The 55,219-nt window shown below is 60.7% G+C and carries 62 protein-coding genes and 3 pseudogenes (1 of these 65 cut by a window edge); 15 read left to right on the forward strand and 50 right to left on the reverse strand.

What is annotated here, in order from left to right; all coding sequences use genetic code 11:
* Positions 1–1,716 (forward strand): tetratricopeptide repeat protein (locus tag NKK50_RS27720; RefSeq protein WP_352544218.1); only part of this gene is annotated, 1,716 nt, incomplete at its 5' end.
* A gap of 15 nt (positions 1,717–1,731) precedes the next feature.
* Here NKK50_RS27720 and NKK50_RS27725 read toward each other — a convergent pair.
* The 5 genes from NKK50_RS27725 to NKK50_RS27745 all read right to left on the reverse strand — a co-directional run bounded on the left by NKK50_RS27725 (position 1,732) and on the right by NKK50_RS27745 (position 6,801).
* The gene (locus NKK50_RS27725) at positions 1,732–2,235 is read right to left on the reverse strand and encodes a YHS domain-containing (seleno)protein (RefSeq protein WP_023716196.1); all 504 of its coding nucleotides are present in this window, start codon (positions 2,233–2,235) and stop codon (positions 1,732–1,734) included.
* Positions 2,236–2,247: 12 nt separating this feature from the next.
* A complete protein-coding gene (locus NKK50_RS27730; RefSeq protein WP_023695862.1) occupies positions 2,248–2,838 on the reverse strand; it encodes an ankyrin repeat domain-containing protein in 591 nt (196 codons plus the stop codon).
* 361 nt (positions 2,839–3,199) lie between these two features.
* A complete protein-coding gene (locus NKK50_RS27735) occupies positions 3,200–4,612 on the reverse strand; it encodes a hypothetical protein (protein WP_155923635.1) in 1,413 nt (470 codons plus the stop codon).
* On the reverse strand, positions 4,602–5,807 hold the full coding sequence (locus NKK50_RS27740; protein ID WP_023673783.1) for an MFS transporter: 1,206 nt from the start codon (positions 5,805–5,807) through the stop codon (positions 4,602–4,604). Before NKK50_RS27740 ends, NKK50_RS27735 begins: the two co-directional genes overlap by 11 nt.
* Positions 5,808–5,913: 106 nt before the next feature.
* Positions 5,914–6,801 (reverse strand): helix-turn-helix transcriptional regulator, encoded by an 888-nt coding sequence (locus NKK50_RS27745; protein WP_352544219.1) that lies wholly within the window; start codon positions 6,799–6,801, stop codon positions 5,914–5,916.
* A gap of 278 nt (positions 6,802–7,079) precedes the next feature.
* Between NKK50_RS27745 and NKK50_RS27750 the strand changes: the two genes are divergently transcribed.
* Together NKK50_RS27750 and NKK50_RS27755 are read left to right on the forward strand one after the other, a co-directional pair.
* Positions 7,080–8,075, forward strand: coding sequence for a class I SAM-dependent methyltransferase (locus tag NKK50_RS27750; protein WP_023694972.1), 996 nt, complete (start codon positions 7,080–7,082; stop codon positions 8,073–8,075).
* An 11-nt stretch (positions 8,076–8,086) separates the two neighbouring features.
* Positions 8,087–9,022: a LysR family transcriptional regulator gene (locus NKK50_RS27755; protein ID WP_023716199.1), complete on the forward strand. Its 936-nt coding sequence runs from the start codon at positions 8,087–8,089 to the stop codon at positions 9,020–9,022.
* Between the two features lie 56 nt (positions 9,023–9,078).
* Here NKK50_RS27755 and NKK50_RS27760 read toward each other — a convergent pair whose 3' ends face one another.
* From NKK50_RS27760 to NKK50_RS31415, 28 genes are all read right to left on the reverse strand, one after another.
* Positions 9,079–9,306 carry a DUF2274 domain-containing protein gene (locus NKK50_RS27760; RefSeq protein ID WP_023716200.1) on the reverse strand — a complete coding sequence of 76 codons (228 nt, stop codon included), beginning with the start codon at positions 9,304–9,306 and terminating at the stop codon, positions 9,079–9,081.
* A 1-nt stretch (position 9,307) separates the two neighbouring features.
* The gene (locus NKK50_RS27765) at positions 9,308–10,552 is read right to left on the reverse strand and encodes a TraB/TrbI/VirB10 family type IV secretion system protein (protein WP_023716201.1); all 1,245 of its coding nucleotides are present in this window, start codon (positions 10,550–10,552) and stop codon (positions 9,308–9,310) included.
* Positions 10,549–11,688, reverse strand: coding sequence for a P-type conjugative transfer protein TrbG (trbG, locus tag NKK50_RS27770; protein ID WP_023829991.1), 1,140 nt, complete (start codon positions 11,686–11,688; stop codon positions 10,549–10,551). The genes NKK50_RS27765 and trbG overlap by 4 nt, the downstream gene beginning before the upstream one ends.
* The gene (gene trbF, locus NKK50_RS27775; RefSeq protein ID WP_352544220.1) at positions 11,685–12,368 is read right to left on the reverse strand and encodes a conjugal transfer protein TrbF; all 684 of its coding nucleotides are present in this window, start codon (positions 12,366–12,368) and stop codon (positions 11,685–11,687) included. The genes trbG and trbF overlap by 4 nt, the downstream gene beginning before the upstream one ends.
* Positions 12,369–12,370: 2 nt before the next feature.
* A complete protein-coding gene (gene trbL, locus NKK50_RS27780; protein WP_352544221.1) occupies positions 12,371–13,732 on the reverse strand; it encodes a P-type conjugative transfer protein TrbL in 1,362 nt (453 codons plus the stop codon).
* 1 nt (position 13,733) lies between these two features.
* A complete protein-coding gene (gene trbK-alt, locus NKK50_RS27785; RefSeq protein WP_023731538.1) occupies positions 13,734–14,129 on the reverse strand; it encodes a putative entry exclusion protein TrbK-alt in 396 nt (131 codons plus the stop codon).
* Positions 14,130–14,139: 10 nt separating this feature from the next.
* Positions 14,140–14,898 (reverse strand): P-type conjugative transfer protein TrbJ, encoded by a 759-nt coding sequence (gene trbJ / locus NKK50_RS27790; protein WP_023731539.1) that lies wholly within the window; start codon positions 14,896–14,898, stop codon positions 14,140–14,142.
* Positions 14,895–17,348, reverse strand: a complete 2,454-nt coding sequence (gene trbE, locus NKK50_RS27795; RefSeq protein WP_286456769.1) for a conjugal transfer protein TrbE — start codon at positions 17,346–17,348, stop codon at positions 14,895–14,897. Before trbE ends, trbJ begins: the two co-directional genes overlap by 4 nt.
* 14 nt (positions 17,349–17,362) lie before the next feature.
* Complete coding sequence (locus NKK50_RS27800) at positions 17,363–17,659, reverse strand: VirB3 family type IV secretion system protein (protein WP_023673515.1); 297 nt, start codon at positions 17,657–17,659, stop codon at positions 17,363–17,365.
* Complete coding sequence (locus tag NKK50_RS27805) at positions 17,659–17,991, reverse strand: TrbC/VirB2 family type IV secretion system protein (protein ID WP_023673516.1); 333 nt, start codon at positions 17,989–17,991, stop codon at positions 17,659–17,661. Before NKK50_RS27805 ends, NKK50_RS27800 begins: the two co-directional genes overlap by 1 nt.
* Entirely contained in the window at positions 17,988–19,004 is a 1,017-nt protein-coding gene (trbB, locus tag NKK50_RS27810) for a P-type conjugative transfer ATPase TrbB (protein WP_023697514.1), read from the reverse strand. The genes NKK50_RS27805 and trbB overlap by 4 nt, the downstream gene beginning before the upstream one ends.
* Positions 19,005–19,221: 217 nt before the next feature.
* Positions 19,222–19,539: a helix-turn-helix domain-containing protein gene (locus NKK50_RS27815; protein ID WP_006338687.1), complete on the reverse strand. Its 318-nt coding sequence runs from the start codon at positions 19,537–19,539 to the stop codon at positions 19,222–19,224.
* On the reverse strand, positions 19,536–19,883 hold the full coding sequence (locus NKK50_RS27820; protein WP_031203332.1) for a type II toxin-antitoxin system RelE/ParE family toxin: 348 nt from the start codon (positions 19,881–19,883) through the stop codon (positions 19,536–19,538). Before NKK50_RS27820 ends, NKK50_RS27815 begins: the two co-directional genes overlap by 4 nt.
* Positions 19,884–20,239: 356 nt before the next feature.
* Complete coding sequence (locus NKK50_RS27825; RefSeq protein ID WP_023673519.1) at positions 20,240–20,695, reverse strand: ribbon-helix-helix domain-containing protein; 456 nt, start codon at positions 20,693–20,695, stop codon at positions 20,240–20,242.
* A 7-nt stretch (positions 20,696–20,702) separates the two neighbouring features.
* Complete coding sequence (locus NKK50_RS27830; RefSeq protein WP_352544222.1) at positions 20,703–22,688, reverse strand: conjugal transfer protein TraG; 1,986 nt, start codon at positions 22,686–22,688, stop codon at positions 20,703–20,705.
* Positions 22,689–22,714: 26 nt separating this feature from the next.
* Complete coding sequence (locus NKK50_RS27835; RefSeq protein ID WP_023697513.1) at positions 22,715–24,454, reverse strand: relaxase/mobilization nuclease domain-containing protein; 1,740 nt, start codon at positions 24,452–24,454, stop codon at positions 22,715–22,717.
* 243 nt (positions 24,455–24,697) lie between these two features.
* Entirely contained in the window at positions 24,698–25,468 is a 771-nt protein-coding gene (locus tag NKK50_RS27840) for a lytic transglycosylase domain-containing protein (protein ID WP_050588961.1), read from the reverse strand.
* A 3-nt stretch (positions 25,469–25,471) separates the two neighbouring features.
* A complete protein-coding gene (locus NKK50_RS27845) occupies positions 25,472–25,807 on the reverse strand; it encodes a DUF736 domain-containing protein (RefSeq protein WP_023690469.1) in 336 nt (111 codons plus the stop codon).
* 70 nt (positions 25,808–25,877) lie between these two features.
* A complete protein-coding gene (locus NKK50_RS27850; RefSeq protein WP_023697510.1) occupies positions 25,878–26,423 on the reverse strand; it encodes a S26 family signal peptidase in 546 nt (181 codons plus the stop codon).
* Complete coding sequence (locus NKK50_RS27855; protein ID WP_023673524.1) at positions 26,420–26,941, reverse strand: DUF2840 domain-containing protein; 522 nt, start codon at positions 26,939–26,941, stop codon at positions 26,420–26,422. The genes NKK50_RS27850 and NKK50_RS27855 overlap by 4 nt, the downstream gene beginning before the upstream one ends.
* Positions 26,938–27,180 (reverse strand): hypothetical protein, encoded by a 243-nt coding sequence (locus NKK50_RS27860; RefSeq protein ID WP_156936056.1) that lies wholly within the window; start codon positions 27,178–27,180, stop codon positions 26,938–26,940. The genes NKK50_RS27855 and NKK50_RS27860 overlap by 4 nt, the downstream gene beginning before the upstream one ends.
* Positions 27,177–28,337, reverse strand: coding sequence for a replication initiator protein A (locus tag NKK50_RS27865; RefSeq protein WP_023690467.1), 1,161 nt, complete (start codon positions 28,335–28,337; stop codon positions 27,177–27,179). The genes NKK50_RS27860 and NKK50_RS27865 overlap by 4 nt, the downstream gene beginning before the upstream one ends.
* A gap of 17 nt (positions 28,338–28,354) precedes the next feature.
* A complete protein-coding gene (locus tag NKK50_RS27870; protein WP_023690466.1) occupies positions 28,355–28,636 on the reverse strand; it encodes a helix-turn-helix transcriptional regulator in 282 nt (93 codons plus the stop codon).
* 140 nt (positions 28,637–28,776) lie between these two features.
* The gene (locus NKK50_RS27875) at positions 28,777–29,322 is read right to left on the reverse strand and encodes a DUF2285 domain-containing protein (protein ID WP_023673528.1); all 546 of its coding nucleotides are present in this window, start codon (positions 29,320–29,322) and stop codon (positions 28,777–28,779) included.
* On the reverse strand, positions 29,294–29,542 hold the full coding sequence (locus tag NKK50_RS27880) for a transcriptional regulator domain-containing protein (protein WP_084013101.1): 249 nt from the start codon (positions 29,540–29,542) through the stop codon (positions 29,294–29,296). Before NKK50_RS27880 ends, NKK50_RS27875 begins: the two co-directional genes overlap by 29 nt.
* Positions 29,543–29,676: 134 nt before the next feature.
* Entirely contained in the window at positions 29,677–29,937 is a 261-nt protein-coding gene (locus tag NKK50_RS27885) for a DNA -binding domain-containing protein (RefSeq protein ID WP_023673529.1), read from the reverse strand.
* Between the two features lie 175 nt (positions 29,938–30,112).
* A complete protein-coding gene (locus tag NKK50_RS27890; RefSeq protein ID WP_023673530.1) occupies positions 30,113–30,439 on the reverse strand; it encodes a DUF736 domain-containing protein in 327 nt (108 codons plus the stop codon).
* Positions 30,440–31,052: 613 nt separating this feature from the next.
* Positions 31,053–31,790, reverse strand: a complete 738-nt coding sequence (locus tag NKK50_RS31415; protein WP_023673531.1) for a hypothetical protein — start codon at positions 31,788–31,790, stop codon at positions 31,053–31,055.
* A gap of 351 nt (positions 31,791–32,141) precedes the next feature.
* Between NKK50_RS31415 and NKK50_RS27900 the strand changes: the two genes are divergently transcribed.
* Positions 32,142–32,420 carry a hypothetical protein gene (locus tag NKK50_RS27900; RefSeq protein ID WP_023694917.1) on the forward strand — a complete coding sequence of 93 codons (279 nt, stop codon included), beginning with the start codon at positions 32,142–32,144 and terminating at the stop codon, positions 32,418–32,420.
* Between the two features lie 53 nt (positions 32,421–32,473).
* On the opposite strand, the pseudogene NKK50_RS27905 reads toward NKK50_RS27900, so the two are convergent.
* A pseudogene (locus NKK50_RS27905) lies at positions 32,474–32,693 on the reverse strand (DUF768 domain-containing protein).
* A 1,445-nt stretch (positions 32,694–34,138) separates the two neighbouring features.
* On the opposite strand from NKK50_RS27905, the gene NKK50_RS27910 reads away from it, so the two are divergent.
* The 5 genes from NKK50_RS27910 to NKK50_RS27930 all read left to right on the forward strand — a co-directional run bounded on the left by NKK50_RS27910 (position 34,139) and on the right by NKK50_RS27930 (position 36,582).
* Positions 34,139–34,345: a CsbD family protein gene (locus NKK50_RS27910; protein WP_023690464.1), complete on the forward strand. Its 207-nt coding sequence runs from the start codon at positions 34,139–34,141 to the stop codon at positions 34,343–34,345.
* Positions 34,346–34,415: 70 nt separating this feature from the next.
* Complete coding sequence (locus tag NKK50_RS27915) at positions 34,416–34,595, forward strand: hypothetical protein (protein WP_023697507.1); 180 nt, start codon at positions 34,416–34,418, stop codon at positions 34,593–34,595.
* Between the two features lie 54 nt (positions 34,596–34,649).
* Positions 34,650–34,940, forward strand: coding sequence for a helix-turn-helix domain-containing protein (locus NKK50_RS27920; RefSeq protein WP_031203328.1), 291 nt, complete (start codon positions 34,650–34,652; stop codon positions 34,938–34,940).
* Positions 34,941–35,024: 84 nt separating this feature from the next.
* Complete coding sequence (locus NKK50_RS31420) at positions 35,025–35,366, forward strand: Y4oE-related protein (protein ID WP_488505287.1); 342 nt, start codon at positions 35,025–35,027, stop codon at positions 35,364–35,366.
* A 166-nt stretch (positions 35,367–35,532) separates the two neighbouring features.
* Positions 35,533–36,582 (forward strand): ATP-binding protein, encoded by a 1,050-nt coding sequence (locus tag NKK50_RS27930; RefSeq protein WP_352544223.1) that lies wholly within the window; start codon positions 35,533–35,535, stop codon positions 36,580–36,582.
* 804 nt (positions 36,583–37,386) lie between these two features.
* On the opposite strand, the pseudogene NKK50_RS27935 reads toward NKK50_RS27930, so the two are convergent.
* The 3 genes and pseudogenes from NKK50_RS27935 to NKK50_RS27945 all read right to left on the reverse strand — a co-directional run bounded on the left by NKK50_RS27935 (position 37,387) and on the right by NKK50_RS27945 (position 40,442).
* A pseudogene (locus NKK50_RS27935) lies at positions 37,387–38,582 on the reverse strand (IS256 family transposase).
* 808 nt (positions 38,583–39,390) lie between these two features.
* The gene (locus NKK50_RS27940) at positions 39,391–39,561 is read right to left on the reverse strand and encodes a hypothetical protein (RefSeq protein ID WP_245262835.1); all 171 of its coding nucleotides are present in this window, start codon (positions 39,559–39,561) and stop codon (positions 39,391–39,393) included.
* Between the two features lie 140 nt (positions 39,562–39,701).
* Complete coding sequence (locus NKK50_RS27945; RefSeq protein WP_023673881.1) at positions 39,702–40,442, reverse strand: SDR family NAD(P)-dependent oxidoreductase; 741 nt, start codon at positions 40,440–40,442, stop codon at positions 39,702–39,704.
* Between the two features lie 359 nt (positions 40,443–40,801).
* Here NKK50_RS27945 and NKK50_RS27950 point away from each other — a divergent pair, with 359 nt between their 5' ends.
* Positions 40,802–41,014, forward strand: a complete 213-nt coding sequence (locus NKK50_RS27950) for a hypothetical protein (RefSeq protein WP_023695016.1) — start codon at positions 40,802–40,804, stop codon at positions 41,012–41,014.
* A gap of 89 nt (positions 41,015–41,103) precedes the next feature.
* Here NKK50_RS27950 and NKK50_RS27955 read toward each other — a convergent pair whose 3' ends face one another.
* Complete coding sequence (locus NKK50_RS27955) at positions 41,104–41,343, reverse strand: hypothetical protein (RefSeq protein ID WP_023695015.1); 240 nt, start codon at positions 41,341–41,343, stop codon at positions 41,104–41,106.
* Positions 41,344–41,562: 219 nt separating this feature from the next.
* On the opposite strand from NKK50_RS27955, the gene NKK50_RS27960 reads away from it, so the two are divergent.
* Positions 41,563–42,561: a hypothetical protein gene (locus NKK50_RS27960; protein ID WP_023690590.1), complete on the forward strand. Its 999-nt coding sequence runs from the start codon at positions 41,563–41,565 to the stop codon at positions 42,559–42,561.
* Between the two features lie 146 nt (positions 42,562–42,707).
* On the opposite strand, the gene NKK50_RS27965 is transcribed toward NKK50_RS27960, so the two are convergent.
* The 3 genes and pseudogenes from NKK50_RS27965 to NKK50_RS27975 form a co-directional block, all read right to left on the reverse strand.
* Entirely contained in the window at positions 42,708–43,013 is a 306-nt protein-coding gene (locus tag NKK50_RS27965; protein ID WP_023673877.1) for a hypothetical protein, read from the reverse strand.
* Positions 43,010–43,168 (reverse strand): hypothetical protein, encoded by a 159-nt coding sequence (locus NKK50_RS27970; RefSeq protein ID WP_155929886.1) that lies wholly within the window; start codon positions 43,166–43,168, stop codon positions 43,010–43,012. Before NKK50_RS27970 ends, NKK50_RS27965 begins: the two co-directional genes overlap by 4 nt.
* A gap of 275 nt (positions 43,169–43,443) precedes the next feature.
* Positions 43,444–44,309: pseudogene (locus NKK50_RS27975) on the reverse strand (ATP-dependent DNA ligase).
* 126 nt (positions 44,310–44,435) lie between these two features.
* On the opposite strand from NKK50_RS27975, the gene NKK50_RS27980 reads away from it, so the two are divergent.
* The 3 genes from NKK50_RS27980 (at position 44,436) to NKK50_RS27990 (ending at position 45,278) form a co-directional block, all read left to right on the forward strand.
* Positions 44,436–44,621, forward strand: coding sequence for a DUF3606 domain-containing protein (locus NKK50_RS27980; RefSeq protein WP_023815822.1), 186 nt, complete (start codon positions 44,436–44,438; stop codon positions 44,619–44,621).
* A 193-nt stretch (positions 44,622–44,814) separates the two neighbouring features.
* Entirely contained in the window at positions 44,815–45,009 is a 195-nt protein-coding gene (locus NKK50_RS27985; protein ID WP_023699326.1) for a hypothetical protein, read from the forward strand.
* Positions 45,010–45,050: 41 nt separating this feature from the next.
* Positions 45,051–45,278: a KTSC domain-containing protein gene (locus NKK50_RS27990; RefSeq protein WP_023673160.1), complete on the forward strand. Its 228-nt coding sequence runs from the start codon at positions 45,051–45,053 to the stop codon at positions 45,276–45,278.
* Positions 45,279–45,412: 134 nt separating this feature from the next.
* Here the strand turns inward: NKK50_RS27990 and NKK50_RS27995 are convergent, their stop codons facing one another.
* The 6 genes from NKK50_RS27995 to NKK50_RS28020 form a co-directional block, all read right to left on the reverse strand.
* On the reverse strand, positions 45,413–45,697 hold the full coding sequence (locus NKK50_RS27995; protein ID WP_023673895.1) for a hypothetical protein: 285 nt from the start codon (positions 45,695–45,697) through the stop codon (positions 45,413–45,415).
* Positions 45,698–46,522: 825 nt separating this feature from the next.
* Positions 46,523–47,401, reverse strand: coding sequence for a YihY/virulence factor BrkB family protein (locus NKK50_RS28000; protein WP_286456758.1), 879 nt, complete (start codon positions 47,399–47,401; stop codon positions 46,523–46,525).
* A 1,140-nt stretch (positions 47,402–48,541) separates the two neighbouring features.
* On the reverse strand, positions 48,542–48,784 hold the full coding sequence (locus tag NKK50_RS28005; RefSeq protein WP_023669677.1) for a DUF982 domain-containing protein: 243 nt from the start codon (positions 48,782–48,784) through the stop codon (positions 48,542–48,544).
* Complete coding sequence (locus NKK50_RS28010) at positions 48,784–49,014, reverse strand: hypothetical protein (RefSeq protein WP_023690600.1); 231 nt, start codon at positions 49,012–49,014, stop codon at positions 48,784–48,786. The genes NKK50_RS28005 and NKK50_RS28010 overlap by 1 nt, the downstream gene beginning before the upstream one ends.
* A gap of 574 nt (positions 49,015–49,588) precedes the next feature.
* Positions 49,589–50,344, reverse strand: coding sequence for a Crp/Fnr family transcriptional regulator (locus NKK50_RS28015; protein ID WP_023706251.1), 756 nt, complete (start codon positions 50,342–50,344; stop codon positions 49,589–49,591).
* 464 nt (positions 50,345–50,808) lie between these two features.
* Entirely contained in the window at positions 50,809–50,979 is a 171-nt protein-coding gene (locus NKK50_RS28020; protein ID WP_023673960.1) for a DUF1515 family protein, read from the reverse strand.
* A 320-nt stretch (positions 50,980–51,299) separates the two neighbouring features.
* Here NKK50_RS28020 and NKK50_RS28025 point away from each other — a divergent pair, with 320 nt between their 5' ends.
* Positions 51,300–51,572, forward strand: a complete 273-nt coding sequence (locus NKK50_RS28025; RefSeq protein ID WP_023690703.1) for a hypothetical protein — start codon at positions 51,300–51,302, stop codon at positions 51,570–51,572.
* Positions 51,573–52,218: 646 nt separating this feature from the next.
* Here NKK50_RS28025 and NKK50_RS28030 read toward each other — a convergent pair.
* The 3 genes from NKK50_RS28030 to NKK50_RS28040 all read right to left on the reverse strand — a co-directional run.
* Positions 52,219–52,587 (reverse strand): VanZ family protein, encoded by a 369-nt coding sequence (locus NKK50_RS28030; protein WP_245261975.1) that lies wholly within the window; start codon positions 52,585–52,587, stop codon positions 52,219–52,221.
* 703 nt (positions 52,588–53,290) lie between these two features.
* Complete coding sequence (locus NKK50_RS28035) at positions 53,291–53,536, reverse strand: hypothetical protein (protein ID WP_023673947.1); 246 nt, start codon at positions 53,534–53,536, stop codon at positions 53,291–53,293.
* A 1,425-nt stretch (positions 53,537–54,961) separates the two neighbouring features.
* Positions 54,962–55,219, reverse strand: partial view of a TadE/TadG family type IV pilus assembly protein gene (locus NKK50_RS28040; protein ID WP_023716265.1) — the 3' portion only. Its footprint extends 153 nt past the window's final position; the window shows 258 of its 411 coding nt (coding positions 154–411); its start codon lies beyond the right edge, outside the window; its stop codon occupies positions 54,962–54,964.

Here is a 55,219-nt window from a genome sequence, read left to right on the forward strand (position 1 = left end):
CTCAAGAACATCGCCGATCCGGTTCGCGCCTATCGATTGCTGCTGGATCCCGCAGCATCGGGAAAGGTCACGGCCGCGCCACACCGGCCGAGCTCGCGCGTCATCATCCTGGCAGGCGCCGCCGCCTTGGCGATCGCCGCGATTGCCGGCATTTTCGCATGGCAGAAGTTCTCAGTGCCATCGCGGCCATCGGTTGCCGTGCTGCCGTTTGCAAACCTCGGCGGCGATCCAGGCCAGGACTATTTCGCTGACGGCATCACCGAGGATCTGATCACCGACCTCACCAAGCTGTCCGGTCTGGACGTCATCGCGCGCAACTCGGTGTTCGCCTACAAGAACAAGCCTGCAGCGCTGGCGGACGTCGCGCGCGACCTTGGCGTCCGCTTCGTTGTCGAGGGGAGCGTCCGCCGCACCGGCGAGCAGATCCGCCTCAATGCCCAGCTCATCGATACGGCAACGGGCGACAATCTGTGGGCCAACCGGTTCGACCGTGGCATGGCCGGCGTGTTTGCCGTCCAGCACGAGATGAGCGGCGAGATCGCCAAGGCGCTTGGCATGCAACCTTCGGCAGCGGAAAGCGAGCGCATGGCGCGGCCGCCGACGAGCAATCTCGAGGCCTATGATTACTATCTACAAGCCGAGACGGCGTCACGCAGCGTCCTGCAGGCCGGCCTGCGGGAGGCGCTCACGCTCTACGACAAGGCGGAGGAGCTTGACCCCGCCTTTGCCGAAGCCTTCGCGGCCGACGCGCGCACCACAATCTATATCTGGCGGGAGGCCTTCAACGACGTCATCCAGAGCGCGCCAGCACGAAAGAGAGCATATGAGAAGGCGAGCCGAGCTTTGGAACTCGACCCTGACCTTTCGTCGCCCTATGCAATTCTTGGGATCATGCAGGTCGTGAATCGCCGCTACGAAGATGCGATTGCCTCTGCCAAGAAGGCTGTTTCAATCGGTCCGGGCGATGCAGAGGCGCAAGCAGCCCTTGGATATGTTCAGTTATACGCCGGCAATCATGCCGAGGCAGCCACTGCGGTCGAGACGGCGCTCAGGCTCGACCCCGACCTCTCAGCGATCAACCGGGAAACTGCTGGGCTGGTTTTTCTGCTCCAGGGCAATGTCGAGAAAGCGATCGAGACTCTCGAGCACACACGCGACGATGCGTCCACGGTTGGCAACTTTCGGTTTACGCTCGCTGCGGCGTATGTCCGCGGCGGCCGCCTACCGAATGCGAAAGCCGCAATCGCCGAGGGGCTCCGCCTCGTAGCAGGGTCCAGCTACGTGGACTCTTTGGCTGGGTGGGAGATGACTCATGCACATTTTCGGAATCCGCAGGATCTGGCGATACTCGTCGCCGCACTGCGCCAGGCGGGCCTCCCCCAATGGCGCTTCGGCTTTACCCCGGCCGAACAGGACCAGTTACAGGGTGCCGAGATCGCGTCCCTCGTCATTGGCCATACACTGCAAGGCCAGATCGAACCCGGTCTCCAACCAGCCTTCCTTCAGATCGGAAGCGACGGCAAGGCGGCCTTCCGCTCTACGACGCGGCTAGTCACCGAGACCGTCTACGTCGATGGCGATCTGTTGTGCGAGCAGAGCGAGAACCTGTTCGGTCGCCCCGACTGTGGTCCCGTCTACAGACGTAACGACGCAGCCGGCAAAAGCTACTCCTATGCCAATACAAGCAAGGTGTTTCACTTCACCGTGGTTCGGTAGACGCACACGCGCGTCTCAATGATAGTGATCGAGTTCCAAATTGGCCGCGACCTTCGGCCAGTTGGCATCGGCTTTCGGGATATTTTCAGCTGCATGCGCGGCGAAATCATCCGCATTGTCGACGTCGTAGATCAGGTAGAGCTTGCCGTCGATAATCTTGAATGCCTCAGGATCGACATTGACCGTGACCCCCCCGCCCACGACTTCGCCGGCGCAGTACCCGCCATATTGAGGAGCGTACTTGACCGGTTCGCTCATGAACATTTCCTGGTGTTTCTTGCTGGCGAAATGCCAAGGTGTCCCCAGCCATTCATAAGTGAACTCTTCGGAGCCCTTCACGGCCTTGCCGTCAGTGAAGTAAGCGACCGTGTCGTAGCCCATGATCGCCACACCACCAAAATAGCCGGTGTTTACCGAATCGTCGGCACATGCCGATCCCGCGCCGGCGACCACAGCTACCGCGACCAGGGCAGCCGTCCCCAAACTCCGAACCAGTCGTAGCTTGATCATCGTGCTCATCTGTATCCTCCGTTAATCGTGGATCTCGGCGCACTTCGCCGCGTTCGCCTCGCCAAGAATTTTGGCTTGGCAGGTAGCACCATGGCGTTTGAAAAGTCGTATGATATCCGTGTTGCCCTTCCAGAATGCGCGCGTTATCGGCATGTAGCCATGCCCCTCGGCATGGTTCACATTGGCACCTTTCGCAATGAGGAACTCGGCCAGTTCAATGTGGTTTTCCTCGCCGGCCACCAGCAACGGCGTAGCACCCGCCTTGTTGGCGGCATCGTCGAGCACCGCGCCTTTTTCCAGCAGCAGCTTGGCGATCGGCAGGCTGCCCGAGAAGGCCGCCGCATGAAGCGGGGTAAAGCCGCCCGAGTTACGCGCCATGATGTCGGCACCCTTGGCCAGCAAGAAGTCGGCGATTTCCGGCTGGTTATCGAGCGCTGCAGCGATGAGCAGCGTTGCCTGGTCGCGCGCCCGGCTGTCGACGTCGGCACCGCCTGCCAGGGCTTGCTCCACGGCACCCTTGTCGCCGGCGGCGATGGAGTCGAACAACTGCTCACCTGCGGCTGCTGTTGTAGCCGCCAAAACCAGCATTCCAAGTGCCAGCAATCCGCGCATTGTGCAAGGTAGCATATTAGCTTGTGGTCATACAAGCTGTCCTGGGCACATCAGGTGGATCCAAGGCGGACGGCGCGGCCAGACATAGCGAACGCGGCCCAGGGCGGGAAGGCGTTAGTGCTACTGGCTTCGTCAGTACGGCACCGGTCCAGGCTGAATTTTGAAGAGCGTCGATTACCGAGGCGCCGAGCGGCGTCGAACGTAACCGCCTGTTGCTCCGTTGGGATAGCCGGTAAGCGCAAAGGTGGCCGTTGGCGGAAGTGTCCGCTTTCGGATGCAACTATGGCTTGCTCAATGACCGACATGGGGCGCAAAGCTGCCATTCGTAACCGGCGTACACATAGGAAGTGCATAGGACATTTCAGGAAAAGGCCCATTCCGCATCGGACGGCGTGACCAACCCCTGCCGCAGTCGGCTGTGAAGTTCATTCCACGACGGGTCTGTCACGAAGCCTTTCATGCTTCCACAAGCCTCGGCGAAGGAAATGTCGCCCAAACGGCCGATGAGATCACTCATCGCGCCGTTCCTGCCCTTCAGGAATAGCTCGAGCGGATCATCATCACACTCAATTACCCGATGTCCCCAAGCACCCGGTACGTCGTCGCTTGCGAGAGCCTGCTGAAGATCTTCATCCACGCCTGTGGCCTCAAGCGCCCGGGAGACGACATAGCGCATCAGGGGGTAATAGATCGGCTGATAGCTGCCTCCAAGCGCGCGCACGCCGGGCAGGATCGACAAAACCAGAAACATCAGCAGGAGATTCGGGACAAGGCTGCGATTTGCCAGCCGCTCAAGGATATCGGGGGCTGTGAAGCACGCCACCTTCATACCGGTCGCGGGATCGATGAGCTCTCCGGCAACCAGACGCAGCGGAAGGCGTTTGCCATTTTCGTAGAGCCAGAAGAAGTCGGTACCGCGCGCGAGCCAGCCACTCCAGGGGCCGGACGCGAGCCCATCGATGCCGGCAAGGATATTGGAGGCGAACTTCGGGTCTTCCAGCAGTCTCATGCGTAGCCAGGAATTTTCGTCCGACAGATGGTCGGCCACCAAGTCGGCGATATCCTCGTCGTCGATCTGCAGGAAGGCAAAGCGGTGTCCGAACATTCTTGGCCAAAGGATGAGATTGGCTGCCTTGATGGCATGCGCCGGCCGGTCGAATTGCGTTTTCGGCAGAAGGCTACGAAGCAGCGTGAGCGCGTCTCCCCCAGTATTTGGCTCCCTCGGTAACAACTCGAACCTGTAAGGTCCCGGCCCGGCTAGCAGGCTGTATCCGATCATCCGGCTTCGGCTCAGGCCAAAGACGTTGACCGGCTTGCCGTCAACGGTGATCCAGCCTGGTCCCTTGCGTGGCTTTTCGACGAGATTCACCGTCGAAACGGCGTAGGAAACGTAGGTCGAACAGCCATGCGCCGAGAGACCAAGGAGGCTGAAGATATGCGTATAATAGGCTTCCGGCTCCAGGAGGAGAAACAAATGAGGGCCTGTCTGCAACACGCGGCGCCTTTGGAAATCCCTGCAGATTTCCAAGGCGGTATCGGCAGACAACCCGTTTCGTGTCGCTGCCTTCCTGATGATGTCGAGTAGTTTGGTGAAGGCTCGGAGCCGGATTTCTGGCATGGGAACCGAAGCCGGCGCCGTAAACAGGCGAAACGCATAATCACGGATCGGCCGGGAATGGTATGGGCTCATCCAGGGGTAGAGTGCCGTCAGCGACCCCAGGACTGCCTGTTTCGCATCTACGCCTGCTGTTAGCTCTTCCACCTCACGTTTCACCTTTTTCTCGTGTCTGAATTACACCCACGCTCAAACACAAAATACTGACGAGGAGCGCCACGCCAAAGCTCAAGAAAATCGTCGAAGGAAATGCTCGATCTCCGACAGCGGCGGCGATGCCGAAGATGAGTAACCCGAGCACCACGGCCACACTATGCATAATGCCTTTGGCCCGGCCCAAAAGATAAATGGATACATGCGACTGCAATGTGACTTCAACGCTGACGCGTCCAAGATTGTATAGAAATCCGAGCGCGACAAAAAGGATCACTGTCCAGGGCGTGGGCAGAGATGCCAGCGCCATGAGTACCAGCGCCGTTAAGCCCAAAAGCATGAGATGCCGCACGTGGGTACTCATCGCTCTTTCAATCCGGAACAGAGAGACCGCACCGATCAGTGAGCCCGCCGACCACGCAGCCTCAAGGTAGCCGAAATCCGCGGCAGTACCCTTCTGCTCCTGGAAGACGAAGCTAGATCCCATGACGCTGACAAGCACCGCGCTTGTGTAGAGAAGCGCGTAGACGCCGATGAGACGACGCAGGCTTGGATCTAATTGTGCTGCCGAGATTTTGGCGAAGCGGACATCACGCGAAACCGGTTGCAGCCGCATCAAGGCTAGGCAGCCCGATGAAAACAAAAAGAAGGCAGCAATAACGGTGAATGGCAGGACTGGGGAGCGATCATGCAGCAAAGGCCCTGCAAGCAAAGCTGCGCCGAGATTGCCGACCTGCATGACGAAGAAGACGGCGGAATTCGAGGCTACAAGATCGCGGCCGTCAGCTATCACGGGGATCATTGATTGAGAGCTTGTAAGCGCGACACGGTCGCAAAACGAAAAGAGGGCCGCTGACAGACAGATAATCACAAACACGTCCATGTCGAGAAGCGCGCAAGCGGTAGCCAGCATAACGACGAAGCGGCTGAGGTCTGCCGCAACGTTCAAGCATCGCCTGTCAAATCGATCCGCCGCTACACCGGCCAGAGGGCTCGCGATGAATTCGACAACGCTGACGATCGCAAGGAACGTCGCCACGCCGGCGGTTCCGTACCCTCGCTCGACGAGAATCCAGGCGGATGCGATGTAGTAGCCGTTTCGGGCAACGGCCGCCGATAGCGTGCTGGCCAGGAATCCGAGGCAGGGACTGGACCGGCCGGCCCGTCCTTTGCCATGATGAACTCGAACCAGGTTTGACATGAGCGGCGTATCCGGCTGACCGCCGATGGATACCGTCTTCCGCCAAGCCTGCTTTACTGTGATGTTGGGGTTTTCCGATACTTGCTGAGAACCGACAAGCGGGGGGCTAGATTCTGCAGTTACGACGAAACTCCGTCGGGACCGCGCCGAATGCCCGCTTAAAGGCGGTCGTGAAATGGCTCGAGCTGCCGACACCACATTCCATCGCGATTTCCGTCGCCGACAGACTGGTCGATCGCAGCATGTCCGCGGCCTGCTCCAGCCGTCGCTGCGCAATGAATGCGTGCGGCGTCATGCCTGTCGACTGCTTGAAGGCCCTCCAGAAATGGAACCGGCTAACCCCAATTTCTTTCGCCAGATCGGCGAGCGTAGGTCTGCCGTCCGACAACGTCTCGATCATGTCCACCGCCCGCTTGAGATCGAACGATGACAAACCGCCTTTTGCCGGCTCCTGATGGAAGCCGTTCAACCTCAACATTTGGCCGAGCAATTGCGTGGCGTGGCACTCCACCATCGTTGCGCTGATGGGGTCAGGCTGCTTGAGCTCCAAGGCAATCCTCTGCAACGCCAACTCTACAGTGCCGTCCCGAAACCCGATCGACGGCGGCAGCACTGCCGGGCGATGGCGAGCCGTTCCCGCAAACACATCGTCGGCGAACTCTTTTGCAATCGAGACTAGGAGGTAGGAAGCGGTCGCGTCCCCCTCGTCCCACCCATTCCAATCACTGCCGGCGGGCATGAAGATTAATGAACCGGCCCGGCGCGGCAAAAAGGCAATCCGGCGCCCATCCACGATGTCTTCTCCGCGGCACGCCGTGCCCTTCAGGTTCATCAGGAACAAATGGTTTGGCTGCAGGATTCTTGTTTCCTGGCGCTCAAGCCCGGTTCTTTTGACCACGTCCGCCCGCACGCTCCCCCAATTCTCATATTTGTGTGTAAGCGACTGGTGCCGGGAACGGCGATTCTGGGTCGGGTCGAGCGCAAGAGTATTCACGTATCCGCAGCCTCCTTACTGGCGAGCGGCCAGTCGGCGCATGATGTGGCGAACCATGGGTTGCTGAACAACACGCAAATAACTCTGGATTGGTAGAAGATGTGACTTTAGCGAAAAAATGGCAAACGAGTGAAAGCCGCCTGTATCCGGCAGGCCTACCAGTTGGCTCAGCCAATACTTGAGCCCGGTGAAATATTAGACCCCACTTATCTTGGTGGAATTTCCCCCATCGACGTATCGGCATCTCACCAATGGAACGGTGCTGGAGGCATACTGCGATGCGTGGACTCGACGACTTTCTGGCTGAGTGCGACCACGGCCCACGGATCAACGGACTGGCAGGCTTTTTCGCGGCGACCGCCGCTGGCAAGAGCGGGATGCCAATCCGCAAGCCCGTCGCCGACGCCCGGCTTCTGCCGAGCGATGAACTGCTGCGCGGCCTGGTCAGCCTGCATGCGGCACGACAAGGCTTTTTTGACCAGCATTATCACGGCAGCATTCCCTACAGATTGGAGGAGGAGTGCCGGACGGCCTACGCAATGCTGAAATACGCACGGGATCGTGGTGGTCCGCATTCGCTATACAGCCTTGGAACAGCGGAAGGCACGATGGCGAGGACACTGTCCGAACTGTCGGAGGGACAGATACGCACACTGTCGTGCAGCCCGAACGCGGAGAATTACAATTGCTTCATGGCTTATGGCGAACCGCCGCACGCTGACTTCTTCGTCGGCCCCTTTCATCATTTGACAAAGGACGTCCTGCGTTCAGATCCGCGACTGGCAAATTTTGCCCACGGGTTCGACATCATTCTCGAAGATACGACCTTTCAGATGTACTCGCCCAACAGAGCAAGCCAGATCGAATTCGTGACCCAGCACCTCAAGCAGGACGGAATCTTCGTCTTCGTCGAAAAGTTCCGGGCAACCGAGGAGCCGGACTACAGGCGTCGCGAATACCAGAAGGATTTTGGGTTCAAGGCGCGCTATTTTCCCCCAGATGAAATCGAGAAGAAGCAAACCCTCGTTCTGGATACGATGTTCGGCAATGAGGTGACTTTGGCACAGATGGCCGACGCCATACGCCAGCATTTCAGCTACTGCTCACTGACGTGGAACAGCGGAAATTTCTGTAGCCTGGCGGCGAGCAATAGCGAGGAAAACCTAAACCGGTACCTCTCCCAGATGGCCACTCCGGCCATTCCGCACGAGTACGTCTACGAAACGAGCTTGTGTCCGCCCCTGCCCGTTAGCGTCCCTGCCGCGCAGGAATAGGCTCCTGCGCCTTGGGACAGGTCGACAACACGCTCCGCCGTTTGGACCATGTCTTCGCAGCTGTCGACCATGGCAGCCTCAGGCAGGCTGCAAGAGTTCTCAGAGTGAGGGAATCCTGTGTCAGCCGCAACATCGTAGCTCTCGAGCAGTTGCTCGACATGCAGTTGTTTGACCGCGACGTCCATGGCGTTCGGCTGACCGAGGCAGGCCGGGCCTGGGTCGATCTTGTCCGGGCCCATTATGAAGGCTTGCAGGATGCACTGGCTGGAGGTAGTCGCGGTCACCAGGATGTCAAAACGCTCAGGATAGGATTATGCGCCCAGATGGGGCGCACGTTCGTGACACGTCTCATCGATCGTTTTGGCCGTTTACATCCAGACGTGTGCGTCGAGATCGAAGACGTTCCACTCGAACAGTGCCTGGCGGCTATACGCCGCCGGCGCCTCGACATCGTCTTCACGCACGGGCTTGAGAACGCCGCCCTGTGCCGTAGCGAGATATTTGCGCACGAGCGTTTGTTCGTTCTCCTGCCCTGCTACCATCCGCTTGCAGAAAAGCCTGCGGTCAGATGGGCAGATCTTGCAGATACGTGTCTGCTGGTTTCAGGCGAATCCTCCCGGGATCCGCAATTGCTGGAGCATATCGCTGCGAATGGTGGCCCCGCTATCCAGATATGTCGCGCCAGCGAAGCAACGGTCATCCTCAAGGTGCAACTCGGTCAAGGCGTCACTCTGGCGGGCGAGGGTTTTGCCAGGACAGTCGCCATCGACGCCACAGTGTGGAAACCGATCCGTGGGCAGAGCAGCATCAGTTGGATCAAGGCAGTGTGGCTTGAATCGAACCCAAAGCGCGCGCTCTTGCGGCTGGTTGGGACCGCAAGAAACATGGCGACAGCAGCACGACCCGGGACCTGTCAATGGAGGAGCTCGCCGCGGCGCGATTTCTGAAGTCACGCCATGAATGGGAGGCGCGACTGACCGGTTCGACTTCGGTCCCCAGGCCCTTAGCCAGCACTTTCCGAACGCTTTGCCCTGGCAAAGCCCCGATCCGTCGCAATGAACCGCTCCAACATCGCAACGATGAGGCGCGGCGCATCGGCGGGCCGGTGCCCCGCTTCGCGGCCGAGGATCTCGGCATAAGCGGTCAGGTCACGGTGCAATGCCGCGGGAAGCTCCACCATGACCTTGACAGGTTTGTCGTCAGCGATTGGCCCCAGTTTCAGCTTGGCCATTTCAGCCTCCATAAGGTTCAAGCACGAGATCGCGCGTGACGATGACGCGCACCGGGTATCCCGGTCGGATGGCGAGTGTCGGCGCTATATTGAGCTGCCGCTGCACGATCTGCTGGCCTGTCTGGCTGATGCTGTCGGAAGCACCCTGACGAAGAGCGCGCATGATGTCGCTCTCCTGGCCCGATGAGCCTGCCTGCGCGCCGATGCTCAGAACCGTGGAGAGCGCTGCAGCCTTGAAGAGCTCGCCCCAGTGATAGTCAACGCCGTCCTCGAGCCCAGCATAGCCTTCCGCGTCCGCGCCAGGCTGACGTTCCAGAATGATGGAGCGGCCGTTCGGAAAAATCAGTCTGGTCCAGACCAGCAACACGCGACGCTGGCCGAAGCCGACACCATTGTCATACTGGCCGATGAGGCGCGTCCCCTGCGGAATGAGACGGACTTGTCCGGTGGGGCTGTCATAGACATTCTCCGTCACCTGCGCGGTAATCTGACCCGGCAGGTCGGAGCGAATGCCGGTGATGAGGGCGGCCGCGATGACAGCGCCCGCCTGCAGGACGTTTTTCGACGCCGGCGCCGCGACGCGATCAGGCGAGACGGTTCGCTTGTCCGCCGGCTGATCAAGGAACGCGCGCTGCCGGTCCTGCGCCGAGGGCGTGGCCGGCTGCGGCGCGAACCCAAGGCTGGAGAGATCAGGCCGTGGCACGGTTTCTGTCGTGACTTGAGCGACGGTCGTGTCACTTGCAGGCCGCGTTTGCGTGGACGCGAACAAGCGCGCCGTCCTCGCCGCTTCCAGTTCCTGCTCCCGGCGCTGCTCCTCCTGGTCCAGTCCAACGGGACCTGTTGATAGCGCGGGGCCGCCATTCTGCGCGGCGAGGATCGGGCGGCCGAGATCGCCGGGAAGCGGTGGGCCAAGCTTTGGGACGCCTGCATAGTCCTTTGGCAGGCCGGCGAGCCCATCGGGCGTCGAGCGATTGTCGGTTGAGTACAGCTCCTGACCCTGGCCTTGTTGACGGTTCTGCAGCGCGTAGATCAGCGCACCGCCGACAGCGAGGCTTGCGGTGAGCCCCAACGCGGCCAGCGCCTTGCGGGACAGACGCGTCACCCGCGGTTGCTCGGCGCGCAGCCGCATGGCTGCGGCCGGCTCGCCTGTCAGGGGCCGGGCGTCATCCTCGACCGACGCCTCCGGCCGGGCGTCATCCGCCGGCCCCCGGCCCTCTTCCTTCCCTGGATCCAATCTGTCGCTCATGATGACGACCCTCCCCTGTTTGTTCGGAGGGACGTCGCTTGCGGGGTCTCACCAGGGCCACGCATCCATGAAAATCGACTGCTCTTCACCCCATCGGTGCGGGAGATGCGGATGCGCTGCTGGTTCTTGCCGGCGCCGAAGCGCAACTCGGCGGCGGCAAACAGCCGGTCGACGATCATGTAGTTGCCGCGCACGCGATAGTTGACCAGCTCGGACGTGTCACCGTCCGGCCCGACGACGAAGAGTGGCGGCATCTCGCCCTGGCCGATGCCCCGCGGGAATTCGATGAACACCTGCTTACCATCGTCGAAGGCGCGCAACGGCCGCCAGGGTGCGCGATCGCCAGTCACGTCGTAGCGGAAATTGACGCGAGAAAGATCGATGCCCGTCGAGACCGGCTGCACAGCTTCAGCCTCTTGGTTCTGACGCCGCAAAGCGATGAGTTGGTCCTGCGGATATTGCCAGGAAACCGATGCCATATAGGTCGAAGGCGTCGAGCGCAGTTCCATGTGATAGGTCCGCCGATCGGTGTTGATGACGAGATTGGTGAGAAGGTCGGCGCGCGTCGGCTTGACGAGGATGTGGACCTGCTTGGCGCCGCCCGTACCGCTCTCGGTATCGCCGATGATCCAGCGCACGGTGTCGCCGGCGGCGACGGGACCGGAGCCGACGAGCTGCTCGCCGGGCTGCAGCGCGATGTCGGTGATCTGCCCCGGCGAGGCATAAACCTGATAGAGCGCGCCATCGACGAACGGATAGACCTGCATCGAGTTGATGAAGCCGTTGCGGACAGGCTGGACGCGCGCGGCCGCATTGGCCAGGTTCACGCGCGCGGCCGGATCGGTCGGTTCCGGGTCGGGCTTTGCGGCCTTGCCGACCGGCTTCAACTGGCCTGGAAGCGGCAGCGGCTTGGACAGCTCCACCACCTTGACGGGCGGGGGCGGATCGACCGCCTGCACGGCCGGGACCGGATCGTCATAGGAAATCTCCGGCGGCTTCTGCCTGGTGGCACAGCCCGCAAGCGCCGAGGTCAAAAGCAGAAGTGCTGGAAAGGCCATTTTGCGTAAGGCCGGCATTGCGCGAACGAGGAAAGCCGGACACCCCCGGGGGGCGGTGTTGCAGAGTGCGGGCATCATTGTCCAAGCTCCTTCGACCAGTTGATGGCGTTGATGTAGATGCCGAGCGGATTCTTCCTCAGCGTGTCGGCGTCGCGCGGGGGCTGCATGACAATGGTGAGAATGGCCGACCAGCGCTCCGTGGAAGCGAGTGATCCATCCTGATAGCGGCGTTCGATCCAGGCGATGCGGAAGCTCACCGGCGATGCGCGGATGACCGACGACACATCGACGGCGACCTGCTGCTTGCCGACCTTGGTGAACGGGTCATTGGCGCGCGCATAGTCGTTGAGAGCCAGCGCCCCGCCCTGCGTCGCGAAGTCGTAGGCGCGCAGCCAGTTCTGCCGCACGATGACCGGATCGGCGGGGATCGACCTCACCTGTTCGATGAAGTGTGCCAGGTAGAAGGCAATCTGCGGATCGCTCGGCTGATAGTCGCCGATCGCGGGTCCCACGGCCTGCGCCTGGCCGAGACGATCGACCTGCACCACCCAAGGCACGATCGAGCCTTTCGCGGATTGCCAGATGAGCGCTGCGGAGAAGCCCGCGGCGAGCGCCAGGCAACCGAAAGCCATATACCGCCAGTTGCGCGCCTGCACGCGAGCGGAACCGATGCGCTCGTCCCAGACCTGCGCAGCACGCTGGTAGGGCGTCTCGGGTTGTGCGGATCTGCCGTAGTGCGTGGACGGTCGTTTGAACATGCTTAGTCTCTTTCAGAGAGGTTGATCGAGGAGCCGCCGCCATGGCTGTCGCCACTGCGGACAGCGTGGGCGGCGGCCTGGACGCCATGGGACATCTGTTGCGAGCGCTTCATGCGCTTCGCCCAGGCAGGCTGACTTTCAGTGGCGGAGGACGCAACGGGAGCGGAGCTGGCTTCGGGCGCGTTCGCGCCGATTGTGCCAGCCGTGGAGGATCCGCCTGTCGTCTGGAAGGCAGCGCGAGCGCCGGACTGGAAGCTCTGCTTCATGCTGCCTGCCGCATTATTTGCCGCTCGCTTCAGCGGTGAGATGGCGCCCTGCGCGCCGGCGCTGATGACACCGCCGAGCCCGGATGCGACGCCGGAAAAGCCTGACTGTCCCGCCGCGCCGAGGCCGTAGGCTGTGGATGCCCTGCCCGCGGTGGCGGCACCGCCACGGGCCGCCGTTGCAGCACCGCTGCTGACAGCCACGCCTCCGGACACGATGGCGCCGCCGGCCGCTGTGCCCACTGCTGCCATGCCGCCGGCGGCGAGCCCGGTGCCGACCGCCGCACCCGCGCCGAGCTGCGGGCCGCCGGAGACGAGACCGTTGGCGATACCAGGTCCAAATATGCCAAGGCCGAGCAGCGACAGCGCGGCCAGCACGATCGCCATGGCGTCGTCGATCGACGGCGTGGTCCCGCCGAATCCGGAAGTGAACTCGGAGAAAAGGGTTGAGCCGATGCCGATGATGACGGCGAGCACGAGCACCTTGATGCCGGACGAGATGACGTTGCCAAGCACCCGCTCGGCCATGAACGCGGATTTGCCGAACAGACCGAAGGGTATCAGCACGAAACCGGCGAGCGTCGTCAGCTTGAACTCGATCAGGGTGACGAAGAGCTGGATCGCCAGGATGAAGAAGGCCAGCAGCACCAGCGCCCAGGCGAAGAACATGCAGGCGATCTGGATGAAGTTCTCGAAGAAGGACAAATAGCCCATCATGTTCGAGATCGAGTCCAGCAACGGCCGGCCGGCATCGAGCCCGGTCTGCGCCACCTTGCCCGGGCGCATGAGATCGTTGACGGTAAAACCCGTACCCGAGGCCTTCAGGCCAAGCCCGGCGAAGCTTTCGAAGACGATGCGGGCGAGATTGTTCCAGTTGGAAATGAGGTAGGCGAAGACGCCGACGAAGAGCGTCTTCTTGACGAGGCGCGCCATGATGTCCTCGTCGGCACCCCAGGACCAGAAGAGCGCCGCCAGCGTCACGTCGATGACGATCAGAGTTGTGGCGATGAAGCCCACCTCGCCGCCGAGCAGGCCGAAGCCGCTGTCGATGTAGCGTGTGAAGACTTCGAGGAAATGGTCGATGACGCCCATGCCACCCATGTCAGCGCGGCTCCGGCCGAGGCGGCTCGACCTGCATCGCGGGAGCGGTCACATCCGTCCCCTCCCCTTCTTGCCGGTCGCCTGACGCGGGCACATTCGGAAACAGCGTTGTCGGCGCTACCGGCGCAGGCGCGGTTGCCGAGTCACGTTGACGGAGAAACCGGCGCCGGCTCTCTGCCCAGGCTTTCAGACAACCGGGATCGCGAGGACCGGCCTCGCCGATCCCGGAACAGCGGCGCAATTCGAACGCGAGCAGGTCTTGTGACGCGGTGGAACGGTCCCGTGTCCCAAGGGCGTCAGGCTCATCGTCCTTGCTGCTCATCTCGATCGCGGTCACTGTCAAAGCGACCGCGATGAAGACGACCGCACTGACACGAGCGAGGATCTTGCCATCCATCGCTCCGGCCTCAGTTCTTGCCATAGAACATCTGCGCACTGCCGGGTTGGTAGCCCGAGCCCTGCGTCAGGAAGCGGCGGCGCTGCTCCCGGCCCTGGTCGGCGGCGGTGGCCTGCTCGGCCGATTGCAACGCTTGCGCCCGACCATTCGCGGCGACGACAGCGGTGAGATCGGCAAGCTGCTGCGCCTGAAGCCCGAGGAGCTGGTTGCCGGCCTGTGTTGCCTGAAGCGCGCCCGTCGCACCCTGGCTTTGGCCGACCAGTGCCGACATCTCACTGCGATTGGTGTCAATGTTGCCGACGACGCCCGCCTGCACACGCATAGCGTCCTGAAGGCCACCAACCGTGTTGCCCCAGCGCGAGCGCGCGTCGGCGACGAGTTGCTGATCCGAAGCCGATAGCGAGACGTTGCCGTATTTCTGCTGGAAGGCCTGATCGATCTGCCGCACGTCATAGGCAACGTTCTGCGCCTGACTGAGCAGTTGCTGCGTACGCTGCACGGACTGCTGAAGCTGTTCCAGCGAGGAGAACGGCAGGCTTGCGAGATTGCGCGCCTGGTTGATGAGCATCTGCGCCTGGTTCTGGAGCGAGGTGATCTGGTTGGTGATCTGTTCGAGCGAGCGCGCTGCCGTCAGGACGTTTTGCGAATAGTTCGAGGGATCGAAAACGATCAAGGCCTGTGCCGGTGTCGTCAGGAAAGGCGAGAGCGCGGCAGGAGCGACAAGCAGTGCGGCGGCGAACCGCATGCCAAGGGAACGGCGTTGTTTCATGGGGACTTCTCCTTGTTGGTGAGGGCGGGGCTGGTTAGGGCGGGAACGAGTTCAGCGGCCCAGCCGACGCCACGGTGGGTGAGCCAGGCAGCGAGGAACCCGTCGCGGCCATGCTCGGCGACGATGCTGGCGATCGCGGCCTGGTCGGTCTTCGCGGATACAGCGCAGAGCGCGAGTGCCACATCCGACAGACCGAGCTCGAACAGCCGGTTGCCGCGTCGGGACTGGCAGTAATAGTCGCGCTTTGGCATCGCCCGCGCGATGATCTCGATCTGCCGATCGTTGAGGCCGAATCGACGATAGATCGCCGTGATCTGCGGCTCGATGGCGCGCTCGTTCGGCAGGAGAAGCCGGGTCTGGCAGCTCTCGATGATCGCGGGCGCGATTGCCGAGCCGTCAATGTCGCTGAGCGACTGCGTGGCGAAGATGACGCTGGCGTTCTTCTTGCGCAGCGTCTTTAGCCATTCGCGGAGCTGGCCGGCAAAACCCTCATCGTCCAGCACAAGCCAGCCTTCGTCGATGATGAGAAGGGTTGGCGAGCCATCGAGCCGGTCCTCGATGCGATGGAAGAGATAGGACAGGACGGCGGGCGCGGCACCTGTTCCGATCAGCCCCTCGGTTTCGAATGCCTGGACCGACGCCGATCCGATATGCTCGTGCTCGGCATCGAGCAGGCGGCCATAGGGACCTCCTACGCAATAGGGACGTAATGCCTGCTTGAGATCGTTTGATTGCAGCAGCACGACCAGGCCGGTGATGGTGCGCTCCTCGACAGGCGCGGACGCCAGAGAACTCAACGCCGTCCAGATATGCTCCTTGATCTCAGGCGTGATCGTCACATTCTCACGCGTCAGGATCGCCACGATCCAGTCGGCGGCCCAGGCGCGCTCGGGGACATCGTGAATGCGCGCGAACGGCTGAAGACTGACGCTATCGGACGCTCCATCGCTGAGATCGCCGCCGAGATCATGCCAGTCGCCGCCCATGGCGAGTGCCGCCGCGCGGATCGAGCCGCCGAAATCGAAGGCAAATACCTGTGACCCCGCATAGCGGCGGAACTGCAGCGCCATCAGCGCCAAGAGCACGGACTTGCCCGCGCCTGTCGGGCCGACGATCAGCGTGTGGCCGACGTCGCCGACATGAAGCGAAAGCCGGAACGGGGTCGAGCCTTCGGTCTTGCCGAAAAGCAGAGGGGGCGCTGCAAGATGCTCGTCCCGCACCTCGCCCGCCCACACCGCGGAAAGCGGAATGATGTGGGCGAGATTGAGGGTGGAGATGGGAGGTTGACGGACGTTGGCGTAAACGTGACCCGGCAGGCTGCCGAGCCAGGCGTCGACGGCGTTGATGGTTTCGATAATTGCCGTGAAATCGCGGCCCTGGATGACCTTTTCGACCCGGCGCAGTTTCTCGTCGGCGATGCCAGGATCATCGTCCCAAACAGTCACCGTCGCGGTGACATAAGCCATGCCCGCATAGTCGGCGCCGAGCTCCTGGAGCGCCATGTCGGCATCAGCGGCCTTGTTTGCGGCGTCGGTGTCCACGAGGACGGACGCCTCGTTGGTCATCACCTCCTTGAGGATCGCGGCGACCGATTTGCGCTTGGCGAACCATTGACGCCGGATCTTTGTCAGCAGCCGGGTCGCATCAGTCTTGTCGAGCAGGATCGCGCGTGTCGACCAGCGATACGGGAAGGCCAGCCGGTTCAGCTCGTCGAGCAGACCCGGCGTGGTCGCGGTCGGGAACCCCGTGACCGTGAGAATGCGCAGATGCAACGCGCCAAGCCGCGGCTCAAGCCCGCCGGTCAGCGGCTGGTCGGCCAGCAGGACATCGAGATACATCGGCGTTTCGGGAACGCGGACACGGTGGCGATTGGTCGAGACGCAGCCATGCAGATAGGTCAGCGTCTCGGCGTCATCGAGCCAGCGGCACTCCGGCATGAAGGCTTCGACTAGGCGCAGGACGCGGTCGCTGCGGTCAGTGAACCCGGTCAGCACCTCATTGGGGTCGAGGCCCTTCTTCTCCCGCCCTTCGTAGAGCCAGCTTTCCGCGCGGGCGGTGTCTTCGGCGGGCGCAAGATAGGTGAGCGTCAGGAAGTAGCTGGACTCGAAATGCGCGCCGGCCTCCTCGAAGCCCGCCTTGCGCTCCGCATCGACCAGCGTCGAGGCCGCATCCGGAAAGCTGCTGTCGGGATAGCGCGTCGAGGCATGGCGCTGTGCCTCGACGAAGATCGCCCAGCCGGAGCCGAGGCGGCGGAAGGCATTGTTGAGCCGGCCGGCGACGGCGACCAGTTCGGCCGGCACGGCGCTGTCGAGATCGGGACCGCGAAAACGCGCGGTGCGCTGGAAGCTGCCGTCCTTGTTGAGGACGATTCCAGCGCCGACCAATGCCGCCCAGGGCAGGAAGTCGGCGAGCCGGCTGCTGCGGTTGCGATATTCGGCAAGGTTCATCATAGGTGCGACCTCGCTTAGACCGTGAGATGCGCGGGTATGCGCAGGTGCCGGCGAACGACGTCGGCGAAAAGCGGATCGCGCTTGGCCGCCCAGACTGCGGCAACATGGCCGATCGCCCAGATGGCGATGCCGACGAGCCACAGACGCAGCCCCAGCCCCACGGCGCCCGCGAGCGTCCCGTTCATGATCGCAATGGCGCGCGGGGCGCCACCGAGCAGGATCGGCTCCGTCAGCGCGCGGTGTACAAGGACCGTATAGCCGGGCACTGTATAATCCGGCATTGGGCCGCCCTGTTCGACAGCGCCCGCCATCAGACCAGCGCTCCGCCGCCGAACGAGAAGAACGACAGGAAGAAGCTCGACGCCGCGAAAGCGATGGACAGGCCGAACACGATCTGGATGAGCCGGCGGAAGCCGCCAGACGTGTCGCCGAAGGCGAGCGTCAGGCCGGTTACGATGATAATGATCACCGCCATGATCTTGGCGACCGGACCTTCGATCGATTGGAGGATCTGTTGCAGCGGCTGTTCCCACGGCATTGACGAGCCGGAGGCATAAGCGGGCGCGGCCATCACCAGGATGAGCGTGGCACCGGAGACGGTCATGGCGAGACGATGGCGCGCGAGGCGCAGGCGTTGGATCATGGAATTTCTCCTTCAGGGCTTTGGATGAGCAAGGTCGGGCTGTCGTCGCCCTCGAGGACGGCTGGCGCGACCCGGTAATCGCCGTCCGGGCTCAGGCCATCGACACGGGCGAGTTCGGACAGTCGGCGGGCTGAGCCGCGGCCGGAAAGGACGGCAACCAGGTCGATCGTCTCGGCGATCAGCGCGCGTGGAACCGTGACCACGGCTTCCTGGATCAGCTGCTCCATCCTTCGGAGCGCACCTATGGCGCTGCCGGCGTGGATCGTGCCAAGGCCGCCGGGGTGGCCGGTGCCCCAGGCCTTGAGCAGTTCGAGCGCCTCGGCCCCGCGCACCTCTCCGACTGGAATGCGGTCGGGGCGCAGGCGCAGCGATGAGCGAACAAGATCGGAGAGCGACGCGACACCGTCTTTCGTTCGCATCGCCACGAGATTCGGCGCTGCGCATTGCAGTTCCCGCGTATCCTCGATGATCACGACGCGATCGACGGTCTTGGCCACCTCGGCCAACAGCGCGTTGATCAGCGTGGTCTTGCCCGTGGAGGTGCCGCCTGCAATGAGGATGTTCGCGCGGTTGGCAACGCCCTGGCGCAGCGCGTCCACCTGCTGCGCCGACATGATTCCGGTCGCGACATAATCTTCGAGGGTGAAGATGGCGACGGCGGGCTTGCGGATCGCGAAGGCGGGCGCCGCGACGACGGGAGGAAGAAGCCCTTCGAACCGCTCCCCCGTCTCGGGCAGCTCGGCCGAGACACGTGGGGCGCCGGCATGGACTTCGGCACCGACATGATGAGCGACGAGGCGAACGATGCGCTCGCCGTCCGCTGCTGACAAACGCTCTCCTGTGTCGGACAACCCCTCGGACAGGCGGTCGATCCACAAACGTCCATCGGGATTAAGCATCACTTCGACGATGCCGGCGTCGTCGAGATAGCGCGCGATCGCAGGTCCGAGCGCTGTGCGCAGCATGCGTGCGCCGCGCGCCAGACCTTCTGAATTGTGAGGCGAAGCTGCCATCCTGTCCCCGTTTCGATCCGGGGGAACATGGACGGCCCCTGGACGGGGATGATTAAGAGAGCCGCATCTCGAGTGGTTTCAACACCTATATCGAGGCGTAGTGGCGTAGCGTGCAAATACAGGAGATTGGCGGTGCCGACCTGTGATCAAGGCCGGCGATCTTCAGGCAAGGGCGGCGCTCGCCGTCAATTGTGCGCTCGTCGGTAAAGCCGTCAGATCACGCGGCTTCAGCACGAGTTGACCGTCGAGGCTTGTGGCGAACCACCACGTCGACCTTGTAGTCGAGCCGGTCCAGACAGCGAACCAGCCTGTCTATTGAAAACTTACCCGTTCGCCCTGTGGCGATCGCGGAGACGTCGGGCTGTTTCATTCCGAGCAGTTCAGCCGACTTCGCCTGGGTCAGGCGCCGGCGCTTGATAATGGCGCGGATCTCGCGGGCCAGCTTGGCCTTGAGCAATTCCTCTTCGGGATTGTCAAAGCCGAGGTCCGCAAACACGTTGCCGCTGCTCACTTCGGCGGTGATGTCTTCCGTCATGACTTTGTTCCTTTCCCATAGTTTTCACGATAGTGCGCCTCGGCCGCCTTCAATCGTACTGTGACGAGATCGATTTCATGCTTGGGTGTCTCCCTGCCCCTCTTCGACTTCTTCTGGAAGCAATGAAGGACGTAGATCACGCCAGCGAAGCGGACGGTGTAGACGGCGCGGTAGGTATCTCCGTCGAAGTCGTCGACCACCTCGAGGATGCTGCGGCCCCCAAACCCTTTCAGGGCTTTGACAGCCGGGTGCTCCTCACCATTCTGGGCGTCGTTGATTGCGACACCCATCAACCGGCGAACATCGACCGGAAACTCGCGCAGGTCATCCTTCGACGATCCCATCCATACCGTGAGCTTTTGGTTTTTCATTCGCCCTTTGCCTTATAGCATACAGACTATAATTTTCAACGAAAAGATCCTGACACCGCCTAGCCACTGAGATAACTGGTTCGGCTCAGACGGCTGCTTTTTCTAGAAGCTCATAAAGGCGTGGTCCCTCATGCAATCACGGATCTTGAATTGCGGATTTCGCGCCCAACATGGTTCCCGTATCAGCGACCCTGCCCTGCGGCTGTCTAGCTCTTGTCTGCCAAACCCCCCGACAGGTTGGCAACGCGAGTTCCATGACAACATATCGTTACAATACTTTGATATGCTTGACATATCGATGCTTGCAAAATCTCGGTCCGCCAGTCCGTTCAGCGCGCGGGCGTGCCGGGCTGGTGTGTGTCCAGACCGCCATCGATGTCCTCGGAGATCTCCTGCCGAAGCTTTGGACCTCTCGCCAGGCGCCGGCCGAGCGCGGTGACGAAGGCATCATAGCGCTCGCCAGCCTTGGAGTGGGCTGCCTGTGCCGCGGGCTCGGGCAAAGCCGGCGTTGTCGCCAGCCAGAAGCGGACGAAAACAGCGAGCGTCTCCACGGCAATCGCGACATCGCGCTCCTGGCGCGTCATACGGCGGTCCAGCTGGTCAAGCCGCTTGGTGATCGCCGCCTCCTGCCGCTCGGCGGCATCGGGTGAGAGGAACGACTCGATTGCCGCCTCCGCGACGAGCGACCGTGAAAAATCACGGCGCGCCGCATGTTCGGCCAGCCTGCTCATGACCTTCGGATCGAGATAGACGGACAGGCGTTGCTTGCGAGGTGGCTTTACCATGGGAGCCTCACATATCCACGCCGTCGCCGGGGTCGAGCGACGCCTGCCGCGCAACGCCCTGCATCAGGCGCGTCAGTCGACGGTTGCGGGCAACCTCGTCCTCCACGTCATCCAGGTGATCGATCTCGAATTCGTTCTCGGTCGAAGGCTTCACGACCTGCTCGACGCGACTGAGCTCGGGTTGCCGACGACGCTCGGAATCAGTTGTGTCGTCATCCGTGGCCAACGGCGCCGACATGGCTTCAGCAATCTGCGGACGAGAAGGCAGAGGCAGGTTCGTCCAGTCGTCCGGCCTCCCCTCCTCCGCCGCCGCCCTCAGCAGCGGCGGCGGCAGGATACGTTCCCGGAAGCGAGCATCCTCATGATAGCGCGCCTTTTTGGCGCGGATCGGCGGCGCACCCGCGACCATGACGATCTCGTCGGTCGCCGGCAGCTGCATGACTTCACCCGGCGTGAGCAGCGGGCGAGCCGTCTCCGAGCGGGAGACCATGAGATGACCGAGCCACGGAGACAGCCGGTGGCCGGCATAGTTCCTCATGGCCCTCATCTCGGTCGCTGTTCCCAGCGCGTCGGACACGCGCTTGGCGGTGCGCTCGTCATTGGTGGCAAAGCTTACCCGGACATGACAGTTGTCGAGGATCGAATTGTTGGCGCCGTACGCCCTCTCGATCTGGTTGAGGGATTGAGCGATCAGGAAGCTTTTCAGCCCGTAGCCGGCCATGAAGGCGAGCGCCGATTCGAAAAAATCGAGGCGGCCAAGCGCCGGGAACTCGTCGAGCATCAGGAGCAGCCGGTGCCCTTTCGCCCTGACCTGCAGATCTTCAGTCAAGCGGCGGCCGATCTGATTGAGGATCAGGCGAATGAGCGGCTTGGTCCGATTGATGTCGGACGGCGGCACGACGAGGTAGAGTGTCGTCGGATGCTCGTCGTCGATAAGGTCGCTGATGCGCCAGTCGCAGCGGCGCGTGACCTCTGCCACGACAGGATCGCGATAGAGGCCAAGAAATGACATGGCGGTGGACAGCACGCCGGAGCGTTCGTTGTCTGATTTGTTCAAGAGCTCTCGCGCGGCGCTGGCGATGACCGGGTGCGGACCAGCCTGCCCCAGATGCGCGGTTTTCATCATCGCGGACAACGTCGATTCGATCGGACGCTTTGGATCGGAGAGGAATCCGGCGACGCCGGCAAGCGTCTTGACCGGCTCGGCGTAGAGGACGTGCAGGATCGCGCCGACCAGCAGGGCATGGCTGGCCTTCTCCCAATGGTTTCGCCTCTCGAGCGAGCCTTCGGGATCGACCAGGATGTCGGCGATGTTTTGAACGTCGCGGACTTCCCATTCGCCGCGACGCACCTCGAGCAGCGGGTTGTAGGATGAGGATTTGGGATTGGTGGGATCGAACAGCAGGACCCGCCCATGCATGGCGCGGAAGCCCGCGGTGAGTTGCCAGTTTTCGCCCTTGATATCGTGAACGACGGCGGAGCTCGGCCAGGTCAGCAGCGACGGGACGACCAGGCCGACACCCTTGCCCGAACGTGTGGGCGCAAAGCACAGCACATGCTCCGGTCCATCGTGGCGCAGATAGGCGCCGTCAAAGCGCCCAAGCACCACCCCATCGGAGCCGAGAAGGCCCGTTGCCTTGACCTCCTGCTTGTCGGCCCAGCGGGCGGAGCCGTAGGTCTCGACCTTCTTGGCCTCTCGAGCCCGCCAGACCGACATGCCGATGGCGACGGCGACGCAGGCGAAACCGCCGAAAGCCGCGATAAAGGCTCCCTCTACGAAGATCGACGGCGCGTAGGCATCGAAGCCATACCACCACCAGAAGAATGACGGCGGAAGGTAGAACGGAAAGCCCAGGACACGGAACCATGGCCTGCCCAGCTCGGGCTGGAATGCCAGGCGCCAGGCCACCCACTCCGTCGCGCCCCAGGTCGTGAACAGTACGATCATCAAGACGGCGAGGATCTGGCCCCAGAGAATTTTGGTGGCGGACATGCTGCAGTCCTTTCTTCAAATTGAGACTAGATGCCGAGGCCTCGCTTGCGGCCAAAACTCCAGTCGATGCCGTCGTCATTGCGAGCGACGCCAGAGACGTGGCTGCCAAGATGTTTTTCCAGGGACGGCGTCCAAGGCACCAGTTGGAAACCGAGGCCGTCATCGATCATGGCGAAGCGGCCGGAGGCGAGCGTGAAACGTTGCCGGTAGGAACCGGCCACAAACTCACCACTGCGAACGCGGTTGAACGGCTGGCCGGTTTCGGCCGAGAGCTTTTCGCCGAGCGCCTCCAACTCGCAGCGACGCAGCGTGTCTATCAGGTTGCGGGTGAAGGTTGTGCGTTGGCCATGCCGCTCGCCGAGGCCCCGTTGGACGAGGTGGTCGGCACGGAGCTGCATCGCCTGCCGCACCTCGGCGCCGAAGCCGCCTTCCGACAACGCAGTCGGTTCGCGGGCGATGTTCTGGCGATCGAGCCAGGTAGCGCCGGCGGCGGTAACCTGCCGCTCAATATCGAGATCGGAACGGACAGCGAGTGCTGCGCGCCCATGTCCCTGCGCGTCATGGAACTTGCGCAGCTCAACGATGGAACCCGGAGCGCTGTCGCCGGCGGCATCGAGATCGGACAGCTTGATGTGATGGGTGCGGCCGTCGGTGCCATCGATCACGGCGTAGGCACTGCCCTTCAACTCGTCATCGAGACCACGGTCGACCAGCCGACCGACGATTGGCGTGTCGAGGCGCTCCGCCGCGAGCACATAGGTCGCCGACCCGCGCTCGATGCCCTGTTCTGTCAGGGCGCGGTGCATCCGCTTGATGATGTCACCGCGTTCGCCAAGCTCGCGCAGCGTCGCCTCGGCCTTTTCGTCGATCCTCCATTGGCCTGGGCCGACCTGTTCGGCAAGGCCAAGCGTTTCGAGCTTGCGCGCCCGCCCGACCTTCAGCACGTGATACTCATCGGGCTGAGCGCTCGCCGGGGACGCAAGATCGACAACGCCTGTGTCGCGGCAATCGCGAACAAGCTGCCGGTCAAGCTGGGTCCAACGTTCGGCCTCGACCTGACGCTGCAGATTGCGGCGGATGTCGAGATCGGTGCGCGGGCCGAGCTCCTGGGTAACGAGGTCGGCGGCGCGGGCGCGCATTCCCTCCTTGATGTAATCGCGGGAGATCACGAGATCCTGCCCGTCATCAGTGCGGCCGCGCAGGATGATGTGAAGGTGCGGATTGTCGGTGTTCCAGTGATCGACGCCAGCCCAATCCAGTTTCGTGCCGAGGTCCTTTTCCATCTGACCCATCAGATCGCGGGCGAAGGATTTGAGGTCCGCCATGTCGACGGCATCTTCCGGCGAGACGATGAAACGGAAGTGGTGCCGATCATCGCCGCACCGCTCGGCAAAAGCACCGCCATCCACCTCCCCGTCCTCCGGCCCGAACAGCCTTGCCTTCTCCCCGTCCCGGGTGACGCCCTCGCGGCGCAGATAGGTGAGATGAGCGGCAAGCGGGGCGCCGCGCGCGTGATGGCGCACCAGCCGTGTCTTGATGATCACGGCTCGCGAGCGGCCGGTGAGGAGACGATTGGCGCGCACGCTCGCCGAGCGGCCACGCCCGAAGGTCGAGCGATTGCCCGGGCTGATCCGGCCGGAGCGAGAGATGCGGGCGCCGGCCTTCCGGGCGGCGGCAAGCGCCTGCGCGATGAAGGGCCTGGCGCGCTGGGCACTGGGCGAGCGGATGCGGCCGGGCCGGATGCGGAAACCATCCTCGTCAGTCATCGTGAAGATCCGCACATCGTCTCAAGGCACCGAAATCACAGGTGAAACGGTGTTCCGGCGAGGTGCGCCACTTGTTCGCACCTCGCGGAAATGCCACATAACCTCTTGAAACAGCACAACCGATCGACGCCGCACCTCGCGGCCTTTTATCTCGCCATCCTTCGGTTGTTCTGCACATTTTCCGCCTCCACCCACGCCATGGTGCGCTGGAGCTTGCGGTTGCGCAAAGACGCCCATGTGCGCTCATGGCTGTATCCCTTCGCCCGCTCGCGCCACGAAGAGGCCTTCGGACAGCGGCACGATGGCGGACACATCGCGCACGGTGGGCGCAGAGCTCGCGTCATTTGGTGGTCGCTCGGTTGGCACCCGAGCGACAGCTTGTTTGCGATCCGGCTGACCGACGAACAGCGAGCCGCGCTTCCAGGGAATGGCCTCGACAGACGTAACGGCGAAAGGGCGCATACCCTCGCTTTCACCGATCAGGGGCGCAAATGCGGCGACATAGGCGCGGGTCTCGGCCGGTAACGGACGCCCAGTGAGGTAGGCCTGGTAGCGTGCAGGTCCCGCATTGTAGGCGGCCAGAAATCCCGGAGAGCCGAAGCGATCGTGCAGTTCGCGCAGGTACGCCGTTCCAGCCAGGATGTTGTCCCGGGGATCGAATGGATCGCGGCCAAGCGACCAGCGGGCGCGCAGATAGTCCCATGTTCCGGGCATGATCTGCATCAAGCCGCGGGCGCCTGCGCTGGAGACGGCACGCATATCGCCCGCACTCTCCTTGCGCATGATGGCGCGTATCAACGCGGTCGGGACGCCGAAGCGGTGCGAGGCTTCTGCGATATGCGCGCCGAACGGATCGCGTTGCGACGATCGTGTGAGAGGTGTTTCCTGCGCCACTGCCGCCGGCATGACGGTCGCGACGGACAGGCCGCAAAGGAGGAGCAGAGCCATGCGCCAGGCAGCGCGAAGCGGCCCGGGCGCACCGCGATGGCTCGTCGACGGACGGCGAGCGCGCATCGTTCAATCCTTCTCGCTACGGTCGCGCGGGCGCGCCCAGTGCAGCGACCAGGACGTCTTGTCGTCGCCATTGCGAAAGAGGTTGGCGCGTATCGGCTGCGCGAAGGTCGGGTCGTCGAGCTGGATCGAGACATAGTCTCCGGCCTTTTCGCTGGAGCGTTTCCAGCCGGCGCCGATCTCGGGGCCGTCCTCGCTTGCGGCGTGAATGCGGTAGTCAGGCGCATTCTCCGTTTCGCTCGCCTCTGCCGCCACAATGGCAATATCCAGGTTGAGGCTGAGCGTGTGGATGCGCCCGCTATAGCCAGTCTTCTGGCGCGTGAATTCTCCGATCTGTTGCATGTCAGGCTCCTGTTTTCGAGTCGTGCGGTGATGAAGACTGGCGCCACGACGCGCGCCGCTGGTCGCGCGCTCACCGCGTTGGCGCGCGCCATTCGAAGCGGCCGTTGCCGTCCTCGTCTGTCCACAGCGGAACGGCGCGGCCGATGATCCGTCTGGTGGAGAGGAGGCCGAAGTAGCGGCCGTCGAAGCTGTCGCGGACATGCCGGTTCATCAGGAAGACTTCGCCGCTCGCGATGCGGCGGCAGCCCTGCCAGACCGGCAGGTCACGACCGGCCCGGTCACGCGTCAACGCCATCCCCGCCTCGATACCATCGACCGTGATGGTGAGGTTCGAGCGACAGACCCGTTGCCCCGATACGCCAAGGATGCGCTTCAGGAGTGGCACGCCCCTCGGCAGATAGCCGCGATCGGCGAGGAACGCCGCGAGCGGCTCGGGCGCGTCGACGGCCACAAGATCGGCGACCTCGAAGGGTCCGTCGAAGTCGATCGTGTAGAAGCCGATCGGTGCGCTGGCTGACGCATTCCAGATGAGCTTCGCGGGCATCGAAGTGAGGCCGGGATAACCGACGCCCATGGTTGCGATAACGCTGGCTAAGATGATCCCGGCGCGCGTCACGGCTCAGTCCTCTTGCGCAGCAGGAAGGCACGATGTTGGTCGAGTGTGTAGCTGCGCGGCGCATTGCCGGCGGTTATCCGGTTGTGGATGTGCCGCCAATGATCAGGCGACACCAACTCAGGCTCGATGCCGAGGCGCTGGATGGCGTCAATCGCCTGCAGCACGCGTTCGACCTTGGGCCAGCTCTCGACCTTCAGCAGGATGTCGCCGCCGGGTCGCACGAAGGGCAGTGTCTGATAGGCTTCGCCAGACGCGACCGCACGCACGATGTCGATGCGTGAGATGATCGTTCCGAAGTCGTTCGCCGCCCATCGCACGAAGGCGAAGACCACGCCGGGACGATAGGACAGGATCCGCCGGCGACGATCGACGATCTGTTCCTGGGCGGGCGTGCCGAACCGTATCCAGTTCTCGATCCTCTTCTCGACCCAGGTCAGTTCGACATGGACGAGATTATCGGCAGCGTGGTGCGTGGCCGGGAATGCGCCGCGCGTGCGGGGAGCCGCAATGCCAGTCATTTCGGTTCTCCTGATGTGGTGGGAATTTCGCGCGCGAGCCTCGCGCGCAGCGTTTCGGCGACGATGACGTCGTTCTCGAAAGCGGCGATGCGTGCGCGCTCCTGAGTCGTCATGTCGGTGGTGGGGCGCACGACGAAGGTCGCGAACTGATTTCCCTTGCAGGCCAATTCACCGGCGAGATGCAGCGTCAAAGTTGCCTTCCCGACACGGCTCTTTCGATTTAGGGGTGCGGCGCTCATCGGGCGGCTCCCGAGCGCGGATCAAGCGGCGGAGTCGGACCTTCGGAAGCGCTGGTTGCCGTGATGCGACCGCCAGAAACCGTCGACGTGTTGGGGGTGTTGTTGGTGGTTACGCTGAGTGCGTGGCTGGCTCGCCGTACGAGCCTCTGCCCATCTTGCGCGCGCGCTTCAAAGTTAGAATCTGGGTTAGAGTCTAAGTTAAGGGCGCGATTTCGGCTTTGCTTTCCCAGGGTTAGGCGCCGTTTCGGTTCCTGATAGCACGAGCCTGCGGTTCCCGATGGCACGATAGGTCCGGTTCCCGATAGCACGAGGCCGTCCACAGGCCTTCCACAGGAGCCGATCCGCTCGAAGGCAAGCAGAACCCGGCCGCCAATCTCCACTTCCAGCGCAAGGGTGTAGCCGGGCAGCGGCTGGCGGCGGATGATGTCGCGCAGCTCGAAGGCAAAGCGCTTGTGGGGCGACAGGCTGCCGGATTTCTGGTGAAGGTGACGGAAGTCGAAGCGCCAGCCGTCGGGCTGGCGTCCGCCGTGCTTGCGCACCAGCCGATAGAGCCAGCGCTCCAGCCCGCCAGTCAGGTCGAAATAAGCGCGGTCGATCGTCAGCACGAGCGCGTCATCGAGGACTGCCTGGTAGAACCAGTCGGGGACGATCAACTCGATCCCCGCGGGTTTGCCATGGCGATCGATGCGCTCCTGCCACTCATTGATCCATGAGAAGCGGTGACGCCGGCCTTCGGCGGGCTGACGAATCGTCGTCGAGACGGTGGTCGACTGCAGCCGGTCAAGCCCCGCCTTCAGGCGCTGATAGTCGCGCAGGCTCTTGCCGCGGCCGACGAAGGTGAGAATCTCATAGGGTGTGGCGGCCATCAGGCGCGAGGTGCGAAGGCCCGCGTCGCGCGCCTCGACGATCTGGCTTGCGGCCCAGATCAGGATGTCGGCGTCCCAGATGGTCGCCATGCCATGATCGGGCACGGCTTCGACCCGGATCGTGACGTTGCCGGCCGCAAAATCGATCGGGGTGATGCGATGCGTCTTGGAAAGGGAGAAGAACGGATAGGCCATGAGATCCTGCGCGTCTCGTGGGGCGAAGTCGCCAGGCAGCGCCCGGAACAGGTCGAGCTGCCCGCGCTCCGAAAGGGATTGGTTTCGAGCCACCATTGGAAATCCGCGCGCGGTCAGCGTGCGTATCGTCCGCCGTGCGTCGGCGGCGTCGGCGTGTGACGCTTGGCCGGCAGGACCGACCCCCGCGGATCGGATGTAGACGTGACAGCGCCGCGTTCGGCCCACGCCTGAAGATCGTCGACGGCATAGACGACACGGCCGCCGAGCTTGCGGTAGGAAGGACCAGTGCCATAGGTCCGGTGCTTTTCGAGCGTGCGGGCGGACAGGCTGAGGAAATCCGCGGCCTCCTTGGTGCGCAGGAAGCGCGGCGGCAAAACGGCGATATCGGGTCGCATGGGTCGAACCTCCGTGGGGTCTTGGGCAGCCGCTGGCGTTCAGCGGTGGGCGGAGACCACGGTGGCGGAGAGTAAGCTTCGTCAGGGATGGGGAAGTTGAGGGGGGCTAAAACTCCACCCCTTTTGCGCGGCCAGACCCGCTAGGATCGGCGGCGATGACGCAGGATTTGCAAATAGCCACCGCCGATCATGGCGGTGGCACCTTCGACCAGGCCGATCACCGCGTCGCGCAGTGCGGAAGTTTTCCAGGGATCGGCAGCGACGCGCTTAGACCCGTAAAGGGCGACGGCAATGTCGCGGTAGCTCGCGCCATTCGAATGGCCGTCAGCGGCCTGCATCATCAGACGAAAGCGGCGGCGCTGCTGCGGGGTCATCCGCGTGTCCGAAGGTTTGGGGCGCCCCTGCAACGAACGCCAGAAACGGGTGAGTGCTTCGATCCGTCCCAATGTTTCTGCGTCCAAGGGGATCAGCGCCGCCAGGTGACCGTGCGGGTCACTGCCGGGCAGAAGGAGAAGTTGGGTGACGACACCTGCACTATGGACAGTGTGGCGTCCTTCCGGGCTGTCGTGGACCACGCCCAGGCCGGTCAACGGCGCCGATCGCAAGGACGACAGGAATTCCGGCGCCGGCACGAGAGAAACCACAGCTGGATCGACGTCAGGCGACCACAGAACGTCTTGCGCCAAGGCGGACAAATCCGGCGTGGCCGGGAAATCGCAACCCCCACTGCCGCTGTGCCTCAGGGTGGAAGGGTGCTTTTTCGGATCTTGTGGTAAGGAGCGCTTGGTAGTGCCGTTGATAGGGTTGGTGACGCCGCAGACACTCCCAGGCGAGCCCTTCGATAGGTAATGTATCAAAATAATCATAGCTGGCATTGTCTCGCCAATGCGACGTATCCGGCCTCATCCAAGAGCTCCTCGCAAACAACGCGTAGACCCCGCCTCCAAACGATTCCGGGTTGTAGCGATTGGCGGAAGACCCTTGCCGGGCATCGGGTGATGCCACTTCGGCATCACCCGCGAACCACAGGCGCTGTGGTGCTAGTTGCCGGGTCGACGCAAGAGATGACGGTAGCCTGCACGCGCCATCCAGCGCGCTCGCGCCAGATGGCTGTCGTGGATGCGCCGGGCGCGTTGTGGCTCCTTCGTCAGATCAATGCCGAAGAGGATTTCGACCACCTCGCGCCAGTCCGCGCCGTCGTCGGCGGCGTCAAGCAGGCGCACATAGAGCTTGACGTGTTCCCGATCGTATTCGGTGAGTTCGTCACTGGTCGGCGCGGTTTCGTCAAACGGCTCGATCATCGCTTGCCTCGTCTTCACAGTGAAAGCCTGCATTTTATAGAAACAACAGCGCCGATGGAGGACGGTTGATAAGCATCAGGCGATGCGGTTTCGGCATCGCTCTCGGCTTGAGTGAATCGAACCGGACGTCCGCGGAAGAAGGCCCCGGCCTTCCGGCCGGGGCCTGCGCGGGTCCTTAGTCACCCCGCCGCGCGTTCGGGCGGGACCAGATGAGCGAGAAACCCTCCCCTTCCTCGTCGTCGAAGAGGTTGGCGTAGATCGGGGCGTTGAAGCTCGGATCGTCGAGCTTGAGACCCAGGTAATCGCGGCCTTCGTTGGAGGTCTTCGACCAGGCGGCGCCGATCTCGGCGCGGCCGACCAGCACCCGGTGGCTGGGAGCGTTCTCGCCGGTGGCGCGTGTGTCTGGGACGATGCGCACGTTCTTGGCTTGGACGCTGAGGGTGACGATGTCCCCGGTGAATTCGTTCGAGGCGGTCTTCTTGAAGGTGCCGATGGTAGCCATTGTAAGTCTCCGTTTTCTGTTCCCGAGCCCGCACCATGCGGCCTCGATGGCGATCGGGTGGCCGAAGGCGACCGACGACGCATCGCTTGCGACCGGAGCAACGCGGAGGACGGCGCAGGAACGACTTTCTTGTCTCGCGAGGAATGGCGGCGCTCGGGGTCCCCATGCGCTTGCGGCATGGGGTGGGAGCCGGCAGGGGAAGAAAGTCGAGATGCGCCGTTGCGGCCTAGGCGGTCGAGGCTTCAGCCGTCGTTCGGCCAGATCAGCCCATTGAAGAGGCCGTTTGGAGCGCTCTTGGGACAGATTGGGAACGGAGACGTTGGCGTGCAACGCGCCTCCGGCAGATCGCTACAGGCTTCACCGGCATCGCCCACGCATTCCAGGCACAGATTCCGCGCACCTGCAACGCCGCCGCCACCGCGCGCGCTGCCGTCCTGCTACCGACTTGTCGGTCTGCCATGGGCATCGACCAAAGAAAGTCCAAGTCCCAGACGGGGCCGCGCCGGCACGTGGCCGTTGCTCGATCCTGGCATGGAACCCGATTGCTCCAACCACCGATAATGAGGAGGCTAGGCCTTCGTCGGTCTGGTCCACCTGCGCCGCCCGCGGGGGTCTAGGCTCGAACCACGTCCCTGCCGGATTGGTCGGCTGACGTCATGCCCGCGACCCGCAGATATGCCGTGACGCCGACGGCGGTCGCGCCAATGACGGAGAAGACGACCTGCCAGGTTTCCGAAGGCATCATGTGCTTCGCGATGCCATGGGTGGCATGGTAGCCGGCAACCATCGCAGGCGCGACGAAGACAAGCGTGATCGCCAGCTTCGCCCACATGGAGCTGATAACGCCGAGGAGGATTTGGCCGACGCCGAGCGTCAACCCGGCTGCCAGGATGCCGACGAGGATCGCGCCAAGCCAGCCGGCGCCGGTGTTGAATGCCCACGTACCTGCGCTGACCCCTGCGAACAACGGAAGGGCGAAGATAGCAAGCGTGAAGAGCAACCAGCACAGGATGCCGATGGCCGCGATACAAACGAACATGCCGAGGATGATCATGGTGGTGTCTCCGAGAATAGCTCTGGCGATTGCGCCTTCCACCACCACCGCAACGCCGCGCAGAGCATAGCAACGAAAAGCACCGGCGAGATGCCAAAGCTCTGTTTCGCCAGCGGCAATGTTAGCCCCGTCCTGGGGCGAACGGTCGATTTCGCCGATGATGGCGGTGTCGTCGCCGTCATACTCGTTCGCCGGCACGACCGAGAGAGTGCCGTCGCCGGCACGAAAGATGACGATGGCGACCATGAGGGTGGCGGCGAGGCTGAAGGCGAAGGCATGCGCGTCGGCGAGGGACATCGATCCGGCTCCTGTTTGAAGCGGAGGACCCTCCCCCGCTGACAGGCGCCCGATGTGTTCGGCGGATGGCCGCAATCACCGCGAAGGCGAAGCCGGAGCGGCGGCACGCTTCGCGTAGTCCGACCCCTTGCGGGTTGATGGCGTCAGGCCGTCGGCTGGACCAAGGATCAGCGCAATGGATCGCGGGGGTGGGGTCATCTTCAAGTCAGGAGCAGCGGCGTCGTTAGCGCGACGCTTATGTTCCATGAGAGTCTGAGCAAGCCGCCGCGCGATGTGGCGGGCGTCGAGCGATAAACCGGACGGCCATGAACGCGCTGGGTCCCGTTGGAAGCCGCCACGCTGAAAATGAGGATGAAGCTGGGCGATGACGCTGTGCAGTTGCGGTGGCAGGCCCAATCCAGCTCTCTCGGCGTAACGAGCGGCCTTGCCGAGATCGTGCCCGATATGGCGGCGATTCCAGCGATCGTCGGTCGCTGTTCTGAGAAGATGCGACTTCAGGAGCAATTCAATGGCGATGGCGATGGCGTGAAGGGCCGCATTGCGCCTGCCCAGATCCGCCGCCCGGTCAGCGCCATCGAGGCACACTGCGGCATTGCGCAAGAAGGTGTCGGCCAGCGCGATGTCCGGTGAAGCTATCGGGAAAGGATAAGAGCGACGGCTTGAAGAATGCCGTGCCTCCCCTGCTAATTTATAGGGGGGGTAAGTTCCGAAGGCGCATCGACCAGCGTCCGATATAGGCTGTCAACTTCTTCGTCGATCTCTTCGCGCCTGATCCCGAGCGCCTTAGCGTCGGCGTACAATTTGTGTGTGTACTCACTTATCGAAACCGTGTCGGCCTTCGCCGTTTCGGGGAGATTGTTGCCGATCCCAGCGATCGAGGAAATTGATACCGCGTGTACTCATGGAGCCTTAAGCTCCATTAAGCGCTTAGGTTCCGGCTGTTCGGTGGCGAGGTCATAGACTAGGCTGTTCGCAGCCGCCGAAGTAGCTTTTGACCTTCAATCAGGCCGCACGTCGGCCCAATCACTATGAATTGGCTTCGCACCAAAAATCCATGTGTGAGATGTAAGGCAAGAACCCCCATCGGAGTCCGTGAGTTCGACCTGGAGGATGATACCACCCCCGAACAGGCGTCATCGATCATACAGAAAGATGACGCACGACAGTCGCCAGTGATCGGGACCGACGAGACCGCGAAACAGATAGTCGCTCTGCTTCAGCGCGTCTCTCGCTGATTTCGTCAAGTTGCTCGCTTCGGGGGAGCTTCCAATCCTAGACGAGAAGACTGATCGCCAGCGAAAGCGACGGCATCTGCTTCATATTCGAATGCTCGGGAATACGTTTCACCGTTCCTCCCTATGATGCGAACAACCCACTCGCCCAACGAATGGCGGATCTCTAAGAAGAGGGAAGACGAAGGCGGCGGCCGGTACGTGACGCTGTGCAATGCCCTCGGGAGGCCTGTCCCGCCAAAATCGGCACCATCGGAGGAATGAACTTCACGCATGCACTGACTCCCGAGACCGCGAGTCAATTAGCGCGTGCTTAATTAGTTCCAGAACGTTTTAACGAATCGTTGACCGCGCTGTCCCATTATAGGACGGCGCGGTCAAACCCCAACCTTGGCTGCGCAGGCGGCTTCGGCATTGAGTTCCACCCCGAACTGTCGGAGCCGCCACCCACATTTCACAATTTACCAGCAATGGTTGAATCAACCGTTACTGCACGTGCTTTCAATGGCGCTTCCCTGATCGTTAGACTTTGACGGAACAAACAGGGGATTCACAGGTTCGGCGTTCGAGACTCGACCGATGGAAGCGATCTTCGATGACATCGCCAACGCCCTCAGAGCGCCCCGCCAAGACGTGTGGCGCCCTGTCCGGCGCCTTCGCCATCGATATGGTCGGCGAACTCAACTCCCCACGTACGCCGCGTCCTGGCTGCGTCAAGGAAGCTCTTGGAACAGATGGCCGAACGCGAAGACCCCCCGCCGCCAAGTTGAGGCGGCTTCTATGGAAATCCGCTCATCTGACGCCAGAGCAGCGCTGGCAGGTCCATCAACCGGCTACCCTCAGAAGCAGTGCGACACCGACTCCATAAGGGATGAACACAGCCGCCAACGCGACCCAGATGCCCGGATCGGCGAGCACGTGCATTTCCTTGCGAAGCTGTTCCAGACCAACGGCAAAAGGCCGGCTGTGTTCCCAAACCGGAAAAGGCCGGCGCACACATGCGGTCGACGGGCATTAGGTTCCATTGCTAGATCACAAGCAAGCGCGCTTACCTGCAGCGGAACCTGACAGCCATACGACCGTTATTCGAAAGGACAACGAAAGGAGATCGCCATCATGGACTGGAATCGCGTCGAAGGAAATTGGAAGCAATTCAAAGGTAAGGTCAAGGAGCAGTGGGGCAAGCTCACTGATGATGATCTCGACCGCATAGCCGGCAACCGCGATCAGCTCGAAGGTACGATCCAGGAACGCTACGGCATTGAGAAGGATCGCGTGCGGCGAGACGTCGACGACTGGTATGGTCGACAAGACTCGTATTAGGACGGTGCGCCGTTCGGATCGACCTTGTCGGCTTCCAGCCGCGTTGATCTCCACAATGGAGATTGTAGAAATGTCCATCCACAAAGAAGACTATCGAACGAACAAGGCTGACTACCTGATAGCGAAAAGGCCAGATCTGGTTGAGAAGACCAAGCCGAAAAAGAAGACGTTGCGGCGTGACGATCAGCGTTCCGCAAAGTTATTGGAAAACCCCGCCGCGTTACCCGAGAGGCCGGCATCACGCCGTTAGAAATCGCAGAAGGTCAAGAGGAACATTTAAGCGATATTGAATGTTCGACTGTTTATGGACAGCCGAACCGTACTCTCAGCAGATCAATCCAGAGCAGCACGAGCCCTACTGAACTGGTCGCGTGTGCGACTTGCCGCAAAGGCAGATCTTAGCGAAATGGCCATCAGCGATCTTGAGAACGGATTCAGGAAATCGCGTCCCCACAACATCGCGGCGATCCGCAAAGCGTTTGAAGACGCCGGAATCGTCTTCACCGTCGAAGGCACTCCATCGCTCGCCCGCTCAGAAGGTGGCAGCGGCCTCGCCACCGACAATAGACAGTGGCGCCGGCGGCAGAGAAAATAATAAGGGCGAAAAGCCTACTCAGGAGCGTCTTAGGCTCGGAACTCATACCGGAAGGCTCGCAATGCGGAGCGCTGATTTACGGCTTTGAAGATTGCCGATCTCGTCGACCAAGGTCAGGCCGCTCAATCTGCGATCGAACTCTATGGGCTTGAAGCGCCGACCGCCGTGGCGCACTGCGCTTTGGAGGCACATTTCGACGGCCGACCAAATGACTTCCGCTTTTGGTGCGATGTCTTTCACCAACTGAGAAGACAAACTGACGGAACTTTTGCCGCGGAATCGTGTTCGTTCGAGCATGACCAGAATAGCAGCCCTTGGCCCACGCATCCCCGGCAAACCACATTCGCCGGCAGACGGACAAGACCGTTTCGACCTTTGGCCCGATATGCGGCCAGCAGGTTGACCGCCGCGACTTCCGTCAAGTGATGTGGCACGAGCAACCAGATCACGAGCCGCTTGAATGGACGCTTAGAGCAGTTCAGATTTTGACTGAATCTGCGGGATTCCCGTGAGAGTGGTTTTGTGATTCAAGATGCTGGCTGGATCGGCGGCCAGCATCAGATGACGGCTCCCCCTCAACGTCCGCAGGAATTTGGAGGATCAGCTGCGCCAAAGCCAGAAAATGGAGGCGGTGGGGCAACTCACGGGCGGTATCGCGCACGACTTCAACAACATGTTGGGAGTTGTCATCTCAGGACTCAACTTGATCCAGCGGCGCGTCGACCGCGGCGAGCCCGGCGTGCACCAACTGATCGCAGCCGCGACCGAGGGTGCCCACAAAGCTGCCATGCTGACGCAAAGGCTACTGGCTTTTTCCCGGCAGCAGCCGCTTTCCCCTGAATCCCTCGACGTCGGCCGGATGGTGCAGGATATGTCGGAGCTTTTGCGCCGGACCCTGGGCGAGCACGTAACACTCAATACGGTCGTGCAATCCGATGACGGTGCAGTGCTCGCTGATCCCAGCCAACTCGAAAATGTCCTCGTAAATCTGGCGGTCAACGCTCGCGATGCCATGCCGGAGGGCGGAACCCTGACAATCGAAACCTCTGCACTCCTGGTCGACCAGTCGGTTGCTGCAGATCATGGCATTTCCCCCGGCCCCTACGTCCTTATTGCGGTGAGGGACACGGGCTCGGGTATGAGCGCGGAGGTTCTGGAAAGAGCCTTCGAGCCGTTTTTTACCACCAAAGGTGTCGGCAAGGGAACCGGCCTTGGGCTGAGTCAGGTGTTTGGCTTCGTCAAGCAGTCCGGTGGCTATGTCAAAATCGATTCAAAACTGGGGGTGGGGACTACCATCAGCATCTGGTTGCCAAGGCACAATGGTCCCGCCGATGGAGCACGGCGGGCGAACAGCCAAGACGTTGCCAATGGCAAGCCAGAGGAATTGATCCTCGTCGTCGAGGACGAGGCGAGTGTAAGACAACTGACAATGCAAATGCTCGAGGATCTCGACTATTCGGTGATTTCTGCTGAGAATGGGGTTGAAGGCCTGCGCATTCTTGAGGATCGAGGAGACGTTTCCTTGCTGCTGACGGATGTTGTCATGCCCGGAATGAACGGTCGGGAATTTGCGGATGCTGCCGTTGAATTGCGGCCTGACTTGAGGGTGCTCTTTACGTCCGTTACGCACGTGATGCCATAGTTCGCAATGGGATCATCGATCCAAACGTTCAACTCCTGCAGAAACCCGCTACCCTCCAAGCTCTCGCCCAGAAAGTCAGATTGGTTCTGGATAACTAGCCATTCGGCAACCGGCCGTTCCGGTTTTCAGGCAAGAGGGTAGCGCGCTCGACCTGTCATATTAGACGCAAAGCGGTCATTGAGCTCTATTGAGAGCTTCGGGTCACCACGAGCGTCCGCGGTGATGCCGCCGACATTTCTCCTCGGGTCTCTACCGACGTGGTCGCGGGTGCAACAATCTGTTGCACAACTCTGCTATCTGTCCCGCCAATGCCTGACCCTCAACTTGCTCACCCCTGAATAAGTCATCGCTCGCTGTCACGGCCAGGTAAGCGACGGGACTCTTCGAACGGGCGCGTTGCATGCGGATCAGGCCATCGTTCCTCAAGATCAGCAAAGCAATCATCTATCCCAGCGGCGAGTGGATCGCTGGGACAAATCGATCGTGGTCGTCTGCAAACAAAGACGCGAACTGCCGCGGGAGAAGAAGACGGCACGGCCAGAGTAAGCAGAGAGGCGGTTCATTCGCCCGAGAGGCGTGGGTTAGAGAAATATGCGTGCGAATCCGTGCTCGATCGGGGCGTCACAGTTTTCATACATAACTAACCCGCTCGATACCCTTTGCGAACGCAGCGTCACGTCTAATCAGAATGGCTTTGAAGAGCGTGACTTGAGCATCTCTGTCGCGGGTGTTTTGGGGGTTAAATCCGCCCTTCCCTACGGTTGTGTGCGTCAAGTTCTGCAAAATGGGCGATCATGAAACTGGTCATGCGGCTTGGCGTAGAGCGAGCTTCTTGTGCTCGCGCAGATCATCCATGTTGATATAGCGGTTGGCCTCCATCCAGTTTTCATTGGTTTCGACGGCCAGCTGACCAGGCGCAGGCGCAGGCAGCTTTCGGCGTTCGGGAAGATGCGCACGACATAGGTGCGCCGGCGGATTTCCTCGTTGAGCCGTTCAAGCATGTTGGTGGACTTGAGGTGCTTGTGATGCTGACGCGGCAGCCGGAAGAAAGTCAGCGTCTGTTCTATGGCTTCTTCCGCCCAGGTGGTCAGCCGCGGGTAGCGGGCGGACCATTTGGACAGCCATGCGGCAAGATCAGCCTTGGCCTCTGCGAGATCGCGCCGGTCGTAGAGCCAGCGCAATTCCTGCAGGCAGTCGTCGCCGTGCTTCCTCGGCAGATGATCGAGCGCGTTCCTGAGGAAGTGCACGTAGCAGCGTTGCCAGGCGGCTTCGGGGATCACCTCGCCGATCGCCGCGACCAGGCCGGCGTGATCGTCGGACACAACCAACTCGACGCCCTTGAGGCCGCGCGCCTTGAGGCCGACGAGGAAGTCCCTCCAGGCCGAGCGGCTCTCGCGATTGGCCATCTCCACGGCCAGGATCTGGCGCCTTCCGTCCCAGTCGATACCGACCGCGATCAGCACCGCCTGGCTCATGACAACACCGGCTTCACGCACCTTCTCGTAGCGCGCATCGAGGATGAGGTAAGGAAACGGCTCCTGAGGTCGTTCGGCAAACGCCTTCAGGCTCTCGTCCAAGCGCTTGTTGATGGCCGAGATCGACGAAGCCGAGAAGGCATGACCGCACAGCTCTTCCGTGATCGCCTTGACCTTGCGGGTCGACACGCCCTGGACATACATCTCCGCAAGCGTTGCCACCAAGGCCCGCTCCGAACGCTGGTAGCGCTCGAACAGCTCGGTGGAGAAGTGACCCGCCCGGTCCTGTGGAACCCGCAGCTCAAGCTTGCCCACCCGGGTGACCAGGGTGCGGCCGTAGTAACCCGAGCGATAGCCAAGGCGCTCAGGCGTGCGTTCGCCCTTCGAAGCACCCAGCGCCTCCTCCATCTCGGCCTCGAGAACCTCCTGCATTACCGCACGGATCACTTCGTGCAGCCCCTCCGGGTTCGAAAGCAGAATGTCTTTGACGGCAGCGCTGGTCGATTTACCTTCTGTCTTGGTCATGGTGGCGTTCCTTCCAGGGAATCGGTGACGTTGAACATCACCAGCCTGCCATGACCGCCCTCTCTCAGCGAATTGCAGAACTCTCAGCACACTACCTTCCCTACTCGCAATGCGACGCGCGCTTCACGCCCTGCCTGTGATCGGTATGACTGAGATGGGGCCGCAAGCGGACCGTCAGCTTCGCGGTGAAAATCCTCAGAAAGCGGCCAGCATGTAGTCGTCGCACGGCTGAAAGAGAGGCGTGACGGGCGAGGAATAGGTCTGGTTTCACCTGATCACCTACGCAGGCAGTTCGACGATCATTGAGCGGCGAGAACGCGGCCCGAGGCAGGAGCTTTGAGCGTCCGATTTTTCACGATCGACCTTCAGGCTCGTCGAGCGCATCGTCTCGACGTTACTGCCGAAACCGAGCCTCCATGCCGGCGCCCTGGGGAGGCAAGACAGCCAGCAACTGGACGGCTCGGGGATTTAGCACCGTTCACCCAGAGCTTTTTGTCGAGATGCAGGCGTATCCGCTGGCTTTCTGCGAAGGACAGCGCAAACGATTCAGGCCGAATGAGCGTGTAATTTCCTGGTCGGTCTCTATGATGCGGACGACCCTACCCATTCGCCACTGGCTCCGACTACTTCCACGCAAGGCGTGGCCCTGCGAATTGGCACCACCTTGCCCATCACATCCTCCCTACGAAACGCAATGGGAAGTCGATTTAAGACCGTCGTAGTCGGTAGTTCAATAACTAATGCTTGCTCGGAATCGGACGAGCCATCCTGGATGGGCAGTACGAAGGCTGGTTGAATGGCTAACTTGTCATGCCACCTCGGTCAGGCGAACCTTCGGGGACCTCCCGTGATATAGCCTATGCTTCAGGTTGTTGGCATTCAGGATGGCTGCCAGCTCTTCAGCATACTCCATGTCGGGAAGGTCGACAGAAGGGTGGCCCACCATAATAGCCGGCTGCCCGGTGAACACGTCGAACACCGTCCACGTCCCATCCGGTTCCCGCCTTACCTCGTACCGCAGAGTTGCCATGAGGGGATCACATAGGTCGCCGTTTAGGGGTGGGAGTATTTGGTCCACGGTGACGCCGGGCCACCTGAAAGCACCGAGACAGTCGGCGCTTAGTAACGCGCCCGCCCACCCGACATGTCGAATACCGCGCCGGTATTGAAGTTGCTGGCGTCCGAGCACAGCCAGGCCACCATGTGGGCAACTTCTTCGACCCGGCCGAGCCGGTTCATTGGACTATCGGCGATCATTGTCTCGACAGCTGCGACCCCGAGGTTTCGGATCATGTCAGTATCGATTGGCCCAGGAGCGACGCAGTTCACGCGTATGTTTGTATTGGCAACCTCACGCCCAAGCGCCTTTGTGAAGACTACGATACCTGCGCTGGAGGCTGAATAGGCGGCAAGGTTGGCAAGTCCTTCCTTGCCCGCCAAAGAGCCCATATTGACAATGCGGCCAACACCCCATTTTCGCATGTGGGGCAAAACCAACTGCGTCACTTGCATCGTGCCGATCAGATTGGTTTCGATGATGCTTCGCCAGTCTGCAGGTTCGTGTTGGTCAAACGGGTGAAGGGTTCCTAGATAACCGGCGTTGTTAACCAGAACGTCTATACGCAGGCCACGATCGACGATCATGTTGATCGCATGGGTTACCTGATCGCGGCTGGTAATATCGACCTTCGTAGACACCACACCCTTCAGTTCGATCTGATCTCGATCCCACACGTGCACTGAAGCACCCGACGCTACAAGGCGCTCTACGATTGCCTTGCCGATACTCTTTGCTCCGCCGGTTACGACGGCTGTCTTGCCAATGAGGTCATATGATACCGGCACAAAGCCCCCATTCATGTGTGTTCACACGGGATAAGTTTAGCAGGATCGCATATTTTCGCCAGCGGCCAGATGGTCTGGGGGGCGCCGGAGCCAGCTATGACCTGATCGGTAGCGAGCTCCAGATCGTACACAGCTTCGCCTTGCGGCGCCGCCTGGCGCTTTTCGTCACCTTTTCCTGTTCAGATGCCTCTTGGCAGGTCAAGGGGGCTAGACGATGTTGTTCTTTGTCCCGCTCTCCTGCGGCGACACGCCATTGCCCAGTTTGAAAGAACCAAAGAGACAATCAGGACAGGCCGGCGATATTTCGATGAAGGGCTTTCGCCATTAGTTAGCGCAGGCTAATATGCGTTCTTCGCGGTCAGAGAGCCGCCTGCATGTTGGGCAGAGATGCTTTAGCACCTGATACAATCGTGCCAGCCGCGATGCCTATCCCAATTTGCCTTGGCGTCTTCCCCGACGGGCTCTGGCTAGAAGCATTCCAAACCGATCAGGATATCCGTGCCTATTGGAGAGGCTATGCCCTTGCGGGCACGGTGTGCGCCGTTTTGCTGATCATCGAGCTTGTGACAATTCACCTGCTGCTCTGACGTAGCAGCGCTGTCTTGATGGCGCTATCGCTGTAGCGGTCGGACCGCTCTAGTGCGCCTTCTCCGCCTCCATCGTTGAGCAGTCAATTTCAGCTCGAGCGGGCTGGACGAGGGGAGCGCGGGCGCATGACCGTGGTGCCTACATTCGTCGTGACCACGCAGCCCACCTCATATCGGCCGACCACCACGCTTCCGCTTGCATAAGCCTCGGCGCGAATTCGATCTTGCAGCGTTTCGGGACCGAGTTCTGAAGCTGCGATAACGCCCATCTGCTCCATGACCGGAGCCATGGTCGCTGCGAGATTGGAGATCAGATCAATGCCGCTCATACTGTCTGATCCACCTCCGGCGAGAGCACTTACCGCCTGGCCCCGGCCGGCGTTTCGTTCGATTGGAAGCACCGGCGCAATGTCGCCGCGGACTAGCGTCCGTCATCTGCCCTGCCGTATGCATTCGGGGTAATGCCACCAACTGCGGTCCATGGTATGGTCCCGAGCGCACGCAGTGGCGCCTGATAAACAATCAGGAGTGAACGGGAGTGGCGGCCATTGAGGCGCTATAAGAAGTTTATTTTGCATTGCGGAATTCACAAGACTGGAAGCTCTTATCTTCAGGCGAGCCTGGCCTCCAATCGGGATCTGTTGGCGGGGAACTCGATCCATTACCCCGACCCCCACGACCCGGCCAATGAAGCGTTCGGGCCGCAGCACAGCATAGCCGCAATCGGTTACGACGACAGCAAATCGTTTGAGCAGAACGTTGGCGCGTTCTTCGCACTCGATTCCGATTGCGAGACGTTGCTGATGTCAGGCGAGGAATTTTCGCGAGCCAGCACTCATCCATCTTTTTTTCAGGGTCTGTTGGATATTGGCGCCGAGGTGAAGGTGGTGTTCTATTTGCGGCGCTTCGATCACTTGCTTGAGAGCGTGTATGCGCAATGCGTCAAAGACTACCTGACGGGCCCCATCGAAGTCGCGGAATATCAACTTGATTTCTACGAAATCCTGCGACCGTTTGTTGAGGCGCTCGGACCTGATCGTGTTGTCGTTCGACCATACAACCCTAAATTTTGGCCCGGCGAATCGATCGGTCAGGATTTCTTCTCTGCAATTGGCTTGCCTCACCTCTGGGGCGCCATGAGGAAGCCGGCCGGCCGGATCAACGAAAGTCTGTCACGGCCGGAAACATACATGATTTCAGTTACTGAAGGCATCGCTGAAAAGCAGCGCTTGATGGACCACTTCCGAGCCCGGCCTTTCCCGGACTGCGACAGGGCCAAGTTCTTCCGGTCACCCGATTTTCGCTTTGACTTCAACCTGAGATACATCGGCTTGAACTCTGGCGTCGCCGCCCTCAATGGCGGGGTGGACATCACCGAGTTTCTCGATCTGGCCAACGTCGATGATGATCCACATTGGCAAGCGTTCGACCCGAACGACCCTCAGATAGTCGACTATCTTGAAACCTTCAGGGCCAAGCATTCGGACTTAGACGGTGGGGATGATTGGGAAGTGCGTGAAGATGGCATCGAGGGGATGCGCTTTTAGGGCGCGGATAATCGGGCGGAAACACTTACCCAACCGTAGGGTAAGGGCCGCTAGCTAAAAGCCCGCCAACCTTTCGGTGGGCGGGCCTCTACTGTCGGAACTGGAGAGTGTCATGTCGACAGCTCCGGCACTTGCGAACGGTTTGGTTAGTGGCGCCAGATCAGCAGGCAGAGCTGGCGCAGGTCACGATCATAAACGCCCCGGCTCTCGATCACGTCGATGCAGCGCTTCTTGAACCGAGTGATTTCGGCGCTCGACATAGCGTCGACAATGCGAGGCAGATCCGTATTGGTCGGATGGTCGGGGGACTCGGTTCCGACAGTGGCACCGCTCGTGCCAGTGGGGGCAGTGGTTCCGTCGTCGCCAACTGCGGCGTTCGCCGGCATGCAAAGATTTGCGAGAACGGCTCCAATCGCCATGCTTCCCACCAGGATCTCAAAAATCTTTGTCATAATTCGCATCCAGGATGGCCCCTTTTCCAAACCAAGGCCGGCGGGATTTTGCTCGCAACCAGCGGGACGGTGACAGTCGTTGAGTGATTGATTGGGTATTGATCGAAAAACGGGAACGCGATCAGATAGGCGTAGTCGGCGGTAAGATGTGCCATGCGGAAACCTCCGCTGGCGGCATCAATTATCATCCACGACATCCTCCAATATCCGGGTGAAGGTGCTGAAAGACATAGCTCATTAGAAAGCACGGATAGATGAATGAATGTCTAAAAACTCCTTTCCTATTCTTTGCAATGACAGTGTTAGGCGTCCTTAGCCGTGTTAACCGTTGATCAGCGTGAGGCGAGTTCCTGCGGTATCGCGTTCAGCTCGGCCTTTGCGGCGTTGGGATGCGCGCCTCTCGCAAAAGCGATGGCCAGTTGTGGAGCTGCTATTTGTTCTCCTCGCGGAAGTCCTGCAGCGATGCATGCCGCAGGTCATCCTCCACACGCAAGTGCTTCACGCGGCCGATCAGCCCGGCTTGACCCATTGCGTCGCAGGCCGCTTCATGACGCCCTTGGGCGCCGTGCCTGGGTGCTCCTGGACGCGTTTCCATAGCCTCTCGCGCATTTCCCGGTTCAAGGTGACGAATGCGCTGCCGACATAGCGCCCGGTGCCGCGCTCAGCCATCAGAGCGAAAGCCGGCTTGCCCGCTTCACGCTCGACGCCGAGCAGATCGAACTCGTCAATCGCATAGCACTTGGCCTTCAGCCAGTTGGTCGACGGACCGCTTCGGTATTTGCTGTCCTTCCGCTTCGACACCATGCCTTCAAGTCCGGCCTTGTCGAGCAAGTGAAAGATGGCCTTGGCTTCCCCCGGCAAGGGCTCGCTGAACTGAATACGCCCGCCGGGCTCGATCATGCCGGCCAGGATCTCGCGCCGCTCCTCTAGCGCCATATCGCGCAGATCGTGGCCGTTAAGATGAAGCAGATCAAAGGCAACAAAATACAAGTCGTGCTGCCGGCGGGTAATGGCTTTGCGCAGCGCTGCGAAGTCCGAAAGGCCCTTGTCGTTCAGAACGACTATCTCGCCGTCGACAATGGCGCTTTCGGCACCAAGGCGCTTGGCCTCTCTCACCAGGTCGCGATATTTCGCCGTCCAGTCGTGGCCGTTGCGCGTATAAATGCGTGTGCCGTCTTCATCGATGATCATCTGCGATCGGTAGCCGTCGAACTTGACCTCGTGGGTCCAGCCTTCACCCTCGGGAGGGTTCTCCACAAGGGTCGGCATCAACGGCTCGATGAACTTCAAACGCATGCACTGATCCGCCCTCCGGCGATTCAATAAGATTAAGCTAAAATAGTTCCGAAACTGGAAATCAGCCTCTTGGGTGCAACAAACTCGTCAACTCGGCGTTGCGGGATGAGCGAAGGAGGAATCGATATGGCCGACGACAAGAGCAAGCGGGACTTCCGCGATCGGGACCGGGTCTCGGCCGATGAGGATTATGAAGTCGAGTATTTCGCAACAAAGACCGGCATCACACCCCAGCAGGTGAAAGAGCTGATCGCGAAGCACGGCAACCAACGCGAAACGCTGGAGCGAGAAGCGAAGGCTCTGCGGAAATAATGACCAGGCTATCGGATCTCGGCAGACCAATAATTGGGCACCGACATGAAGGCCCGCCCGCGAGCGAGCTCGATCATTTCATGCCTTGCCCTGTTTGCGGCCAACAGATCGACATGCGCGATTTTCGCCAGGTCGCTTATCATTCCGATCCGGATCACGATCAGCCTATCGAACTAGACGCCTAGGAACAAAAGTGCCGAAATACCACGTTGAGGAAATGGACGGCGATACCGTGACGGCTACCCACATCGTCAACGCGACAACGCCGATCAGGGCGGCGCGGGAAGCGACAGAGCGCGACATCACTCTGCGCACCACCGAGCCCATCTGGATCAGGGTTGCCGACGAAAAGCGCGGCCACATATTCGAATACAGTTTCAGCCTGTAGCTGGCGATCCAACTCGGCTAGCTGAGTTTGGATGGCATACCATGCCGTCGACTTCGATACGCAAGTTCGACTATGACCCGAACACCAGGGTTCTCTCGGTTTGGTTTGTAGCGAGCGGGAAGCATTACGAGTTTTTGGACGTACCTGCTGAGGCCGTTGCCGCGTTCAAAGCTGCCTTTGCCAAGGGCGTCTATTTTAACAGCCACATCCGCAATCGTTATGCATTCCGGCTCGCGGCAGGGAGGGCAGCAGCCGCGTCGGGCGATTGACAGAATTTCAGATTCGAGGCGGCCCGCGCCATCGCAGGGGAGCAACTGTGCGAATTGACCAGGTTCCGAGGGCAAACGAAAACGCCCGCCGGCCGGGCCAGCGGGCGCGTATTATATTAAGCTAGGTGCTGGGCCTATTTGCCCATCATCATCGCAGCTTTGCAGAAGTTCTCATGGGCCTTCGCAATATCTGCGTCAGCGCAGTCCTTCATCACAGCGTCCTTATCCTCCTGAGACATAGCCGACCAAGCGGTTTTCGCTTCGGCCTCAGACTTCATGGTCTTCATGCTGCTGTCCGTGAAGAAAGGAGACATTTTTGCAGGATCGTCGAGCGCAGACGTGCCAGTGGAACTGCCGGCAAAGGCCGATCCGGTCATAAGGGCAAATGTCGCGCCGAGAATGAGCATTTTCGAATTCATCAAAATTCCTCCGAATGCAACTGCTTGAATGCAGCCGTGCTAATTCAACGCTTGCGGGTAGAAAGGGTTTCCAGCCAAATTGAAAATTGTAGAAATTGCTACCGATATTTCGTCGTCAACCTAGGAGGAATTGGCCCGCAAGTTCGGTCAAGGCGGCCGGCGGCCACCATCGATGCTGCAATTGCCTGGCCGGTTGCCCCGGACTTGTTCAGGGATGGCCCGCGCTTGCTTCCGAGCGCGGGCCGACCATGATGAGTGAGGGGCGATCTTGGTCACCGGCAGGACCGCTTAAGAACGAGCCGGGTGTGACCGAACAGCCTCAGGGTGAGGATGTTCCCGACTGACGCAAAAAAGCCCGCCAGCGTGAGCCAGCGGGCAATCGGCCTTGAGTATACTAGAACGAGTTCCCCGGCTCGCTCGTTGAGAGGCATGAAAGACAAATGGGAATCTGACCACCAGTTCGTCGAAGGCGCCCGCCGTAGCCAGCGATGGGCGGAGAGAGAACTTGAATCCCTACAATCGACCATCCAAGAGACGCGCCGTGTCCTAGAGGCTTCACGGAAGCTCTTGGAAAAAATTGCCGAGCGCGAAGACCATACGCAGCCGTAGGGAATGGCCGGTGCAGTTGGGCATGCTTGTGGGCTTAACCGCACCGATATTGCATAAGTCACGGCTGATGGGCAAACCCACGGCCAGTACTTTCCGTGCAGGTGGACAGCTCGCCGGGCGAAGACCCCAACCACCTCGATCCCGGCGAGCCTAGACCTGATCAGAGTACGCGATCAGGACCGGGGATCAGCCGGCGATAGTGGCATCTCTTGCAGGTCAACCATTGTGAAGCACAGCTTCCTGATCGGACCTGCTGCCGTGTCGAATGGAATAGGCGCGAGTGATTTCCGCACCAAAAAGAAAAATTTCCGCCGAGTAGTAAGCCCACAACAGGATGACGAGCAGCCCACCGGCGGCCCCATATGAGGCCGCGACCGCGCTGGAGCCTATATACCAACCGATAAGCGATTTCCCGAGCGTGAACAGGGCAGCAGTCACAACAGCGCCAATCCAGACATCCCGCCATTCCAGGGTTCGATCAGGCAAGATCTTGAAGATGGCAGCGAAAATAGCTGCGAGGAGGACAAAAGAAACGACCGCGTTGATAACGCCCAGGACAAGTGTCCCGAACGGCAACTGTGCGTTGATGAGGTTGCCTAGGGCCGAAATCGCCGCGCTCGCGACTAGAGAGACGAGCAACATGAAGCCAAGTGCGGTGACCAGTCCCAGACTTACCGCACGTGCGCGCACCAGGCGCGACAACGAACTTCCCTGCGCTTCGACCTTCCATATCATGTTCAAAGACTGCTGTATTTCGCCGAAGACCCCGGAAGCGCTCACAAGCAAGGTGATGATGCCAATCACCGCCGGCCAAGTGCCGCCGGATGGCTTTTCGGATGCGCTCTTCAGTGCGGTTTGCAGGATATTTGCGCTTTCTGTACCCATCATCCCTGTGATTTGGGCGGACAATGCCGCTTGCGCTGCCTCGTGACCGAATGCGAGACCCGCAATTGCAACCACGATGAGCAGAATTGGCGCCAACGATGTTGTGGCATAAAAAGCGATTGCTGCGCCATGGCTGAGAGCATTGTCGTTGACGAACCCAACGACGGCTTCTCGCACCATTGCCCATGCATTTGTGATCGCGCGATGCATTTTGCGCCCCAGTCGAATTGGCGTTCACTAGCAATGCACCAGCACATGTGATGTTCCGGTTGCGGGCTGTGGCAGGAGTTTCGCACCGACTTCCGCGGAGGGTCGCCGGCATAGAACTTCCGCTCCGATGCGCTCGCATCGCCTTCGCCCCCATTTCGGGACGCGCATTTGATAATGGTTTTCTCAAGATCATTTTAGTTCGTTCGGAAACCATAGAAGCGGAGGCTGGCTCGTTTGCACCGACAAGGACAACAGCACGGAGGAGGTGTTGGAGGCGGCGCAGGAAGCTGGCGTGCATCCTGCGATCTCCGCCGGCCGCTGGCGGTACGAGCATCCGGACTATCGCCGCTTTTCCAAGCTGATTGGTCGAGGTGAGATTAAAACCGTCCTGAGCCTCAATATCGCTTTGAGGCGCCAAAGCTGCCAACGCGGTACCACCGTGTCTGCTTTCAGGCAGCGGCAACCAACGTCGTTGCGGCCAAGATCGCGCCACCAGCGGAATGGCACCTTTCCGCTGGTTTGCACCAGAAGCAGACCTTCTGCTCTCGTTCCATATACTGCCGGACCGCATGCGCCTCATATCGGTCATTCAGAATTAGCAGCCGCCTCTTTTCCGATGCCAACGCCTGAGCCTTTTGTGAGACCTAGGCGCAGCTTGCCGGCCGCAGCCTGTCCCAATTGGGACGAATAGTTGGCACCCATATTGCAAATCTACTACTCCTAAAGCTGCCGGACCGCTCTCGTGATGAGCCGCCAGTCGGCTAAGCGCCTCGTCGGTCTTTGAGCTGGCCCCAGCGGATCCCAAAAGCAGAAATTCGAGCGTACAGGCGACGTGAGGGAGGATACCCGAACCCGCGTGAACGAGGCTGTAAGGTCGATCGGATTTCAGTTCAATCGACAAGCAATTGATTTTCGCCGGGGTCGTTCCGATTCGCTTATTGTTCTGGTGTCGGACATCGCGAACCCGTTCTTTCCGGTATTCTTCAAGGGATCGAAAAGGAAGCTCGGGAACGAAGCACAATAGGTAACACAAAAGGTCAAAACAGAGCAATGGCCACAGCCGTTTGCGTCAGATTATTCAAGTTAATTCGCCGACCGCCAACGCGAACAGACGCGCATGGTCCCGTCCGTATAGCGTTGTTAATCCGGCAGTAGCATCTCCTCTTCATCGGCTGCGGCTTCGAACAGCAGCCGGAAGTCGTTACCCGGCATTTTGCCATCCATCGCAGATAGGCAAGCCTCAGCCGCCAGCCGCCACTTGGGGCCACGATTGGACCACTTTAGAAGCTCCTCCGCGGCGGCATCAACTCGGTTGACACCAAGGCGAAGCCCCGGGCGCTCAGTCTTCACATAAACCGGAGGGTTGAACCAGCGGTGGGGCATCAAGCCTCTCGAACGTCAAAGGCGATGAACAGTCCCCAAACGGAGGCTGAATTGACGATCATTCCGACCAACTGGCAGTCAGTCTCACGAAGATCATGGCCGCGCTCGCGCACCGCTGCAATGGTCGCCTTCAGGGAAATTATATTGCCCGGTTGAGAACCCAACAGGACCTCGCGGACCAGCTCCTTGGCCGTTTGCTGCACAGGCCGAACAGGTGCTTGAACGTCCATCCCATCCTCCCAGAGAGATAGAACCTCACCAGCTATTCTGTGGGTCACTTTCCGAAAAAGGCAAGAGCCGGAAACGTACAAAGCAGGTTGCCGCAAACACCCCATTTTGGAACGGGACCCGCCCTTTGTTCATTATGGGTGGAATCAATTTTTGAATGCAAATCCAAGGAATTTACGCCGTGCTCGCCAAGGATGGACAAAGCGGAGGAGTTCTATACCCGGCTTTTCGAGCGGAGGCCTGATGATCGTCCCATGGACGTGTTGATCCAATGGCGCAACGTCGCAGGCGCGAACTTGCAAATCTTCCATGATAAACGGCGAATGATAAAAAGCCCGCTGACGTCTGGCGACGCTGCAGGGATGGCCCGCGCCTGCTTCGGAGGCTGCGCGGGCCGACCATGACGAGTGGAGAGGACATCTTGGTCACCGGCACGGACCGCTGAAGAACGAGCCAGCTGTGGCCAAACAGCCTCAGAGCGGGAATGTTCCCGCCTGACGCAAAAACACCGTGGCTCAGCCGGCGGGCTCCGTTGCAGGGGCACTCAGGATAGTGCCACGGGCGCGGCGTCTGGGGTCAATGCAGTTTGCCGACTAGCCGAGCGTATTCGGCTTCAGCCCTGCCATATGACCCATCAGCCAGCGCAATCAGACGCGCTCGGTCAAGAATGACTACCTCTCCTCGCATTGAGCGTATCAGACCTTGGCCCTCCAAGGTTTGCAGCGCTATGGTGACGCCGGGCCGCCTGACACCGAGCATAACTGACAAGAACTCGTGCGTAATCGCAAAGCTGTTCCCGTCGACGCGATCATCGCACATCACCAGCCATCTTGAGAGCCTGTCGACGATGTTCATCCGGGCATTGCTGAGCGCGGTGAAGCTTGCCTGGAGGTGAAAGTAGTGAACGTAGCGGAGCAGAAAACTTCGCAGGGTTGGGCTTGTCAAAAGCGCCTTGGTGAAGAGGCCCGCGTCGATAACAAAGGCTCGGGCCTCTAATTGGACGTAACAATCGTGCGTTGACCGGTCATCGCCCATGATAAGCGCTGAGCCGGTCATACCCTCACAACCTATGATTCCGATCTCAGCTTCAATACCAGGCCGCAGTTCGCCCACCACTGACCCGAGACCGCTCTCGAAGAAGTACACGGTTCTGATTGGAGACCCCGCCACTTCGAGATGCGTCTTCAGTCCAAGGGAGACGCTTTCCAAATGAGGTTGCAGCAAGGCCAAATCTGCCGAGCACATTCGAAGCAGCAGCGAATTGCGATAGATGGAATTTTGGCGGGTGTCGCATTGCGCGGCAGTGTGAGTTCGTGAACTGGAGTCTGTCATAGCTCCCTCTCCCTATTGGGGCGGAAGCATGTTGATCGCTCACAGCCGACGGACGCCCTTAGAGTTGCCGTCGATAGCACACTGTATGCCTGCGGGCCGCGGATGTCCCATTTATTAACAACTGCGTTGATCAGCGCGAGCCAAGCTTTGGCGCGCCCGCGCTAAGACGGCATTCAGATACTCCAGGAATTCGTCATCGCTTTTCGTTGACAAGCCGACTTGTCGAGCGCGAGTCACAATGCGCTCCTGGAGTGAAACCGCTGTCTCATAGTGGTCCACGATCATCTGAAATGAAGCGCTCACTGGGGCGGATTCAAAGAGCTGTGCCATTGTGGCAATGTAGTTCCAAGATGATGAGAGTCGATGCGGCCGCTGCTTTGCGTAACAATCGTACAATGTGCTCAAGAATGTGCGGTTACCGGATCTAGACGGCCTATCCGGAGGTGGTGTGGAATTCTGCTGACTTAGCAGCACGGATAGAACTCGTGATCCGCCACGCAGCACGCGCCAGATAGGACCAATAGGGCGTAACTAGCGACGCGAGCGCCGCCGCTGCGATGCAGTGAGCCGAATGCGCCGAGGCCCATCAACTTCCACCGGGTCACCTCGGCAGTGGCCGCCTTCACCCCGGTCATGTCTTCGCTGAGCGATTCACCGCGTCTTCAGCCTTGGCAAAACGCTGCACCAGCTTGTCGGTCTTGGCGTACATCTTCGATCGGCTGGCGGCTGGGCGCTGCTCGGATTGCTCGTAAGAGAGCGCGGCTCAAGCATCGCTGTCGTTTAATGTCGCGCCGGATCTCGGTTGCGTCTCGCTGAACGCCCTCCATGGACGCCCTTCATCGTGGGTCCACCAGGGCTTTCTTGTTGTCTGAATAGCCGCCTTCGTGCGCGAGCACCTTGGCAGGCGCTTTCTTTTCGCGCGAAATTGCCATCGTTTTCAAGCGGGAGGGTCGGGATGCAGATTTTCGATGACATCGAGGCGCTGCTGGATGCGGGTGAAGCCTCGACGGCACTTAAGGAAGTGCGGGCGCTGGTGCATCAATTTGGGCGCGGGTCCAGTGTCTTGGCGGGCGCGATCGACGACCTCATTATTGACCTGTCGACGCTATCATTCGTCGCCGATGCTTACGGAGGCCGCATCGCAGAGGCGGCGCGCATGTTGGCCCGAAAAAGACTATTGAAAATCAAGTTGCTCGCACCTCGTCAAAGCGTTGAAGTGGTCAGCTAGAGATTGGTGGTCGCTACGAAAAACGTGTAGACCTGCTCGGTGCTCCGACGCATCGAAACCTCTCGCCATCATCGGTTCCGTGCGGACGAAAGAGCCGCCTGACCCTGCGACCAGATGAAAGCTTGGACTTGCGGCAGACCGCAAGCAGTTGGAGCTTGAATTGCCGACACACTCTCAGGAACCGTTGCCGGGATCGCACTCCATTGGTCGTCGGCCCAGATCCGGCGCGCCTCGCTTAAGGTGCCGGTCGAATATGGCCAGCTTCTCTTCGTAGCCGATCCGCACTCTGGACCTGCAACTATCGCATTTGAAACCGGCAATCGTTTTCAGCCAGGATCCCCTTCTCACCATAGGGCGTGAACAGGAGGGGCATTGGAATTCTAAAGGTACGTCGCGCAGTTCATTTGATAGAGGCACTGTGCATGTTCTCCTCAGCGGCACGGCCACTGCAACAAAGTAGAAGGAGAAATGTTTCCGGATTCGGCCATTTGCGGGAAAGAATCGGACCTAAGTCTAAATGGTGAGCGGCCCTGAAACCCATCGGCCTTTGCGTCGGAAATTAAAAATAGCGAGGGTTCGAAGGCGGCCGCGGGCGTGAGGCTGGCAAGTGGGCCAAGACGGCGGCGGTAAGGCGGAGCTGTGGCGATCAAATAACCGGTTCGCCCAGAATCTCGTTCACCCAGCTCATGGTTCTCAGCCCGTATGCCATTCCGGCGCAGTCGGCAAACCAGTCGAAGACACTCATGTCACGCCCTGTGACGCTTTGAAGGATTTCGATCGCTGCGCCCGTAAAAGCAAGTAGAACCGCCAGCCGGACCACCTGTTGGGGCCAGCCGAGGCTACCCAAAGCCGACAAGGTGGCGAACGCGGCGGCGTGGTTGAGCTTGTCGTGATGAGACGTAAAGGCCAACGCGTGCAGCAAGTGGTCTGGCAATAGCGCGAGCAACAGGACGACCGCCAACGTGGAGAGAAAGGCAGCCCTTGCCATGCTCTGATAAAAGCTCGACTGCGGCAATCTATCCGCAGCACTCCCGGTTCCTAGTTCTCGCTTCCGATACTGGCGCACTAGGCAGAGCTCCAACCTGCATCTGAGCTACGAGCGCGAACAACTGGCATGCTTAACAGGCCTCCTGATGTCATCAGGAAGTTCCATGAAACAGCCTATGTCACTCTGGATGGTTCCATAGGGCGCTGCGAATGTCGCCCTCCATTGTGATGAGGCCGAGGGTTTCCTGCCGAAAAGGCGCGGCGGAATAGGCGAGCCATTGGTACCGCTTGCGCCCAGGTGCGATGCGTATCGTGCTGGGCGGGAGCGGAACTCTTTCCAGCCTTGGCCCAGCTGTGCAGCCGGGCCGACGCCCTTCTGAATTCAATTATCGCCGGCGTCGCGGCTAAAAGACGAAACCGCTGTTTAGTCTGGTCATCCCTGCCTTGGTGATCTCGCCTCTACATATTCCAATCCTAGACGCTAGGCCAGCAGCGGCCACTCGCGGCTGTCCATCAACAATCCCAAACATCAGGTCGCGGTTATATACAAAAAAGCCGGCCACCTTTCGGCAGCCGGCCAGTGCAAACAAGGAAGGGAACGTTGCACTGATGGGGCAGTGCACCGTCCGAAGCGTTTCCAGGCGACAATGTTCCACCGATGAGAGAACAAAGAAGGCTTCACCGCCAGCGCACATTCCCCTTAGCTGCGCTGTATTGCCAGCGGCTAGTCTCTAAAGGCCTTTAACCAGCCACGGATCGGTGTCGTATCCGAGGCGCGGCTTTTCCGGCGTTCCATCGGCCGGCAATTTGGCGGTTCCGGTCGGCCTGCAGTCCAGTTCGAGCACCTGCTTCTTGGCAGAGTGCTTCGTAGAGCAAAGGTCCGTGGCGTCACTCACCACCACCTTCTTCTCCTTGGCTATAGCGACACCAGTCCCAGCGATCACGATCGCCGCGCAAAACACAGCTACTCTCATCATACTCCCCACCGTTGCTCCTCCCCAAAAATGCTGAGCATGACGTTACGGCACATTTAAATTAGCGCAAGCGAATATTAGCTTGACTAGTCCCCTTCACATCGGCTCTGGTCGCCTCCCCTTGCTGCTGCGCCTTGCGAAACCGGCAGCGCGATATGCTAGGATGGGCGCATGCCTGCTCATGACCGGGCGGCCGCTGTTAACGACTTGAGCTTGACATGGCAGAAGGCTGCAGCCGTCAAGTTTCCCAAGTCGTCGTGGCGATGAACGATCGCGTCGAGGATCGCTTACCAAGCGGCGTTTACTAAGTTCCGCTGGTGCAGCCCTGCGCGAACACCATAACCACGTGATGACAAATCAGCCATGTGTGTGGCGCGGCGGGCTTGTTCCGCTTGTGGCCGGCGCCTACCCACCCGGGTTCCCCAACCATGGCGTCGGCCATTTTCGTTCTCTCAGCGATTATAGGCCTTTGCTATCGGCCTATGTGTTGGCCTTGGATGGCGAGATCGCGGTTAGATCGCCTCGTTCGTTTGGATGTTTCGCTGGCGTTGGCAGGAGGCGCATATGTTCGCCAGCCGGCGGATACCACACCGCCCCACCGGTCAGGCCCAGCGCGTCCGCTGCAAAGTCCCCGCAGACCGCTGCTGGGCCGCTGGCGGGCAGCGGCTACTTGCTGACGATCCAATCCACCAAGCCAGTTTCGATCAGCTCGCACCCAGTGAAATCGCGCACCAGGGCCTTGGCTAAATCGCGCCATTGACACTCAGGCGTACCCGTTTCCCCTACTAGGGCTCAGAATGCACATCGGAGAACGTCGGCTTGAAAGGCGGAGACGGCAACAGTAGACGGGTCGGCATCTTCCCAGCCTAGCGCCACGTCGCGACGACGTTGACCAAGGCGCTTCAGAAGCTCGCGTGAGGCTCGGATGGCCCTGCGCGATTGATCCATGTCCCGGCGAAATGTGGCGGGTTCCGCCATGGACTTCTGGCGCATCAGCAAGGTGGCCGTAGTGGCCGCTCGAGCGATATCTATGGGCGTTGCAACCATCGCAGCCTCCCAGAAAAGGCAATGGCAAACGACACATTAATAAGCTCGCCGAAACTCTCTCCGCAATGAAAAGAGTTGTACGAATTTTACCAACCCGCACCCTTTCAGTGATGCCGGGCCGCTGCTGTCCTCGCTCTTGTTCTGTCATCGTAATGAAGGACGACATCTCCGAGCACCCGTAGCACACCTGTTGCATGGAAAAAGCTGTAGGCGTTTATAGGTGCCCGGGCACTCCGCCATTTGTTTGCGTTGTGGAGCGGGACAAAGCAGGTTTCCTCACTCAGGCCGCCTACCGTGAAGCGGGGCACAAGCCCGACTTCGACGCATTGCCTTGGGAAGCTGAATACAGGGCCGCCAACTCAACGAAAGCCGGTCGTACGCCTAGCTAGCAACCAGAGGCACCGTGACGGTCGTGGCGTAATTTATCGGATACTGGTCGAAATACGGGAAAGCGATGACGAAGGCATAGCTCGCGGTCAGATGCGCCATCTTGAAGCCGCCGCTGGCAGGGTCGATCGCGATCGTCACAATGACGTTCTGCAGACCCAGGTTCACCAATTTCTGCGTGGCGATGGCCTGGATGTCGCTCTGCGAAAGCGTGTTGTTCAGCTGCAGCGCCCGAGAAGAGGTTTCCAGTGT

The organism is Mesorhizobium sp. M0001 (assembly GCF_040324255.1).
Lineage (GTDB): Bacteria > Pseudomonadota > Alphaproteobacteria > Rhizobiales > Rhizobiaceae > Mesorhizobium.

Coding starts and splice junctions, on each gene's coding strand:
- NKK50_RS27955 (WP_023695015.1), bottom strand. CDS start 41,343: ATGAGCGGCATTGATCTGATCTCCAATCTCGCAGCGACCATGGCTCCG.
- NKK50_RS28000 (WP_286456758.1), bottom strand. CDS start 47,401: ATGCATCGCGCGATCACAAATGCATGGGCAATGGTGCGAGAAGCCGTC.
- NKK50_RS27805 (WP_023673516.1), bottom strand. CDS start 17,991: ATGATCCAACGCCTGCGCCTCGCGCGCCATCGTCTCGCCATGACCGTC.
- NKK50_RS28025 (WP_023690703.1), top strand. CDS start 51,300: ATGCAGATTTTCGATGACATCGAGGCGCTGCTGGATGCGGGTGAAGCC.
- NKK50_RS27845 (WP_023690469.1), bottom strand. CDS start 25,807: ATGCAACAGATCGGAGAATTCACGCGCCAGAAGACTGGCTATAGCGGG.
- NKK50_RS27825 (WP_023673519.1), bottom strand. CDS start 20,695: ATGGTAAAGCCACCTCGCAAGCAACGCCTGTCCGTCTATCTCGATCCG.
- NKK50_RS27800 (WP_023673515.1), bottom strand. CDS start 17,659: ATGGCGGGCGCTGTCGAACAGGGCGGCCCAATGCCGGATTATACAGTG.
- NKK50_RS27980 (WP_023815822.1), top strand. CDS start 44,436: ATGGCCGACGACAAGAGCAAGCGGGACTTCCGCGATCGGGACCGGGTC.
- trbF (WP_352544220.1), bottom strand. CDS start 12,368: ATGTTCAAACGACCGTCCACGCACTACGGCAGATCCGCACAACCCGAG.
- NKK50_RS28020 (WP_023673960.1), bottom strand. CDS start 50,979: ATGACCGGGGTGAAGGCGGCCACTGCCGAGGTGACCCGGTGGAAGTTG.
- NKK50_RS27830 (WP_352544222.1), bottom strand. CDS start 22,688: ATGTCCGCCACCAAAATTCTCTGGGGCCAGATCCTCGCCGTCTTGATG.
- trbK-alt (WP_023731538.1), bottom strand. CDS start 14,129: ATGGATGGCAAGATCCTCGCTCGTGTCAGTGCGGTCGTCTTCATCGCG.
- NKK50_RS27730 (WP_023695862.1), bottom strand. CDS start 2,838: ATGCGCGGATTGCTGGCACTTGGAATGCTGGTTTTGGCGGCTACAACA.
- NKK50_RS27725 (WP_023716196.1), bottom strand. CDS start 2,235: ATGAGCACGATGATCAAGCTACGACTGGTTCGGAGTTTGGGGACGGCT.
- NKK50_RS27815 (WP_006338687.1), bottom strand. CDS start 19,539: ATGACGGAAGACATCACCGCCGAAGTGAGCAGCGGCAACGTGTTTGCG.
- trbB (WP_023697514.1), bottom strand. CDS start 19,004: ATGGCAGCTTCGCCTCACAATTCAGAAGGTCTGGCGCGCGGCGCACGC.
- NKK50_RS27965 (WP_023673877.1), bottom strand. CDS start 43,013: ATGACAAAGATTTTTGAGATCCTGGTGGGAAGCATGGCGATTGGAGCC.
- NKK50_RS27915 (WP_023697507.1), top strand. CDS start 34,416: ATGTCCATCCACAAAGAAGACTATCGAACGAACAAGGCTGACTACCTG.
- trbG (WP_023829991.1), bottom strand. CDS start 11,688: ATGATGCCCGCACTCTGCAACACCGCCCCCCGGGGGTGTCCGGCTTTC.
- NKK50_RS27910 (WP_023690464.1), top strand. CDS start 34,139: ATGGACTGGAATCGCGTCGAAGGAAATTGGAAGCAATTCAAAGGTAAG.
- NKK50_RS27740 (WP_023673783.1), bottom strand. CDS start 5,807: ATGTCAAACCTGGTTCGAGTTCATCATGGCAAAGGACGGGCCGGCCGG.
- NKK50_RS27835 (WP_023697513.1), bottom strand. CDS start 24,454: ATGACTGACGAGGATGGTTTCCGCATCCGGCCCGGCCGCATCCGCTCG.
- NKK50_RS27995 (WP_023673895.1), bottom strand. CDS start 45,697: ATGAATTCGAAAATGCTCATTCTCGGCGCGACATTTGCCCTTATGACC.
- NKK50_RS27990 (WP_023673160.1), top strand. CDS start 45,051: ATGCCGTCGACTTCGATACGCAAGTTCGACTATGACCCGAACACCAGG.
- NKK50_RS27890 (WP_023673530.1), bottom strand. CDS start 30,439: ATGGCTACCATCGGCACCTTCAAGAAGACCGCCTCGAACGAATTCACC.
- NKK50_RS27920 (WP_031203328.1), top strand. CDS start 34,650: ATGGACAGCCGAACCGTACTCTCAGCAGATCAATCCAGAGCAGCACGA.
- NKK50_RS27855 (WP_023673524.1), bottom strand. CDS start 26,941: ATGACTGGCATTGCGGCTCCCCGCACGCGCGGCGCATTCCCGGCCACG.
- trbJ (WP_023731539.1), bottom strand. CDS start 14,898: ATGAAACAACGCCGTTCCCTTGGCATGCGGTTCGCCGCCGCACTGCTT.
- NKK50_RS27870 (WP_023690466.1), bottom strand. CDS start 28,636: ATGCGACCCGATATCGCCGTTTTGCCGCCGCGCTTCCTGCGCACCAAG.
- NKK50_RS27820 (WP_031203332.1), bottom strand. CDS start 19,883: ATGGGATCGTCGAAGGATGACCTGCGCGAGTTTCCGGTCGATGTTCGC.
- trbL (WP_352544221.1), bottom strand. CDS start 13,732: ATGGGTGGCATGGGCGTCATCGACCATTTCCTCGAAGTCTTCACACGC.
- NKK50_RS27945 (WP_023673881.1), bottom strand. CDS start 40,442: ATGAATGGGGGCTTTGTGCCGGTATCATATGACCTCATTGGCAAGACA.
- NKK50_RS27860 (WP_156936056.1), bottom strand. CDS start 27,180: ATGAGCGCCGCACCCCTAAATCGAAAGAGCCGTGTCGGGAAGGCAACT.
- NKK50_RS27765 (WP_023716201.1), bottom strand. CDS start 10,552: ATGAGCGACAGATTGGATCCAGGGAAGGAAGAGGGCCGGGGGCCGGCG.
- NKK50_RS27865 (WP_023690467.1), bottom strand. CDS start 28,337: ATGGTGGCTCGAAACCAATCCCTTTCGGAGCGCGGGCAGCTCGACCTG.
- NKK50_RS27760 (WP_023716200.1), bottom strand. CDS start 9,306: ATGGCCAAGCTGAAACTGGGGCCAATCGCTGACGACAAACCTGTCAAG.
- NKK50_RS27840 (WP_050588961.1), bottom strand. CDS start 25,468: ATGCGCGCTCGCCGTCCGTCGACGAGCCATCGCGGTGCGCCCGGGCCG.
- NKK50_RS27880 (WP_084013101.1), bottom strand. CDS start 29,542: ATGAGGCCGGATACGTCGCATTGGCGAGACAATGCCAGCTATGATTAT.
- NKK50_RS28015 (WP_023706251.1), bottom strand. CDS start 50,344: ATGACAGACTCCAGTTCACGAACTCACACTGCCGCGCAATGCGACACC.
- NKK50_RS28035 (WP_023673947.1), bottom strand. CDS start 53,536: ATGATGAGAGTAGCTGTGTTTTGCGCGGCGATCGTGATCGCTGGGACT.
- NKK50_RS27970 (WP_155929886.1), bottom strand. CDS start 43,168: ATGGCACATCTTACCGCCGACTACGCCTATCTGATCGCGTTCCCGTTT.
- NKK50_RS27885 (WP_023673529.1), bottom strand. CDS start 29,937: ATGATCGAGCCGTTTGACGAAACCGCGCCGACCAGTGACGAACTCACC.
- NKK50_RS27750 (WP_023694972.1), top strand. CDS start 7,080: ATGCGTGGACTCGACGACTTTCTGGCTGAGTGCGACCACGGCCCACGG.
- NKK50_RS31415 (WP_023673531.1), bottom strand. CDS start 31,790: ATGTCCCTCGCCGACGCGCATGCCTTCGCCTTCAGCCTCGCCGCCACC.
- NKK50_RS28010 (WP_023690600.1), bottom strand. CDS start 49,014: ATGGACGTTCAAGCACCTGTTCGGCCTGTGCAGCAAACGGCCAAGGAG.
- NKK50_RS28005 (WP_023669677.1), bottom strand. CDS start 48,784: ATGCCCCACCGCTGGTTCAACCCTCCGGTTTATGTGAAGACTGAGCGC.
- trbE (WP_286456769.1), bottom strand. CDS start 17,348: ATGATGAACCTTGCCGAATATCGCAACCGCAGCAGCCGGCTCGCCGAC.
- NKK50_RS27950 (WP_023695016.1), top strand. CDS start 40,802: ATGTTGGGCAGAGATGCTTTAGCACCTGATACAATCGTGCCAGCCGCG.
- NKK50_RS27900 (WP_023694917.1), top strand. CDS start 32,142: ATGAAGCTGGGCGATGACGCTGTGCAGTTGCGGTGGCAGGCCCAATCC.